At 63.1% G+C, this 53,904-nt stretch carries 59 protein-coding genes and 1 tRNA gene (1 of these 60 cut by a window edge); 35 read left to right on the plus strand and 25 right to left on the minus strand.

The features are described from left to right. The 12 genes in view from ACQ4W7_RS06490 to ACQ4W7_RS06545 are tightly spaced (at most 57 nt apart) and all read left to right on the plus strand, a layout consistent with a single transcriptional unit that may run on beyond the window. Positions 1-987 carry the 3' portion of an ATP-binding protein gene (locus ACQ4W7_RS06490; protein ID WP_426073476.1) on the plus strand. Its footprint begins 387 nt before the window's first position, so only the last 987 of its 1,374 coding nucleotides appear in the window; its start codon lies off the left edge, out of view; its stop codon occupies positions 985-987. Further along, on the plus strand, positions 984-1,841 hold the full coding sequence (gene cpaB, locus ACQ4W7_RS06495; RefSeq protein ID WP_426073475.1) for a Flp pilus assembly protein CpaB: 858 nt from the start codon (positions 984-986) through the stop codon (positions 1,839-1,841). Before ACQ4W7_RS06490 ends, cpaB begins: the two co-directional genes overlap by 4 nt. A gap of 32 nt (positions 1,842-1,873) precedes the next feature. Beyond that, positions 1,874-3,307 carry a type II and III secretion system protein family protein gene (locus tag ACQ4W7_RS06500; RefSeq protein WP_436529276.1) on the plus strand — a complete coding sequence of 478 codons (1,434 nt, stop codon included), beginning with the start codon at positions 1,874-1,876 and terminating at the stop codon, positions 3,305-3,307. Positions 3,308-3,323: 16 nt separating this feature from the next. After that, positions 3,324-3,626, plus strand: coding sequence for a hypothetical protein (locus tag ACQ4W7_RS06505; RefSeq protein ID WP_436529278.1), 303 nt, complete (start codon positions 3,324-3,326; stop codon positions 3,624-3,626). Next, on the plus strand, positions 3,616-5,043 hold the full coding sequence (locus tag ACQ4W7_RS06510; protein WP_436529280.1) for a pilus assembly protein TadG-related protein: 1,428 nt from the start codon (positions 3,616-3,618) through the stop codon (positions 5,041-5,043). The genes ACQ4W7_RS06505 and ACQ4W7_RS06510 overlap by 11 nt, the downstream gene beginning before the upstream one ends. Then, positions 5,040-5,522, plus strand: a complete 483-nt coding sequence (locus ACQ4W7_RS06515) for a TadE/TadG family type IV pilus assembly protein (RefSeq protein WP_436529282.1) — start codon at positions 5,040-5,042, stop codon at positions 5,520-5,522. Before ACQ4W7_RS06510 ends, ACQ4W7_RS06515 begins: the two co-directional genes overlap by 4 nt. After that, positions 5,512-6,126, plus strand: coding sequence for a TadE/TadG family type IV pilus assembly protein (locus ACQ4W7_RS06520; protein WP_426073470.1), 615 nt, complete (start codon positions 5,512-5,514; stop codon positions 6,124-6,126). The genes ACQ4W7_RS06515 and ACQ4W7_RS06520 overlap by 11 nt, the downstream gene beginning before the upstream one ends. Positions 6,127-6,178: 52 nt before the next feature. Further along, positions 6,179-7,348 carry a CpaE/TadZ family protein gene (locus ACQ4W7_RS06525; RefSeq protein ID WP_426073469.1) on the plus strand — a complete coding sequence of 390 codons (1,170 nt, stop codon included), beginning with the start codon at positions 6,179-6,181 and terminating at the stop codon, positions 7,346-7,348. A gap of 57 nt (positions 7,349-7,405) precedes the next feature. Further along, positions 7,406-8,752, plus strand: coding sequence for a TadA family conjugal transfer-associated ATPase (locus ACQ4W7_RS06530; protein ID WP_426073468.1), 1,347 nt, complete (start codon positions 7,406-7,408; stop codon positions 8,750-8,752). Between the two features lie 11 nt (positions 8,753-8,763). Beyond that, a complete protein-coding gene (locus ACQ4W7_RS06535; RefSeq protein ID WP_426073467.1) occupies positions 8,764-9,741 on the plus strand; it encodes a type II secretion system F family protein in 978 nt (325 codons plus the stop codon). 14 nt (positions 9,742-9,755) lie between these two features. Further along, positions 9,756-10,694 (plus strand): type II secretion system F family protein, encoded by a 939-nt coding sequence (locus tag ACQ4W7_RS06540; RefSeq protein WP_426073466.1) that lies wholly within the window; start codon positions 9,756-9,758, stop codon positions 10,692-10,694. A gap of 11 nt (positions 10,695-10,705) precedes the next feature. Then, entirely contained in the window at positions 10,706-11,755 is a 1,050-nt protein-coding gene (locus ACQ4W7_RS06545; protein ID WP_426073465.1) for a LytR C-terminal domain-containing protein, read from the plus strand. Positions 11,756-11,823: 68 nt separating this feature from the next. Here ACQ4W7_RS06545 and ACQ4W7_RS06550 read toward each other — a convergent pair whose 3' ends face one another. Then, positions 11,824-12,813 (minus strand): EDSAP-1 family PEP-CTERM protein, encoded by a 990-nt coding sequence (locus ACQ4W7_RS06550; RefSeq protein ID WP_426073464.1) that lies wholly within the window; start codon positions 12,811-12,813, stop codon positions 11,824-11,826. 211 nt (positions 12,814-13,024) lie between these two features. Continuing rightward, positions 13,025-13,399, minus strand: coding sequence for a hypothetical protein (locus ACQ4W7_RS06555; RefSeq protein ID WP_426073463.1), 375 nt, complete (start codon positions 13,397-13,399; stop codon positions 13,025-13,027). A 162-nt stretch (positions 13,400-13,561) separates the two neighbouring features. Here ACQ4W7_RS06555 and ACQ4W7_RS06560 point away from each other — a divergent pair, with 162 nt between their 5' ends. After that, positions 13,562-13,873 (plus strand): hypothetical protein, encoded by a 312-nt coding sequence (locus ACQ4W7_RS06560; protein WP_426073462.1) that lies wholly within the window; start codon positions 13,562-13,564, stop codon positions 13,871-13,873. Positions 13,874-13,900: 27 nt separating this feature from the next. Here ACQ4W7_RS06560 and ACQ4W7_RS06565 read toward each other — a convergent pair whose 3' ends face one another. From ACQ4W7_RS06565 to petA, 10 genes are all read right to left on the minus strand, one after another. After that, on the minus strand, positions 13,901-14,107 hold the full coding sequence (locus tag ACQ4W7_RS06565; protein WP_070258640.1) for a dodecin: 207 nt from the start codon (positions 14,105-14,107) through the stop codon (positions 13,901-13,903). 414 nt (positions 14,108-14,521) lie between these two features. Next, a complete protein-coding gene (locus ACQ4W7_RS06570; RefSeq protein ID WP_426073461.1) occupies positions 14,522-15,868 on the minus strand; it encodes a type II toxin-antitoxin system HipA family toxin in 1,347 nt (448 codons plus the stop codon). 2 nt (positions 15,869-15,870) lie between these two features. Next, positions 15,871-16,134: a helix-turn-helix domain-containing protein gene (locus ACQ4W7_RS06575; protein ID WP_436529287.1), complete on the minus strand. Its 264-nt coding sequence runs from the start codon at positions 16,132-16,134 to the stop codon at positions 15,871-15,873. 221 nt (positions 16,135-16,355) lie between these two features. Beyond that, on the minus strand, positions 16,356-16,538 hold the full coding sequence (locus ACQ4W7_RS06580) for a hypothetical protein (protein ID WP_426073459.1): 183 nt from the start codon (positions 16,536-16,538) through the stop codon (positions 16,356-16,358). 673 nt (positions 16,539-17,211) lie between these two features. Further along, a tRNA-Thr gene (locus ACQ4W7_RS06585) sits at positions 17,212-17,287 on the minus strand. Positions 17,288-17,313: 26 nt separating this feature from the next. Continuing rightward, the gene (locus ACQ4W7_RS06590; RefSeq protein WP_426073458.1) at positions 17,314-17,826 is read right to left on the minus strand and encodes a ClpXP protease specificity-enhancing factor; all 513 of its coding nucleotides are present in this window, start codon (positions 17,824-17,826) and stop codon (positions 17,314-17,316) included. A 105-nt stretch (positions 17,827-17,931) separates the two neighbouring features. Then, positions 17,932-18,543: a glutathione S-transferase N-terminal domain-containing protein gene (locus ACQ4W7_RS06595; protein WP_010394154.1), complete on the minus strand. Its 612-nt coding sequence runs from the start codon at positions 18,541-18,543 to the stop codon at positions 17,932-17,934. 120 nt (positions 18,544-18,663) lie between these two features. Then, positions 18,664-19,428 carry a cytochrome c1 gene (locus ACQ4W7_RS06600; protein ID WP_426073457.1) on the minus strand — a complete coding sequence of 255 codons (765 nt, stop codon included), beginning with the start codon at positions 19,426-19,428 and terminating at the stop codon, positions 18,664-18,666. Positions 19,429-19,464: 36 nt separating this feature from the next. Next, positions 19,465-20,877, minus strand: coding sequence for a cytochrome b (locus ACQ4W7_RS06605; protein WP_426073456.1), 1,413 nt, complete (start codon positions 20,875-20,877; stop codon positions 19,465-19,467). Between the two features lie 2 nt (positions 20,878-20,879). Further along, positions 20,880-21,488 (minus strand): ubiquinol-cytochrome c reductase iron-sulfur subunit, encoded by a 609-nt coding sequence (gene petA / locus ACQ4W7_RS06610; RefSeq protein ID WP_426073455.1) that lies wholly within the window; start codon positions 21,486-21,488, stop codon positions 20,880-20,882. 413 nt (positions 21,489-21,901) lie between these two features. Here petA and mscL point away from each other — a divergent pair, with 413 nt between their 5' ends. Genes mscL through ACQ4W7_RS06630 form a run of 4 tightly spaced genes read left to right on the plus strand, consistent with a single transcriptional unit; the run spans position 21,902 to position 24,627 of the window. Next, the gene (gene mscL, locus ACQ4W7_RS06615) at positions 21,902-22,351 is read left to right on the plus strand and encodes a large conductance mechanosensitive channel protein MscL (RefSeq protein WP_436529291.1); all 450 of its coding nucleotides are present in this window, start codon (positions 21,902-21,904) and stop codon (positions 22,349-22,351) included. Between the two features lie 41 nt (positions 22,352-22,392). After that, positions 22,393-23,553, plus strand: coding sequence for a Do family serine endopeptidase (locus ACQ4W7_RS06620; RefSeq protein ID WP_426073453.1), 1,161 nt, complete (start codon positions 22,393-22,395; stop codon positions 23,551-23,553). A gap of 21 nt (positions 23,554-23,574) precedes the next feature. Continuing rightward, the gene (locus ACQ4W7_RS06625) at positions 23,575-24,267 is read left to right on the plus strand and encodes a DUF2461 domain-containing protein (protein WP_426073452.1); all 693 of its coding nucleotides are present in this window, start codon (positions 23,575-23,577) and stop codon (positions 24,265-24,267) included. 15 nt (positions 24,268-24,282) lie between these two features. Continuing rightward, positions 24,283-24,627, plus strand: a complete 345-nt coding sequence (locus ACQ4W7_RS06630) for a cupin domain-containing protein (RefSeq protein WP_426073451.1) — start codon at positions 24,283-24,285, stop codon at positions 24,625-24,627. Positions 24,628-24,652: 25 nt separating this feature from the next. Here the strand turns inward: ACQ4W7_RS06630 and ACQ4W7_RS06635 are convergent, their stop codons facing one another. From ACQ4W7_RS06635 to ACQ4W7_RS06655, 5 genes are all read right to left on the minus strand, one after another. Continuing rightward, the gene (locus tag ACQ4W7_RS06635; RefSeq protein ID WP_436529294.1) at positions 24,653-25,705 is read right to left on the minus strand and encodes an NAD(P)H-dependent glycerol-3-phosphate dehydrogenase; all 1,053 of its coding nucleotides are present in this window, start codon (positions 25,703-25,705) and stop codon (positions 24,653-24,655) included. 114 nt (positions 25,706-25,819) lie between these two features. Then, positions 25,820-26,281, minus strand: a complete 462-nt coding sequence (locus ACQ4W7_RS06640; protein ID WP_426073449.1) for an SH3 domain-containing protein — start codon at positions 26,279-26,281, stop codon at positions 25,820-25,822. A 183-nt stretch (positions 26,282-26,464) separates the two neighbouring features. Then, a complete protein-coding gene (secB, locus tag ACQ4W7_RS06645; RefSeq protein ID WP_010394167.1) occupies positions 26,465-26,938 on the minus strand; it encodes a protein-export chaperone SecB in 474 nt (157 codons plus the stop codon). A 160-nt stretch (positions 26,939-27,098) separates the two neighbouring features. Then, on the minus strand, positions 27,099-27,365 hold the full coding sequence (grxC, locus tag ACQ4W7_RS06650; protein WP_219310287.1) for a glutaredoxin 3: 267 nt from the start codon (positions 27,363-27,365) through the stop codon (positions 27,099-27,101). Positions 27,366-27,390: 25 nt separating this feature from the next. Then, a complete protein-coding gene (locus ACQ4W7_RS06655; protein ID WP_426073448.1) occupies positions 27,391-27,807 on the minus strand; it encodes a rhodanese-like domain-containing protein in 417 nt (138 codons plus the stop codon). Between the two features lie 106 nt (positions 27,808-27,913). Here ACQ4W7_RS06655 and gpmA point away from each other — a divergent pair, with 106 nt between their 5' ends. The 17 genes from gpmA (at position 27,914) to ACQ4W7_RS06740 (ending at position 45,916) form a co-directional block, all read left to right on the plus strand. Continuing rightward, positions 27,914-28,660 carry a 2,3-diphosphoglycerate-dependent phosphoglycerate mutase gene (gene gpmA / locus ACQ4W7_RS06660; protein ID WP_096233264.1) on the plus strand — a complete coding sequence of 249 codons (747 nt, stop codon included), beginning with the start codon at positions 27,914-27,916 and terminating at the stop codon, positions 28,658-28,660. A 76-nt stretch (positions 28,661-28,736) separates the two neighbouring features. After that, the gene (locus ACQ4W7_RS06665) at positions 28,737-30,200 is read left to right on the plus strand and encodes a murein hydrolase activator EnvC family protein (RefSeq protein WP_436529395.1); all 1,464 of its coding nucleotides are present in this window, start codon (positions 28,737-28,739) and stop codon (positions 30,198-30,200) included. 48 nt (positions 30,201-30,248) lie between these two features. Continuing rightward, a complete protein-coding gene (locus tag ACQ4W7_RS06670) occupies positions 30,249-31,742 on the plus strand; it encodes a S41 family peptidase (RefSeq protein ID WP_426073447.1) in 1,494 nt (497 codons plus the stop codon). Positions 31,743-31,750: 8 nt separating this feature from the next. Continuing rightward, positions 31,751-32,512: a HesA/MoeB/ThiF family protein gene (locus ACQ4W7_RS06675; protein ID WP_436529298.1), complete on the plus strand. Its 762-nt coding sequence runs from the start codon at positions 31,751-31,753 to the stop codon at positions 32,510-32,512. Positions 32,513-32,605: 93 nt separating this feature from the next. Next, on the plus strand, positions 32,606-33,058 hold the full coding sequence (gene gspG / locus ACQ4W7_RS06680) for a type II secretion system major pseudopilin GspG (RefSeq protein WP_102123085.1): 453 nt from the start codon (positions 32,606-32,608) through the stop codon (positions 33,056-33,058). A gap of 12 nt (positions 33,059-33,070) precedes the next feature. Then, positions 33,071-33,565: a GspH/FimT family pseudopilin gene (locus tag ACQ4W7_RS06685; RefSeq protein ID WP_436529300.1), complete on the plus strand. Its 495-nt coding sequence runs from the start codon at positions 33,071-33,073 to the stop codon at positions 33,563-33,565. Next, on the plus strand, positions 33,562-33,957 hold the full coding sequence (gspI, locus tag ACQ4W7_RS06690; protein ID WP_436529302.1) for a type II secretion system minor pseudopilin GspI: 396 nt from the start codon (positions 33,562-33,564) through the stop codon (positions 33,955-33,957). The genes ACQ4W7_RS06685 and gspI overlap by 4 nt, the downstream gene beginning before the upstream one ends. Next, complete coding sequence (locus tag ACQ4W7_RS06695; protein WP_436529304.1) at positions 33,957-34,580, plus strand: PulJ/GspJ family protein; 624 nt, start codon at positions 33,957-33,959, stop codon at positions 34,578-34,580. The genes gspI and ACQ4W7_RS06695 overlap by 1 nt, the downstream gene beginning before the upstream one ends. Beyond that, positions 34,577-35,554 (plus strand): type II secretion system minor pseudopilin GspK, encoded by a 978-nt coding sequence (gspK, locus tag ACQ4W7_RS06700; protein WP_426073443.1) that lies wholly within the window; start codon positions 34,577-34,579, stop codon positions 35,552-35,554. The genes ACQ4W7_RS06695 and gspK overlap by 4 nt, the downstream gene beginning before the upstream one ends. A gap of 19 nt (positions 35,555-35,573) precedes the next feature. After that, on the plus strand, positions 35,574-36,803 hold the full coding sequence (gspL, locus tag ACQ4W7_RS06705) for a type II secretion system protein GspL (protein WP_436529306.1): 1,230 nt from the start codon (positions 35,574-35,576) through the stop codon (positions 36,801-36,803). Continuing rightward, positions 36,800-37,333 carry a type II secretion system protein M gene (locus tag ACQ4W7_RS06710; RefSeq protein ID WP_436529308.1) on the plus strand — a complete coding sequence of 178 codons (534 nt, stop codon included), beginning with the start codon at positions 36,800-36,802 and terminating at the stop codon, positions 37,331-37,333. The genes gspL and ACQ4W7_RS06710 overlap by 4 nt, the downstream gene beginning before the upstream one ends. Then, positions 37,330-38,106: a type II secretion system protein N gene (locus tag ACQ4W7_RS06715; protein WP_436529310.1), complete on the plus strand. Its 777-nt coding sequence runs from the start codon at positions 37,330-37,332 to the stop codon at positions 38,104-38,106. Before ACQ4W7_RS06710 ends, ACQ4W7_RS06715 begins: the two co-directional genes overlap by 4 nt. Next, complete coding sequence (gene gspD, locus ACQ4W7_RS06720; RefSeq protein ID WP_436529312.1) at positions 38,103-40,346, plus strand: type II secretion system secretin GspD; 2,244 nt, start codon at positions 38,103-38,105, stop codon at positions 40,344-40,346. Before ACQ4W7_RS06715 ends, gspD begins: the two co-directional genes overlap by 4 nt. Positions 40,347-40,356: 10 nt before the next feature. Next, positions 40,357-41,778, plus strand: coding sequence for a type II secretion system ATPase GspE (gene gspE / locus ACQ4W7_RS06725; RefSeq protein ID WP_436529314.1), 1,422 nt, complete (start codon positions 40,357-40,359; stop codon positions 41,776-41,778). A gap of 10 nt (positions 41,779-41,788) precedes the next feature. Next, a complete protein-coding gene (gspF, locus tag ACQ4W7_RS06730) occupies positions 41,789-43,009 on the plus strand; it encodes a type II secretion system inner membrane protein GspF (protein ID WP_426073437.1) in 1,221 nt (406 codons plus the stop codon). 16 nt (positions 43,010-43,025) lie between these two features. Continuing rightward, on the plus strand, positions 43,026-43,589 hold the full coding sequence (locus ACQ4W7_RS06735; RefSeq protein ID WP_436529316.1) for a type II secretion system protein N: 564 nt from the start codon (positions 43,026-43,028) through the stop codon (positions 43,587-43,589). A gap of 80 nt (positions 43,590-43,669) precedes the next feature. Continuing rightward, on the plus strand, positions 43,670-45,916 hold the full coding sequence (locus tag ACQ4W7_RS06740; RefSeq protein ID WP_436529318.1) for a patatin-like phospholipase family protein: 2,247 nt from the start codon (positions 43,670-43,672) through the stop codon (positions 45,914-45,916). On the opposite strand, the gene ACQ4W7_RS06745 is transcribed toward ACQ4W7_RS06740, so the two are convergent. Further along, positions 45,889-46,674, minus strand: a complete 786-nt coding sequence (locus ACQ4W7_RS06745; RefSeq protein WP_426073434.1) for a helix-turn-helix domain-containing protein — start codon at positions 46,672-46,674, stop codon at positions 45,889-45,891. The two genes, ACQ4W7_RS06740 and ACQ4W7_RS06745, sit on opposite strands and share 28 nt — an antisense overlap. Positions 46,675-46,842: 168 nt before the next feature. Here ACQ4W7_RS06745 and ACQ4W7_RS06750 point away from each other — a divergent pair, with 168 nt between their 5' ends. After that, positions 46,843-47,463 (plus strand): outer membrane protein, encoded by a 621-nt coding sequence (locus ACQ4W7_RS06750; protein WP_426073433.1) that lies wholly within the window; start codon positions 46,843-46,845, stop codon positions 47,461-47,463. 67 nt (positions 47,464-47,530) lie between these two features. Here the strand turns inward: ACQ4W7_RS06750 and ACQ4W7_RS06755 are convergent, their stop codons facing one another. The 7 genes from ACQ4W7_RS06755 to ACQ4W7_RS06785 form a co-directional block, all read right to left on the minus strand. Continuing rightward, the gene (locus ACQ4W7_RS06755; RefSeq protein WP_426073432.1) at positions 47,531-47,725 is read right to left on the minus strand and encodes a hypothetical protein; all 195 of its coding nucleotides are present in this window, start codon (positions 47,723-47,725) and stop codon (positions 47,531-47,533) included. 18 nt (positions 47,726-47,743) lie between these two features. Next, complete coding sequence (gene hslU, locus ACQ4W7_RS06760; RefSeq protein ID WP_436529321.1) at positions 47,744-49,108, minus strand: ATP-dependent protease ATPase subunit HslU; 1,365 nt, start codon at positions 49,106-49,108, stop codon at positions 47,744-47,746. Positions 49,109-49,242: 134 nt separating this feature from the next. Further along, complete coding sequence (hslV, locus tag ACQ4W7_RS06765) at positions 49,243-49,779, minus strand: ATP-dependent protease subunit HslV (RefSeq protein ID WP_010394217.1); 537 nt, start codon at positions 49,777-49,779, stop codon at positions 49,243-49,245. A 221-nt stretch (positions 49,780-50,000) separates the two neighbouring features. Then, on the minus strand, positions 50,001-50,453 hold the full coding sequence (dksA, locus tag ACQ4W7_RS06770) for an RNA polymerase-binding protein DksA (RefSeq protein ID WP_034753066.1): 453 nt from the start codon (positions 50,451-50,453) through the stop codon (positions 50,001-50,003). Between the two features lie 481 nt (positions 50,454-50,934). Beyond that, a complete protein-coding gene (locus ACQ4W7_RS06775) occupies positions 50,935-52,053 on the minus strand; it encodes a CobW family GTP-binding protein (protein ID WP_436529323.1) in 1,119 nt (372 codons plus the stop codon). A gap of 139 nt (positions 52,054-52,192) precedes the next feature. Beyond that, positions 52,193-53,140, minus strand: a complete 948-nt coding sequence (locus ACQ4W7_RS06780) for a tyrosine recombinase XerC (RefSeq protein WP_426073429.1) — start codon at positions 53,138-53,140, stop codon at positions 52,193-52,195. A gap of 7 nt (positions 53,141-53,147) precedes the next feature. Continuing rightward, positions 53,148-53,825, minus strand: coding sequence for a DUF484 family protein (locus ACQ4W7_RS06785; RefSeq protein WP_426073428.1), 678 nt, complete (start codon positions 53,823-53,825; stop codon positions 53,148-53,150). Positions 53,826-53,904 lie beyond the last annotated feature (79 nt).

Below are 53,904 nucleotides of genomic sequence, written 5' to 3' on the forward strand. Positions count from 1 at the left end.
CGCGCCATGGTGGCGCGCCAGTCGTGGCTGGTGCAGGAACAGCGCGTTGGCAGCGACGACCTGGCCGCCCTGCTGGGCAGCGCCCATGCGGGGCCGGGCATGCTCGACGTAGTGGGCGCGGCCCTGCATTCGGGGCGCTCGCTGCTGCTGTACGGTCCGCCCGGCAGCGGCAAGTCGACCCTGGCGCTGCAGCTGGGCCAATTGCTGCACGGGCTGGTCGCCGTGCCGTACGCCATCGTTGTTGGCCAGGACATCATCCAATTGTACGATCCGGCCCAGCACTTGCCGCCCGTGCCGCAGCATGTCAGCCATGCGCGCCAGGCGCTGGAGCGGCGTAGCACCGACATCCGCTGGGTGCTGTGCCAGCGTCCCGTGATCCATGTGGGTGCCGAGCTCGACGCGGGCATGCTGGAGCTGCGCCATGACGCCAGCGGCGGCTGCTACCAGGCGCCACCCCATGTGCGGGCAAATAACGGCATGCTGATCATCGACGACCTGGGCCGCCAGCGCCTGGGCGCGCAAGAGCTGCTGACGCGGCTGATGCAGCCGCTGGCGCGCGGCAGCGACCAGCTGGGCCTGTCCGGCGGCGTGCAGATCAGCGTGCCGTTCGACAACGCCCTGGTGCTGGCCACGAATGTGCCGCCGGGCGAGCTATTCGATCCTGCCTTGCTGCGCCGCATCGGCTACAAGGTGCAGGTGGGGGCGCTGGCCGAGAGCGCCTATCGCGCCCTGTTCCGCCAGCAATGCCGCCTGGCCGGCATGGCCATCGATGAACTGGTCCTGAATCATTTGTTGCAACTACATGGGGCGCAGGGACGGCCCTTGCTGGCCAGCTATCCACAGGAATTGCTGGCGCGCATAGGCGACTTTGCCGGTTTTGCCGGCTGTGAAGCGCGCCTGACAGTGGCCGCCCTGGAGCAGGCCTGGAACAGCCTGTTTGCCAGCTGCGACATGCCGGCCGCCAGCCTGTGCGAGCGTATCGCATGAAAAACCGGCGCGCCCTGCTGATGATGGCCCTGGCGGTGGTGCTGGGCCTGCTGGCCGTGTTGCTGGCCTCGCACTGGCTGCTGCGCCAGACGCCGGCCGGCAAGGGCAAGATCGTCGTCGCCGCCAGCGATGTCAACCTGGGCCAGCGCCTGACGCCCGAGATGCTGCGCCTGGCCGAATGGCCGGCGGAAAGCTTGCCGCAAGGCGCGCTGCAAGACCCGGCGACACTGGCGGGACGGGTGCTGAAAACCAGCGTGCTGCGCGGCGAACCGCTGAGCGAAGCCAAGCTGGCGCCGGTGGGCACCCTGGGCGGCCTGTCGGCCCTGATCACGGAAGGGCGGCGCGCCATCACCGTGCGCGTCAACGATGTGATCGGCGTGGCCGGCTTCGCCTTGCCGGGCAACTATGTCGACATCATCGTGAGCACCCAGCAGGATGCCGGCGACCGCGCGTTTCCGCAAAGCCGCAACATTTCCAAGATCGTGCTCGAACGCATCCTGGTGCTGGCCGTGGCGCAGGAAGTGGGACGCGACGAGACCAAGCCGCGCGTGGTCAATGCGGTGACCCTGGAAGTGACGCCGGAACAGGCCGAAAACCTGGATCTGGCGCGCAGCGTGGGCAGCTTGTCCCTGGTGCTGCGCAACCAGGTCGACCCGCAGCCGGGCGTGACGGCGGGCGCTACCAAGCTGACCCTGCTGGGCGAACCGCACGAAGCCGTGCCCGCTCTCGCCATCGCCGCGCCTGTGCTGGCCGCCGCGCCGCGCCCGGTGCGTGTGGCGAAGGCGCCGCTGGAACCGCCGCGCCAGTGCAGTGGCGTCATCGACGGGACGCGCCAGTCGCGCGAATGTTTTTAGTCTTGTTGCCTTGCTCAACCATGGACACGCTCATGAACCGCGCCCTGCTGACACTGTGCTGCCTGTTGTTGCCGCTTGCCGGCGCGGCGGCCGATCCTGGCCCGCGCTGCGGCGGAGAAGCGGCTACACCCGGCAACTTGCAGCTGCAGGTGGGCAAATCGAGCATGCTGCGCCTGCCCGAGGCGGTGCTGGCCCGCAGCGTCGGTAATCCGGCCGTGCTGCAAGCCATGCTGGTGGCGCCCGACACCCTGTACGTGGTGGGCGTCGATGTGGGCAGCACGAATATGATTATCCAGGGACGCAGCGGCGTGTGCAGCGTGGTGAACGTCAGCGTCAGCATGGACCCGGCCGGCTTGCAAGCCACCCTGGCGGCACTCATGCCGGAAGAAAAAGCCATCCGCGTGACGGCCGTGGCCGATACCCTGGTGCTGTCGGGCACGGTGCAGGATGCCGGCGCCGTGCTGCGCGCCGTCGAGCTGGCGCATGCCTATGTGCGCCGCGCTACGCCGCCGCTGGCGTTGCCCAAGCCCGCCGATGGCGCTGCCTTGCCGGTGGTGACCGCGGCGCCCGGTGGCGGCGCGGGTGGCGCGAACAGCCGCGTCATCAATATGCTCGACGTCAGTGCGCCGCAGCAAGTGATGCTGGCCGTGCAGATTGCCGAAGTATCGAAGTCGCTGCTGGAACGCCTGGAAGTGGGCGCCACCTTGCGTTTTGCGTCCGGCAGCTGGGCCACCACCTTGCTGTCGAATTTCCTCAGCGGCACGGCGAATGGCTTGCTCGACGTGCGCAAGTCGAATGGCCAGCAGCTGACCATCGAGGCGCAGAAACAGGATGGCCTGGTGCGCATCCTGGCCGAGCCGACGGTGATGGCGATCAGCGGGCAGGAAGGCAGTTTTCTGGCAGGCGGCAAGATCTTCATTCCCGTCGGCCAGGACAACAACAAGATCACGCTGGAAGAGCGCGAGTATGGCGTCGGCCTGCGCTTCACGCCCACCGTGCTGTCGGGCGGACGCATCAACCTGAAGGTGGCGCCGGAAGTGTCGGAACTGTCGCGCGAGGGGGTGGGCATTTCCGCCGCCGGCGTCAGCGGACGTTCAATTTTGCCTGTCATCACCACGCGGCGCGCCTCGACCACGGTGCAGCTGTACGACGGCCAGAGCTACGCCATCGGCGGCTTGATCAAGAACAACCAGGTGAGCAACATCACGGGCGTGCCTTGGCTCAGCGAAGTGCCCATCCTCGGCGCGCTGTTTCGCAGCACGGATTTCCAGCATGACCGCACGGAATTGCTGTTCGTCATTACCGCGCACCTGGTGAAACCCTTGCCGGCGGACGCCGTGCTACCGACGGCGCAGCTGGCGCCCCCTTCGCGCACGGACTTGATGTTGGGCGGCAAGATGGAAGGGACGCTGGCGCCGCCGTCCGTGCCGACACTGCGCGCGGCCAATGGTTTCGAGTTGAAATGAGACGGGGAGACATGCCATGCCGAACTCGCTTTTGATATCGCTGCGGCGCCTGACGGCGCTGCTGCTGGCACTGCAGCTGGCCGCCTGCGCGCATGGCAGCACGCCGCAGCTGGACCGGCGCTTCGGCGACGCCGTGCGCCTGGCTATGGCGCAGCAGGTGCGCGATCCGGCCAGCGCCGGCAACCGCACGCCGGCCGATGGCCTCGATGGCCCCAGCGCGCACGCCGTCATGCAGCGCTACCGCGCCTCGTTTGTCGAACCGAACGGCCAGGCGCCACAGCCAGTGCAATTCATGCTCGGAGGCGGCAATGGCAAATAGACGCCAGCGCCAATGCGGGGTGATGCTGATCGCCTTTTCCATCTTGCTCATCGTGGTGCTGGGCTTTATCGGCCTGGCGCTCGACGTGGGGCAGGTCATCGGCCGCAAGACGGAACTGCAGAACCTGGCCGACAACGCGGCGCTGGCGGCGGCGGCCGAACTGGTGGGCACGCCCGAAGGCCTGCTTGCAGCCGTGACGAAAGCCAAGAGCAGTGCGGCCGACAGGAGCGCATGGCGGCGCCGCATGGAGGGCGCCGTGCTGTCGGACGCCAGCATCCGCTTCGCCAGCGCACCCGACGCGCCCGCCAGTGAGTGGCATGCGGCGGGCGCCGTGCCCGATCCTGCCACGGCGCTGTTCGTGCGCGTCGATACGCAGGCCAATAACCCGTCGCTGGGGCGGGTGGCGACGGCGTTCCTGGGCGCCTGGTCGCCGGCGCTGCGCACGCTGGACACGGGCGCGCGCGCGGTGGCCGGGCGGTCCAGCCTGCACCTGACCCCGCTGGCCATCTGCGCGCTGTCGGGCAGTGCCGCCAGCCCGCGTACGAATGCGGCCTTGCTACCGGCCGTCGAGCTGTTGGAATATGGCTTTCGCCGCGGCGTGGCGTATAACTTGTTGAAGCTCAATCCGCATGGCCCGGCAGCCGAACATTTCGTGCTTAATCCGCTGGGCCGGCCGGGCATGCTGGGACCGTCGTTGCAGGTCAGCGAGTCGAGCGTGCTGCCGTTTGTCTGCAGCGGCACGGTGCTGTATCGGCGCATCGGCAGCGCGTCGGTGCACGTGCACCGGCCCTTTCCCGCCGCGCTGTGGCCCGCCTTCAACGCGCGCTTCAACCAGCATGCGGGCAGTGGCTGCCATCCCGTCACGGCGCCGCCGGACACGAATATCCGCGCGTATCCGAATACGGCGGCGAACTGGTGGATGACGAATACGCCCGACGCGCCCAGCGCCCTGAGCACCGGCAACCCGCTGCTGTCCGTGGCCGATCCGGAATCGAACGTGACGCCTCCCACGGTCGCCAGTTATGGACCGCTATGGTCGTTTGCCAAGGCGGTCAGGTACAGCAGCGTGAAGCCGGCCGGCGGTTATTTACCGTTTGCCACCAGCGACTGGCCCAAGCTGTATCCAGCCCTGCCGGCCGCGCCGGCCGCCAAGTCCGGCTATCCTGCCACGCCGCCATACCAGACGCTGGCTTACCAGACCGCGCCGACCGGCAACACGGGCGTGGCGCAGCGGCGCCTGCTGCATATTCCCCTGCTGGCCTGTCCGCTGCCGGCCGGCAGCGACGTGCTGGCGCAGGTGCGGGGCATCGGCCGCTTCTTCATGACGGCGCCTGCCAGCAATGGCATGTTGAGCGCCGAATTTGATGGCCTGGTAGCCGAGGGCACGCTGGTGGGGCCAGCGGAGTTGCTGCAATGAAGTCGCCCAGTCGCGCGCCACGCCGCCAGAATGGTGTCGCCGCCATCGAGCTGGCGCTGATCCTGCTGTTTTTCATGGGCCTGTTGCCCTTCGTGCTGCTGTTCGGCCGCGCGCTGTTGGCGTACACGGCCTTGCAAAAAAGCGCGCACGATGCGGCGCGCTACCTGGCCACCATGCCGCTGCCGCAGATGGCCAGGAGCGACACGGCGAACCAGGGCGCCGTGTTTGCCCGGCAGATGGTGGTTGAGGCGATGGCCGAAAGCTGGCCGGACATGCAGCCATACCGGGTCAGCGTGGAATGCGTGTATGCCGACGATTCCTATACCTGCGGCACATACGCCACGGCACCGCTGCAGGTGCGCATCAAGTTGTCCGTGGACATGCCCGTCGATATCCTGCCCGAGCTGACGCGCAAGTGGCTGCCGCAGCTGGCGCCGATCCCGCTGCGTGCCAACGCGACATTGCGCTATGTCAACTAACCTGCCTATCCAGCAGCGGCGGCAGCGCCAGGGCGGCGTCTTCGCTGTCGAGTTCGCCATGCTGGCGCCGCTGTTCTTCCTCTTCCTGTTTGCCATGCTGGAAGTGGCGCGCGCCGTGTACGTGTGGAACATGGTGCATGAGATCACCCGGCGCGCGGCGCGCGCCGCCGCCGTTACCGACTTCAGCAATGCCGGTGCGCTGCAGGCCGTGCGCACGCAAGCCGTGCTGCGCGCCGCGCCGGGCACGCTGCCGCTGGGCGGCGGCATCAGCGACGCGTATGTGCGCATCGACTATCTGTCGCAGGCCGGTGGCGGCGCTGCGCTGGCGGCAGTGCCGGTGACGGTGATGCCAGGGTGTCCGCAACGCAACCGCATCAATTGCCTGGAGGATCCGCATGGCGCCAGCTGCATCCGCTTCGTGCGCGCGCGCCTGTGCATGCCCGGTGATGGCGCGCGCTGCGAGAGCGTGCCATACCGGCCCGTCTTGCCCCTGCTGGGGGTGATGTTTCCCTCCGGCCCAGGGGCCGTGCGTTTGCCCAGCGGGGCCACCATGGCGGTGGCCGAGTCGCTGGGCTATCCGGACAATCCCGGTTTTTGTCCATGAGCGTCGATCCGCTGGCGCAGCCGAATGTGTTGTATTAAATGAAGGAGGGGGGATGAAAGCCTTGATGATTACCCGCGACGCCAGCTTACACGATGAAATCGCGGCGCAGGGCGCGGCCCGCATGCCGGTGCTGCGCCTGCTGGAGCGGCGCAGCGGCTTGCGCGACGCCGTCGAGCGCATGCTGCCCGAAGCGCCCGAGCTGGTGATCGTCGACGCCAGCGGCCTTGATGCCGAGGAGGCGGACTTGCTGGAACGGCTGGCGCGCCAGTATCCGCTGGCCGTGCTGATGCTGCTCACGCGCGGCCAGCAGCAGGATGTGCTGATCCGCGCCATGCGTGCCGGCATGCGCGAAGTGCTGCAGTTGCCGCTGGTGCACAAGGCTTTCCATGAAGCGATGGACCGCGTGGATATCCAGGCCGGCGTGACGCAGATGCGCGACGGCAAGGTCCTTGCCTTCATTTCCTGCAAGGGCGGCAGCGGCGCCACCTTTTTGTCGACGAATTTTTCCTACGCGCTGGCCAGCCTGGCCGGCTGCAAGGTGCTGCTGATCGACTTGCACGGCCAGTTCGGCGACGCCACCCTGTATGTCTCGGACCAGAAGCCGGCCATGACCCTGTCCGATATCTGCGCCCAGATCGCGCGCATGGATGGCGCCTTTCTCGCCTCGTGCCTGGTGCACGTGACGCCCAATTTCGGCGTGCTGGCGGCGGCCGACGACCCCGCGCACAAGGTCGACATGCAACCCGAGCACATGGACCGCATCCTGGCCGTGGCGCGCCAGCACTACGACTACATCGTGCTCGACGTGGGGCGCCAGATCGATGCGCTGTCGTTGCGCGCGCTCGACAACGCCGACGCCATCTACCCGGTGCTGCAACTGGCCTTGCCCGACATCCGCGACGGGCGCCGCCTGCTCGATATTTTCCGCTCGCTCGGCTATCCGGGCGAGCGCCTGCGCCTGATCGTCAACCGCTATGAAAAGGGCGGGCGCCTGCGCCTGGCGGACCTAGAACAGGCGCTGGGCGCGGACGTGGTGCACACGGTGCCCAACGATTACGTCGCCGCCACGGACTCCGTCAACCAGGGCATCCCGCTGCTGCAGCTGTCGCGCACCAGCGCCGTGGCGCGTAGCCTGGCCGAGCTGGTGGAGCTGGTGACGGCGCGCCGCGTGACGGAAAGCCGCGGCCTGTTCGACCGTTTGTTCAGCCGTAGCGAGGCTTGACGGGGCAGCAGCTGATGGGTGTCAAGGCTCCCGCCGGGGGCCATCATGGGAGCCGAGATGACTTTACGCGAACGCCTGGCGGCGAATGAAACAGTGCGCCCCGCCAGCAATGGGCAAGGGGCGCTGGCGCTGCACGCCTACCAGGAGCTGAAAAAGACCATGCACCAGACGATACTCGACCGTATCGACCTGGAGCGCCTGAAGCGCCTGACGGCCGAGCAGTTCAAGCACGAGCTGGCGCTGCTGGTGCAGCGCGTCATCGAGGAAGAGCGCATCGTGCTGAACCAGCACGAGCGGCATAGCCTGGTACTCGACATCCAGCACGAGATGCTGGGCTTTGGCCCGCTGGAACCCTTGCTGGCCGATGCCAGCGTGTCCGATATCCTGGTCAATACCTGCGACAAGGTGTATGTCGAGCGGGGCGGGCGGCTGCAGCTGACGGACGTGACGTTCCACGACAATGCGCACCTGATGAAGATCATCGAAAAGATCGTCTCGCGCGTGGGACGGCGCGTCGACGAATCGAGCCCGATGGTCGATGCGCGCCTGCCGGACGGCTCCAGGGTCAACGCCATCATTCCGCCGCTGGCCGTCGACGGCCCGATCCTGTCGATACGGCGTTTTGCCGTGCAGCCGCTGACGATCGCCAACCTGCTCGACTACAAAAGCCTGACGCCGCCCATGGTGCAAGTGCTGCAGGCGCTGGGCCAGGCCAAGGTCAACATCCTGATTTCGGGCGGCACGGGCAGTGGCAAGACGACCCTGCTCAACGTGCTGTCCGGCTTCATTCCCGGCAGCGAGCGCATCGTCACCATCGAGGATGCGGCCGAACTGGCGCTGCGCCAGCCGCACGTGGTGCGCCTGGAAACGCGCCCGCCGAATATCGAGGGCAAGGGCGAAGTGAGCCAGCGCGCGCTGGTGCGCAATGCGCTGCGCATGCGGCCCGACCGCATCATCCTGGGCGAGGTGCGCGGCGCCGAGGCGCTCGACATGCTGCAGGCGATGAACACGGGCCATGAGGGGTCGCTGGCGACCATCCACTCGAACACGGCGCGCGATGCGCTGGCGCGGCTGGAAAACATGGTCGGCATGGCCAGCGTGAACCTGACGCCGCGCGCCACGCGCCAGCAGATTTGCTCGGCCGTGACAGTGGTGATGCAAGTGTCGCGCCTGACGGATGGCGCGCGCAAGCTGGTCAGCCTGCAGGAAGTGACGGGCATGGAAGGCGACATCATCGCCATGCATGAAATTTTCCGTTTCGAGCAGACGGGTGTCGATGCCGGGGGCAAGGTGTTGGGCCACTTTTGCGCCACGGGCGTGCGGCCTCGCTTCACGGAGCGCCTGCGCATGTTTGGCGCGCCGGTGCCGGACACGGTGTTTGACCCCGACCGCATCTACGAATAAGGACGGGCATCATGGACCTGGTCTTCTACGGTTTTGCCGTACTGCTGTTCGCCGCCTGCATCCTGATGGTGGAAGGCGCCTGGCTGTGGTGGGCGGGCACGCATGGCAGCGCGGCGCGGCGCATCAACCGGCGCTTGCGGCTGATGGCGGCGCGCGGCGAGGCGGGCGGGGAGCGGGTTTCCATCCTCAAGCAGCGCCGCTATGCGCGAGCGCCTGGCCTGGAGCGTTTGCTGCGGCGCGCGCCACAGGCGGCGCAGCTCGACCACCTGCTGTTGCAATCGGGCTTGTCCTGGTCGGTGGCGCAATTCATCGGCATCACTGCTGCCCTGTTGCTGGCGGCCTTGCTGCTGTTGGCGGCCTGGTCCATGCCCTTGCCTGGCGCCTTGCTGCTGCTGTCGGGCGCCGTGAGCGGACCGTGTTTGTTGGTGCTGCGCGCGCGCGCGGCGCGGCTGAAAAAGATCGAGGCGCAATTGCCGGAAGCGGCCGATTTCCTGGCCCGCGCGCTACGCGCCGGCCACTCGTTTTCGAATGTGCTGCAGATGGTCGGCGATGAATTGAGCGAGCCGATCAGCGGCGAATTCAAGATGGCGCATGAAGAAATCAATTACGGCGTGCCGATGAACGAGGCGCTGCAAAACCTGGCCGCGCGCATTCCGCTGACGGACTTGCGCTACCTCGTCATCGCCGTGCTGGTGCAGCGCGAATCGGGGGGGAACCTGGCCGAAGTGCTGGTCAGCATTGCGCGCATCATCCGCGCCCGTTTGAAACTGCTGGGGCAGGTGCGCGTGCTGTCGGCCGAGGGGCGCATGTCGGCCTGGGTGCTGGGACTGATGCCGGTGGTGATGATCGGCGTCATGGCGCTGGTCAACCCGCAATACATCCGCCTGCTGTGGACCGATCCCAGCGGCATCAAACTGCTGTGGTACGCGGCCGGCATGGTGGCGCTGGGCGTGGTCTGGATGCGCAATGTGATACGGATCAGGATATAACAACAGGGGGTGGCATGAACGGTTCGCAACTGCTGTTTCTCATGATTGTCTTCGCCGTGGTCGTGGCGCTGGCCCTGCTGGCGTGGCTGATTTTCTTTCCCGGCGCCTTGCGCCAGCGCCTGTTTGGCGCCATGGTGCCGTCCGCCAGCGACGCGGTGGCCGACCATGGCTGGGTGGAGCGGGTGGCACGCGTGGCGCAGCCGTTCAGCAAGCTGTCGCTGCCGGAAGAGGGCTGGGAGCGTTCGCCGCTGCGCACGCGCTTCATGAACGCGGGCTGGCGGCAAGCGAGCGCGCCAGCCCTGTACTTTGCGGCGAAAACCGTGCTGGCCCTGCTGTTTCCCACCGTGCTGGGGCTGTATGCGGCCAGTGCCATGGCGGCGCAGTTGCGCAGCGTGCTGCTGTTGCTGCTGTGCGTCAGTGCCACCATCGGCTATTACCTGCCGAACCTGGTGCTGGCCAGCACGGCCAAGCGGCGCCGGCGCGATATCTTCGAAAACATCCCCGATGCGCTCGACTTGCTGACCGTGTGCGTGGAAGCGGGCCTGAGCCTGGAGCGCGCGCTGGTGAAGGTGTCGGGCGAAATCCACATCAAAAGCATGGTACTGGCGCAGGAATTGCAACTGGTGCTGATGGAAATGCGCGCCGGCTTTTCCAAGGAAAAGGCGCTGCGCAACCTGGCCCTGCGCAGCGGCGTGGAAGATGTCGACACCCTCGTCGCGATGCTGATTCAATCGGAACGCTTCGGCACCAGCATGGGCGATTCGCTGCGCGTGCATTCGGAAAACCTGCGCAGCAAGCGCAGTCTGCTGGCCGAGGAGGCGGCGGCGAAGATCGCCCTGAAACTGCTGTTCCCGCTGATTTTTTGCGTCTTTCCCACCCTGATGCTGGTGCTCATGGGGCCGGCCGTGATCGAAGTCTATCGCGTGCTCGTGCCGGCCATGGCCAGCCGCTGAAAGGAGTCACCATGCGCTTGAGGCTCTCCCGCCTGGCCGCCGCCTGTGCCTGCCTGGGCTTGGCCGCCTGTACCACGCAATTGGCCCATGCACCGGTGCCGGCGTGGCCCGACGCCGATGCCGCCTATGTGGCGGGGCGCCAGCATTTCGAGCGCGGCAATCTGCCCGCCGCGCACGCGGCCTATGAGCTAGCCCTGCGCCATGCGCCGCTCCACGTGAACGCGCGCAACGGCCTGGCCGTGCTGCAGGTACAGCGGGGCGAACATGACGCGGCCATCGCCCAGTGGCAGGCGCTGACGCAGGAAACGGGCATGGCGCGGCCGCAGCAGGCCTATCTGTTCAGCAATCTCGGCCATGCCTATTATATGAGCGGGCGCGATGCGCAAGCCTTGCCCGCGCTGGAACAGGCGTGTTTGCTCGATCCGCTCAATGCGCTGGCCTGGCGGCATCTGGCGCAGGTGCTGGAGCGCCTGGGACAGCACGAGCGCGCCGCCCTCATGCGGCGCCAGGCGGCCAGCTTGCGGGAACACGACTTGCGGCGCGACATGGCCTTGTTGCGTGGCGCGGCGGCGCCGCAGCTTGTGCCGGCGCCAGCGCCTGCGCCGGTGCAGGATGCGCCCGCCATGGCGCGCGTGGAGATCACGCAGAGCGATGGCATGGCCCAGCTGCGGCGCGTGCCCGGCGTCGCGTCGCTGCGGTCCGTGGCGGCGGCTGGTGCGCCGCATCCGCGCCTGGAAATCGTGAATGGCAACGGCGTGCCGGGCATGGCCGCCGCGCTGGCGCGCAGCCTGACCGGCGCTCCCGTGCAAGTGGTGCGCCTGGTCAATGAAACCCGCTTCCAGGTAGCGCGCACGCGCGTCGAATACCGGCCCGCGCAAGAGCAGGCGGCGCGCCAGCTTGCCCGTCAACTGGGGAAGCAGGTGCAGACCCAGGCCGCCGACTGCCCTGCCAGCGAGCTGCGCCTGGTACTGGGGCGCGACCTGAATGACCCGGCCATGTTGCACCGCTATTATCTGCAGCAATTGCAGCTGGCGCGCCAGGCGCTGGCACGGCTCGGTTAACATGCCTCTGCTGGCGTAAAAAACACGCGGGGCCTTGGCGGGCGCGCGTGTTTTGAACATGCCGGTTGCTATGTCGGCTGGCGCCGGCGCGTGAAGGCCAGGGCGGTCAGTCCCAGACCCAGCAGGAACAGGCTTCCCGGCTCCGGCACGGCCAGGGGATCGATGACGACGATGTCGGTGCGCGTGGACTTGGAAAAGTTCAAGGTATAGCTGCCGGCGGGCAGGGCGAAATTCGAGGTCAGGGAAAACAGCGCAAAGCCATTCGTGAAGGCGCGTCCGGTAGCGGGGTCATTCGTGCCCGCCGTCAAGTTCAGGCTGAAGGGATCGAGGCTGCCGGCGCCATGGTTGCCGTTGATATCGCTGCCGTTGTTCGGGTTGCCGTCGGGGGCGAACTGGAAGATCACGCCATCGGCATTCGCGTTCGACAGGCAGCCGACGGGGCTGGCGCTGTTGCAGGAGATATTGAAGATATCCATGATCGACACGCTCGACTTGTCGCCCAAGGTCGTCACGTTGGTGCGCAGGTCGCGCCGTCCCATGAAACTGAAGGTGATGAAGCCGGCGCTCGACAGGGTCAGGTTGACGGAACCGGTGAGCGTGTCGCCAGCCATGGCCGTGGCGGCGCCGACGGTGTTGCGCTGTGCTTCCGCCACGGCTTGCACGCTGGCGCCGCCATTGAGCATGTTGCCGAAGGCGTGCGCATCGCCGCGTGCGAATTCCAGCGTGGTACTGGGACTGGGTGCGTAGCGGTTTTGCGGCAAGCCGCTGCAGCCGCCGCCCGAACACACTTGCAGCACGTCGGCGTTGGCGGCCGGCCCGGTATTGACGGCGCGCGGATTGACGGCCACGCCGCCTTCGAAAAACGCGCTGTCGCTGGCATTGCGGTTGGCGCCAGCCAGCGACAAGCTACCGGCACTGGTGGCGATGCGGAAATTGTTCAACTCATTGACGGCCAGGCCGTAGGCGCCGGCCTGCGCCTGGCCGCTGGCCAGCAGGCTTGCCGCCGCCAGTGCGCCCAGCCAGCCCAGGGTCTTGCTTCGTGTGTGATCGACGTTCATCGCAGCCTCTTATCGTGGTCAGTCTCGGAAAATCCGGGGCACAAAGAATCCAGAATGACTTGCCTGGATTCATCTCGTAGACAAAGATAAGCAGCTTGCGTGCCACACAAAAAAAGTAAATTGAATCAACTACTTGCGCAAAGCGGACTGAGCTGAAAAGGGCGAAGTGTAAGAAAGGCCGACGCCGCTTGGCGGGCGGCGTCGGTCCGCCTCAGGTACCGCGGTGATAGCCCAGGTGGCCACCCGAATTGCTTGCGCAGCCGCAACCGATGCGCGCCACTTCCTCACCTTCCGTCAATTTCCAGTTGGTGATGGTCGTGTGCTGCCAGTCGATGTCGCTTTTCTTGACAGGTTTCACCGTCAGCGTGCGTTGCACCACATCCGTGTATTCCATCAGCTCCTCATCGTCGGCAATATCGAAATGGCGGTGAATCAGGGAAATGCCGAAGCGGTTGAGCGCGCCATAGCGCTGCAGTACGTCGCGCAGTTCGCGGAAGCAAGCCAGGTCCTCGGACAGCAGCGGGTCGACGGCGGAAATATCGGCAACGGTTTGCCATTGCATGGCGTGGATGTTCAGGCTGTGCATGATGGGCTCCTGTGCCCCGTGATGAGTGGCCCAGGCTGCCGGAGGGGCGCCGGCACCCCTGGCGAAATACCCATCGTGGCCGCAAAGCTGGTGCGGCGCTTGCGCCAGATCAAAGGTGCGGCACATCGCGTCTCGCCCGATAATTGCCCGGTAAAATAGGCCATGGCAAACAAAACTCCCACCTTTCCCGGCGCACGCACGGGCCGCGGCCAGGTCCTGGCCGTGCTGCTGTCGAACCGCGACCAGTCCGGCGCCGAACCCCTGCAAGGCCGCGTCTCCCTGGCCGCCATCGTCAAAGCGCTCAAACGCAAATACCACTGGCCCATCGAGACGCACAGCTTTCCCGCCAACACGCAGGATGGCCGCGCCAGCTGGGCGACCGTGTACAGCTTGCCGGAAAAGGTCATTCAAGCCGCGCTGGAGGCCGGCGGCCGGGAGTGGCTGGAGAGCCGGGGAGAGGGCGGGCGGCGGTGAACGCGCCGCCTGTCTTACTCGATCCCTTTACTCGAGCCGGAAGCCGACCTTCAGCGTGACCTGGAAGTGCGCCACCTTGCCGTCCACGATATGGCCGCGTGATTCAGTCACTTCATACCAGTCCATGTGCTTGACCGTGAGCGCCGCTTTGGCAACGGCATCGCGTATCGCCTGATCGCTGCTCTCCGTCGACGTGCCGACCAGTTCGATCAGCTTGTAAGTGTGTGCGGACATGATGTTTCCCCAGGTAGGCAAGCCAGACATTGGAAAGTTCTTCTTCGCCAGCAAGTGCCCATAGTGCGCCTAAATGCGCTGGACGTCATTGCGCGGTGCAGCAATGCGTTGCGCAAGCTTATCTGGAGGGTGACGCGTGTTAATGGGCCTGGGAGTGTCCCGCAGGCAGGGGAAAGAAAAAAGGGCTACCGAGCCTGTCAGAAATTTTGTGTGAAAGAAGTCATACAATAAAATTTATCCCTGGAAAGGATACGTATGACCATCGACAAAGCGACACTCGACAAACTGCTTGGGGCGGAGACCCGCACAACCCGCAGTCCATGTTCACCGATGCCGGACTGTTCGGCCTGCAAAGTACTGGCCGCTTCTCGCATTTTTGCCCGGTGCGCGGCCGCGCCGTCTGCGAGGTGCTGGTCAGGCTGGCGGCATCCGTTGAAGGGCGGCTGCGGCATCAAGCAGGCCGCCCAGAATTTTGTCGGCCACCTTTTCCGAAAAACCCACAGGCAGTTCGCTGCGGACCTTTTCTACAATGGCGGGTGTGCAGGCAATGAAATCGAGCAGGAGCGGTTCGGCGTGCGCGCCATAGCCGACCGCTTTTGCCGTGCTGTTGAAGTGTCGCCGCTGTATGCCATGCGCGAGATAGTACCGGTTGTTTCCGAGTAGCGCCATCGCCATCTTGAGCTTGCGTTCGGCCCACTGGTTGGGTCCAGGACCGATCACAGGATAGCCGGACATCACATCATAGATGGGCGTCAGCTTGAACCGGCCGGCGCCCGCGAGTAGCTGGATACTGAAGTTTTTAGCATGGCCATCGGGGGCGCGCAGCATCCAGAACAGAAGTTGGGAGGCCATTAGCGTATGCATGTCTGCGGCGCTCTGCTGCGATTGCTGCAGCAGAGTAAACATCTGTTTTAACCCCGGCCCACCGTCATTTTCGTATTTCAGCAGTGGCGATGTTCCCGTTGCCTGGCAAAAATCCTCCTGAACCAGCCGAAACAGCTGCTTGCCATCGCTTGATCGCACGCGGTCAAAACGCTCGACGACGAGCACCCGTTGTGCGCCGAACGTCGCAATCTCGGCATTTGCCGTGGGCAGCCCGTACTCCTTGAACAGCCTCAGGCATAGCCACTCGTTATCGACTGACGTGGTGAAGTCGGCTTTTTTTCCGCCTACCATCCCGATCGGGAGCTTGACGATGTGCGTTGTGGGCGTCGCGCCACGCGGCTTCATCCATTGCCCATTCCACCACAAGAAGGCGTCCTTCTCTTGGGCGCCAGCCAGCGAAATGCGGAAATCATCGTTGGCATCATCTGTGGCGCCGTGTCGCTCTGAGCTAACCACTTCGAGCAGGTGCCGCTCGATGTCTTCCTCGTCAAGGGCGATGCCATCGACCTGGGCCAGTCCTTCCGGTTTGCCGCCTTCGGGCAGCAGTTGCAAGGCGCCGACACAGTCCCGGCCGATAGCCGCGAGCAGGTCGAACGGTTCGAGAGAGCCTGTCTTGAACCGGGTCGCAACGCGTTTGCGAATGATGTCACTGTCCGGCAGCAAGCCCTCAAAGTAGTTTGCAACACTGGCACCCTTGAGCGGTTCATTGCGCAGATTGAACGGCAGCGACAGCGAGATTGGGCGCCCCAGCCTTGAGCTTTGCCAGGACGCATCGTACTGGAGTTCGGAGTCGCCGTTGGCTTTTACCGTCCAGCGTCCTACATAGTCGCCATTTGCCCAAAGATGGAGCGTCTGGCTGTGTGAGCGGCGGCCCATGGCTACCACTCGGCCGAATTGCTTGCGGCGGACGTATCGCGCTCGCCCAACTGCAGTTCCAGTTCGATTGCGGAGCACCAGCTGAGTAACTGCTTGACGCTGATTTCGTCAGGATGGCTCTCCAGGTAGGAGATGCGGTTCTGGCTCAAGCCGACACGCGTGCCTACAGTCGCCTGGGTGATCTTATGCCGTTTGCGGGTCGATGTGAGCAACTGGCCGAGCTGCGACGCCGTGAGGAGACGGTGGGTGGTGGGTGAGAAGGACATGTGTAGTATCCGTTATTCAGATATATCAATATTATCTGAAATGCAGATAAAGTCAATATATCTGGATAACGGATGTATCAGAAATAGCTGAGGAACAGATAAAGCGGAGAAGAGATAAGGAACAGTTGACCAAAAGATGCTGCAGATTCTCCCCGTGTTTCACCGAGGTACCGGAGGTACCAAGGCCGACTATCAGGTGACGGTCGGCCTTGGATGTTCAATCAGTCGTAAAAAATGTATTCCGTCTCATCCGGTTGGAGTTTCAGCAGAAGCCTGGTGTACTTTGCCTGAAGAATCGCGGCGCTGATCGATACCACAAAGAATAGTGCAGTAATCGCGAGAATGTCCGCCCCAGAATCGTTGAAGAATATCGCGATCAGCATGACCGAGAGGAAACGCGCCATCTCTATTTCGTTTCTTGACTGACCGACCGACCAACGGCTTTCTACATCGGGCCAGTAGAACAATGAGCGACGCGTGGCAGATGCCAGCGACGTGTCACAAGCGGAGTATCGTCTCCAGCACCCGGCAAGCTTGTTTTCCTCATCCTGACGCTTCCCCTCATCAGCTCTAACTGGTCGTGTGTCGACGATTAGGGTTGGTCTGTTGTTCGGCGCTCAAATTTCGAGGCGATGGATGGATCAGCAACAACCGCAAGCAGTACAGCACCAGATGGCAGGTTCTCAATCTTGCCTGAGCTTCATGCCGCTTGACCTGGAACGGCGGATACATGTCGATACCGCATGTGCTGCTTACCACTTGGGGAGAAAACCGCAGACCTTGCGGGTATGGGCGTCCGCCGAAAATGGACCTCTGCGACCGGTTCGGGTGAACGGCCGGCTGGCCTGGCCGGTAGAGGGTATCCGGCGCGTTCTTGGTGCTTGAGAGAAGGGCGTCGCACCTGTGCATGCGATGTATTCGATAAGAGCCCTTTTGGGCTCTTTGATCGCCTGTGCATGGTGGACAGGCCGCTGGCCCATCCGGCTGGATTGATCAAGCCGGGTTACACAGGGGTTACATGGCATCCAGAAAGCAAAAAGCCCAATCCTGAGGATTGGGCTAAGTGCTTGAATTTATTGGTGCCGACTGCCGGTTTCGAACTGGCCACCTGATGATTACAAATCAACTGCTCTACCAAATGAGCTAAGTCGGCAAAAACTGCGCGTTGCGAATTATACGCTATTTAATGCGTGTCAGGGTCGGGCGACCGCCTTTTTTTGGTGGCTCGTCGTCGCCGGGCGTGGCGTTGTCGCGTTGTTCGGGGGAACTGGTCGGCACGGACGACAAGGCCGGGGCGCTGGAGACCGGGGCGAGCGCTGGCGGCGGCAGGTCGCTTGATGCGGGGCTGTCCGTCGGTTGCGCGTCGGGGTCATCGTTGCCCAGCACGGGCTCGAAGGCCATGCCCTGGCCGTTTTCGTTGGCGTAGATGGCCATCACATTGTCGACCGGCACGTAGATTTCGCGCGAAATGCCGCCAAAGCGGGCGTGGAAGCGGATGGCGTCGTTGTCCATCTTCAGGCCGCTGGTGGCGCCGAAGCTGATGTTGAGCACGATTTCACCCTTCTTCACGTATTCCATCGGTACCGTGGTGCGCGAATCGACTTTGACCGCGAGATAAGGCGTGTAGCCGCTGTCGGTGCACCATTCGTAGATGGCGCGCAGCATATAAGGTTTGGTTGAGATTTCAGACATGATAGGCACTGTGAGGCGGGAGCGCCCCCGTCAAGTATGAGGCGGGCGCACCGGTAATTCAAAAGACGCAGATATCCCGGCAGGCGCGGCCTGCCGGGATTATCTTTAGCGGCGCATGACCTTTTCGGAAGGGGTCAATGCCTCGATATAGGCCGGACGCGAGAAGATGCGTTCGGCGTATTTCATCAGCGGTGCAGCCGTCTTCGACAGTTCGATGCCGTAGTGGTCCAGGCGCCACAGCAGCGGCGCGACAGCCACGTCGAGCATCGAGAATTCGTCGCCCAGCATGTACTTGTTTTTCAGGAACAGCGGCGCCAGGGTCGTCAGGCGGTCGCGGATTTCCGCGCGTGCTTTGTCGTGGGCCTTGTCGTTGCTCTTGGCGCGTTCGCTTTCCAGCACATGTACGTGCACGAACAGTTCTTTTTCGAAATTGAACAGCATCAGGCGCGCGCGGGCACGCATCAGCGGATCGGCCGGCATCAGTTGCGGATGCGGGAAGCGCTCATCGATGTACTCATTGATGATGTTCGATTCATACAGGATCAGTTCGCGCTCGACCAGGATAGGCACCTGGCCATACGGGTTCATGGTCGAAATATCTTCCGGTTTGTTGAACAGGTCAACGTCGCGCACTTCGAAGTCCATGCCTTTTTCAAACAGGACCAGGCGGCAGCGTTGCGAAAATGGGCAGGTTGTACCCGAATAGAGAACCATCATTTTTTATAGTTCCTTAGAAACAAAGGGGGTGAAGCCGCGAACGGCTCACCCCAGGTCGCTTGTCCACTCATGCGGACAACGCAGAAACAGGCATAAACCGGCCTATGGCCGGCGCCTCACTTATTTGACTTCCTTCCAGAACGACGCGTTAAGGCGCCATGCCAGCAGAGCAAATACCGACAGGAACAGCAGCACCCACACGCCCAGGCGCTTGCGTGTTTGCTGTGCCGGTTCGGCCATCCACTCCATGTAGCCGACCAAGTCGGCTACCGCATTGTCATACTCGATCTTGTTCAACGTGCCGGGCTTGACTTGCTCGAAGCCGGCAAATTTGTGGATCTTCTTGCTTGGCTCGTGGGGATCCGTCTCTTCCACGAACTTGGCAGTCTGGATACCTTGCAATTCCCATAATACATGCGGCATGGCAACATTCGGCACGACCATGTTGTTCCAGCCGGTCGGACGAGTGTCGTCTTTATAGAACGTACGCAGGTAAGTATACAGGTAGTCGCCGCCTGTGCCAGCGGAAGATGATTTCGCGCGCGAAATTACCGACAAATCCGGCGGTACGACGCCAAAGAAGGCCTTGGCGTCCTGCGGTGCCAGTGCCGTGGTCATCAGGTCGCCTACTTTATCGCCTGAGAACAACAGATTCTCCTTGATCTGGGTTTCCGTCAAGCCCAGGTCGCGCAGGCGGTTGTAACGCATCGACACGGCGGCGTGGCAATTCAGGCAATAATTGACGAACAATTTGGCGCCATGTTGCAGCGCTGCCATGTTGGTCTGGCGGTCAGGTGCCTTGTCCAGCGGAAAGCCGCCTTCGCTGGCGAGAGCCATGGCGGGCACGAAGGCCAGGATGGCGAGCAGTTTTTTTGCAATCTTCATATGATGTATGTCCTTTGAGCGTGGCGTGAGAGCGGCTTAGTGCGGGTGAAACGTCACACGCGACGGCACGGTCTTGAACTGGCCCATTGCACTCCACCATGGCATCAGCAGGAAGAAGCTGAAGTAAATCAGGGTGCACACTTGCGACACGATGGTTTTCGTATCCGTTGGCGCCTGGGTACCGAGGTAGCCTAGGATCAGGAACGACAGACCGAAGATGGCGTACACATATTTGTGCCAGGTCGGACGGTAGCGGATCGATTTCACCGGCGAATGGTCGAGCCATGGCAGGAACGCCAGGATCACGACGGAACCGCCGAAGAACACCACGCCCCAGAATTTCGCGTCCAGCACCTGCGGCAGCATGCCGATGATGGCGACGATGGCGATGCCGGCGATGGCCGACTTGACGGTCGTCGACAGGCGCGACTTGAGCCAGATGAACACCACGTAAGCCGCCACGACACCCATCAGCACGTACATGAAGTCGGCCGTGGTGGCACGCAGCACCGAGTAGAACGGCGTGAAGTACCAGGTTGGCGCGATGTGCAGCGGGGTTTTCAGCGAATCGCCGGGCAGGAAGTTGTTGTATTCCAGGAAATAGCCGCCCATTTCCGGCGCGAAGAACACGACGGCGCTGAAGATGACGAGGAAGATCGATACGCCGAACAGATCGTGCACGGTGTAGTACGGATGCGATGGAATCGAATCGACCGGGTGGCCATCGGCGCCCAGGTTTTCCTTCACCTCGATGCCGTCCGGGTTGCTGGAGCCGACTTCATGCAGGGCGATCAAGTGCGCTGCAACCAAGCCCAGCAGTACCAGCGGGATGGCGATCACGTGGAAGGCGAAGAAGCGGTTCAGGGTCGCGTCGGAGACAACATAGTCACCGCGGATCCACAGCGACAGGTCAGGGCCGATGAACGGGATGGCGCCAAACAGGTTGACGATCACTTGTGCGCCCCAGTACGACATCTGGCCCCATGGCAGCAGGTAGCCGAAGAACGCTTCGGCCATCAGGCACAGGAAGATGGCGAAACCGAACAGCCAGATCAGCTCACGTGGCTTGCGGTACGAGCCGTACAGCAGGGCGCGCGTCATGTGCAGGTAGACGATGATGAAGAAGGCCGAGGCGCCCGTCGAGTGCATGTAGCGCACCAGCCAGCCCCACGGTACTTCGCGCATGATGTACTCGACGGAATTGAAGGCCAGGGCCGCATCCGGTTTGTAATGCATGGTCAGGAAGATGCCGGTGACGATCTGCAAGACCAGCACCAGCATGGCCAGCGAGCCGAAGATGTACCAGAAATTGAAGTTTTTCGGGGCGTAGTACTTGCCCCATTGATCATTCCACAGCTTGGTCAGGGGAAAGCGGTCATCGACCCAGCCCAGGGCTTTTTCGGCGACGGGAGCGTCTGCCGGGAATTTCGTTTCTTTAAAAGCAGCCATGATCAAGCCTCGCCTTTCTCGTCTTTACCTATCAGCAATTTGGTGTCGCTCAGGTACATATGGCGCGGCACTTGCAGATTGTCCGGTGCCGGCTTGTTCTTGAACACGCGGCCTGCCATGTCGAAGGTGGAGCCGTGGCAAGGGCACAGGAAGCCGCCTTCCCAGTCATCGGGCAGCGACGGTTGCGGGCCGGGGGTAAATTTCGAGGAAGGGGAGCAGCCCAGGTGGGTGCAGATGCCGACGGCGACGAGAATTTCAGGCTTGATCGAACGCGCTTCGTTCATGCAGTACGGTGGCGTAAATTCGTCGGGGTTGCGTTGGGAATTGGCATCGGCGACTTTGCCATCGGTTTGTTTGAGCGACGCGATCATTTCCGGCGTGCGCTTCAGGATCCAGACCGGCTTGCCGCGCCATTCGACGGTGCGCATTTCGCCGGGTTGCAAGGTGGTGATGTCTACTTCGACCGGCGCGCCTGCCGCTTTCGCGCGCTCCGACGGCTGGAAGGTGCTTACCAATGCTCCCGCGGTTGCCAATCCAACTACACTGCCCGCCGCGCACGTGGCGACGAGCAAGCCGCGACGGCCTGAATCGACCTGCTTTTCGTTACTCATGCAAACCCCAATCAGTCAAAATGCGAATCTTTATTATGAGTGGCAGCCGCGAAAAACCCGTCGCCGAAGCTCTTTCCCACTGATTGCCGCAACCCGCATCTTTGTACGGTAAAGTGGCAACATCCCTGCGGAACTTCGGTCAATGGCGCAGCCCGTGCCAGTTTCTTGTTGATTATCCAGTAGCGGATAAACCCGTTACTGGCAACCGCAAATTATAAGTGAAGCAAACAACGAATAAAACAAAAACGTTGCTTGTACCATAATTTATATACTTTTGCAGGAGGTGGCTAGTTCTTTCGAACTAGATGCGCCCGGCTGTGCCCGAATTGGTCCTGACTACAACCACAAGTTGGTAGCACTGGGAATCAATAGTATGATCGGCATGTTTTTATATCTATCCGAAGGAGAAATTCATGGCAATGATGAAGGAATTTAAAGAGTTTGCAATGAAAGGCAACGTTGTCGATCTGGCGGTCGGTGTCATTATCGGTGGCGCCTTCGGCAAGATTGTCGATTCCTTGGTGCAAGACGTGATCATGCCACCCATCGGCCGCATTTTCGGCGGCCTCGATTTCGCCAATTACTACCTGCCCCTGAACGGACAAGCTACAACGATGACCCTGGTGGAAGCGAAAAAGGCAGGTGCCGTGTTGGCCTACGGTAACTTTCTGACCATTTTACTCAACTTTGTCATTCTTGCTTTCATCATCTTTCAGATGGTGCGCCTGATGAACAAGGCCCGCCGCAGCGAACCGGTCGCGCCAGCAGTGGCAGCGGCCACGCCGGAAGACATCGTGCTGCTGCGTGAAATCCGCGACTCCCTGCAGAAGAACGGACAGAACAGCAACGATCTGGCAAAATAAGTCGTTCCGGCAATAGCCGGCTGACCTGGGCAGAGAACTGTATGCGACGATTCTGGTTATTGTTTGCGCAAACCGTGACCATCGCGTTGGCGCTGTACTTTGTGTATGGCGCGTTGCGCCCGGCCAGCCGGGTACAGCAGCTGGGTTCTCCTGCAAAACCGGTCCCCGTGGTGGAAACGGCGTCGAGCAGCCTGGCGCCTGGTTCCTACCGCGACGCGGCGGCGCGCGCCATGCCCGCCGTCGTCAATATCCTCACCCTGCAAGTGCCCAAGCGCGGCGCCCATCCGTTGGCGCGCGATCCCTTTTTTAAACGTTTCTTCGGCGAGCGCGACCCGGACGGCGAGGATGACGAGGGCTTGAAAAACAGCCTCGGTTCGGGCGTCATCGTCAGCCATGAAGGCTATGTGCTGACCAACAATCACGTGGTCGAAGGCGCTGACGAAATCGAAGTGGTGCTCACGGACGGGCGCAAGGCGCCGGCCAAGGTAGTGGGCCTGGATCCGGAAACGGACCTGGCCGTGATCAAGATCAACCTCGACAAACTGCCCGTCATCGTGCTGGGCCAGTCGGAACTGGCGCGCGTGGGCGACGTGGTGCTGGCCATCGGCAACCCGTTCGGCGTGGGACAGACGGTGACCATGGGCATCATCTCCGCCTTGGGCCGCAACAATCTGCACATCAACAGCTTTGAAAATTTCATTCAGACGGATGCGGCCATCAATTTCGGCAACTCGGGCGGCGCCCTGGTCGATACGCGCGGCAATCTGATCGGCATCAATACGGCGATTTACTCGCAAAGCGGCGGCTCGGTCGGCATCGGCTTCGCCATTCCCGTCTCGACGGCCAAGACGGTGATGGAAGCCATTATCAAGGATGGCCATGTGGTGCGCGGCTGGATCGGCGTGGAAACGCAGGACATCACGCCCGAGCTGGCGCAAAGCTTTGGCTTGCAGCGCACCAGCGGCGCCATCATCGCCGGCGTGGTGCGTAACGGCCCGGCCGACAAGGCGGGCATCGTGCCCGGCGACATCCTGCTGACGGTGGAAGGCCAGCCCGTCGGCGACACGACGGAAATGCTCAATCTGATCGCCCAACTGCCGCCCGGCGGAAAAGCTAAAATGACGGTGCTGCGCAAGAATCGCGAAGTGGCGCTCGACGTGATGGTGGGCAAGCGCCCCCTCCCGAAAGAGCTTTCCAAATAGTTGCTGATCGGAATTTGACACATGCATGTGCGTGATTTGACCCAATTTTTACGTGAACTGAGCGACAACAACAATCGTCCCTGGTTTGTCATGAACAAGCCCCGCTACGACATCCTGCGCGAAGAATTCCTCGCGCTGGTCACCAGCCTGATCGGTGAGTTGGGCAAGTTCGATCCAGCCGTGAAGTACTGCAATCCGAAGAAGGCCTTGTTCCGCATCAACCGCGACGTGCGTTTCGCGCACGACAAGAGTCCGTATAAAACGCGTTTTTCGGCCGCCATCGCGCCGAACGACATGCGCCGTCCCAGCAAGGCTGGCGGCCCCACATATTATCTGCAGATCGATGGCCAGGGTAACCTGCTGTTCGGCGCCGGCGAATACATGCCGCCACCGGGCCGCCTGAAGGCGCTGCGCGAACATATGCTCAACGACGCGCCAGGTTTTTCCAAAGTGCTGAAAAATAAGCGTTTAAAAGCCCGTTTCGGCAGCATCCAGAACGAGGGCAAGTTGCAGCGCCCGCCCAAGGGCTTCGAGGCGGATGCCGAACATATCGAATTCATCAAGCTGAAAAGCTTTTTTGTCTGGACCGAAGTGCCGCTGCCCGTGAACGAACCCGAGAAACTGCTGCCGACCCTGGCGGAAGGCTTGAAGGATGCGTGGCCGTTGGTGGAGTGGATGCGCGGCGCGAAAGAGCCGGAGGAAGTCACCGAGTAATTGCTGAAGGAGCACATGATGGCACTGGAGCACGCAAGTTCAGGACAGGTGATCGAGGTGCTGCGCAGGGACGGCGACGACCTGTCGCAGTTTTCCGCCATCGCGCTGGCCAGGACGGATGAACTGGAATTGATCCGCATGTGCATGCCCAAGGGCAAGAGCATGCCCGAGCATCATGTCCTCGGTGAAATCACTTTGCTGTGCCTGCAAGGGCAGGTGGCAGTGGATGCGCATGGCAAGGAGCAAGTGCTGGGGCCGGGCCAGATGTTGTACCTGCACGGCGGCCAGGCGCATGCACTGGCCGCGCGCGAAGACAGTCTATTGCTGCTGACTATACTCATGCACAAGGCGGGACGTTAGATTTTTCCTGGCGATGCAGGGCGTCTCAGGCCGCCTCATCGCGCGGATCGCGCGACAGTAGCTGTTGCACCATCACGTGCGGTAAATCGCCGTCGAACAGCACGCCGGCCACCGCATTCGTGATCGGCATGTCGACGCCCATGCGGCGCGCCAGTTCGCGCACGGCCTTGGCGCAGGGCACGCCTTCTGCCACGTGACCAAGTTCGGCCACGATGGTGTCCAGCGCCTTGCCTTGCGCCAGGCCCAGGCCGACCCTGCGGTTGCGCGACAGGTCGCCCGTGCATGTCAGAATCAAATCGCCCATGCCCGTCAAGCCCATGAAGGTTTCCGTCTGGCCACCCAGGACCGCGCCAAGGCGCGTGATTTCTGCCAGGCCGCGCGTGATCAGTGCGGCGCGCGCATTCAAGCCCAGGCCCAGGCCGTCGGCCACGCCGGTGGCAATCGCCAGCACGTTCTTGACGGCGCCGCCCACTTCCACGCCCACCAGGTCTTCGCTGGCATACACGCGGATGGTGCCGCCATGCAAGGCCGAGACGACGACGGCGCGCAAGGCGGCATTGTGTGAGGCGATGGTCAGCGCGCACGGCAAGCCGCGTGCCACTTCCTGGGCGAACGAGGGGCCGGACAGGGCGCCGCCGGCCACCGTGTCGCCCAGCACTTGCTGCACGATCTGGTGCGGCAGCAGGCCCGTGCCGCCCTCAAATCCCTTGCACAGCCACACCAGCTTGGTGATGGCCTTGTCTTTCAGTTGCAACAGCAGGGGCCGCAGGCCTGCCACGGGGCAGGCGGCGATCAGCAGGCCATGTTCGCCAGCGGCATGCGCGACGGCGGCGTCGAAATCGGCGACTATGCGCAGTTGCGGTGGTAAGGGGAAGCCCGGTAAATAGCTGTTTTCGCGGCTGGCGGCCATGGTGGCCATGGCGTCGCCATTGCGGCCCCACAGCAGCACGTCGTGGCGGCCGGCCAGGGCCATCGCCACGGCCGTGCCCCAGGCGCCGGCGCCCAGCACGGTAATGCGACGCGGCGCGGCCTTGGTGGATGCGGTGGTATCGGGAGTGTTTTCAGGGGAAATGTGCATGCAACCTCAGTCTGGGAGGGGGAGGGGCACGGCGCAGCTGGCCGTTGCCCGGATGAATCTGGCGGTGCTTAGAGCCTATCCCAGTAGGGATTATTCATCTACTGGGATAGGCTCTTACAGGCCCCACACTTCGCTGGTCTTGACGTAGCCGCTCTGGCCATCCTTGTGCCGCACCTTGACCCAGCCGGCGCTGGGCTGCTCGCTCATTTCCAGCAGCACGCCCTTGTCGACGAGGATGAGGGACGAGGCGGTGTCGTCGGGGCTGACGCGTACCTTCAGGTTCGCGGCGCGCGCCACGAGGTTGCGCTTGGCCGACAGGCCTTTGGCTTCCGTCCAGGCCATTTCGCCGCTGGCGTCGCGCACCTTGACCCATTCGCCGTAGCTGAGCACGACTTCCAGCGGCATGCCGCGTGGCGCCACGTACAGCTTGCCGCCCTTGGCGGACGGCGCGTCGTACAGGATCACGGGAGCCGCGCCCACCGTTTTGAAATCGACGGCGTGGCTGGCGACGGTGGCCAACAGCAGCACGGCGCCGGCTATCCAGCGGAACTTGCTCAAGAGCGCACTTTTCAACATGATATTTTTTTGAACCTTAACGAAACACGGCGGCCAGGCCGCCGTTTCTTACCTGCAGTATAGAACACTCACAAAACCGTCGCGAGCGGCAGTGCATTGTGGCCGAGAAGCGCGGCTGTGCTAGAGCACAGCGAGCATCACGGCTTGCCAGGCGCGCCGCGCAGCAGGTTTGGTGAGATGTTCTTAGTGCGTTTCGCTGGCTGCTGGCGCTGCGGCAGCGGCGTCAGCAATAGCTTGCAGACGTTGTTGGTAGAACACTTCGAAGTTGATCTCGGCCAGGTGCACTGGCGGGAAGCCGGCACGGGTGATCACGTCGGCGATGTTGGCGCGCAGGTAAGGGTAGATGATGTTCGGGCAGCCGATTCCCAGCAGCGGATCGAGTTGATCGGCAGGAATGTTGCGTGCTTCGAAGATACCAGCTTGCTTGCCTTCAACCAGGAAAGCGACTTTATCGCCGACTTTGGCGGTCACGGTGATGGTCACGGTGGCTTCAAAGATGCCGTCGGCCAGAGGCGCAGCGCCCACGTCCAGAGCCACTTCAATCGCTGGTGCTTCTTGTTCCAGGAAAATAGCTGGGGAATTTGGTTGTTCCAGCGACATGTCTTTCAGGTAGACGCGTTGGATTTGGAAGACTGGTTGCAGATTTTCGTCAGACATGGAACGCTTTCGTTGTAAAGGACAAGAACGGCACACCGTTCAAATATGGTGCTTGCGGTATGTAAACCGCGCCGGATAGGCGCGGCCAGATCAGGTGCAAGGGCAATTGTATCAAAACACTACGACAAAAAACCAAGCAATTTCTCGCACCCGCTTTATATCAGGCTGCCGTGCCATTTAACAAGGGGTCCAGCTTGCCGGCTTGATCGAGCGCATACAAATCGTCGAATCCGCCCACGTGGGTGTCGCCCACATAGATCTGCGGTACCGTGCGGCGGCCCGTGCGTTCCATCATCTTGATGCGCTCTTCCGGGTCGAGGTCAACGCGGATCTTTTGCACGGTCACGCCCTTGGATTCCAACAGGCGCTCGGCGCGCACGCAATACGGGCACACGGCGGTGCTATACACAATTACAGGTACGGTCATGATGATTCCTTCAATAAATGCTGGTTTACTTCGCCAGCGACAAGGTTTTCAATGGCAAACCTTGCTTTTTCCACTCGTCGAGGCCGCCTTCCAGGCTGGTGGCTTCCGCGAAACCGGCTTTGGTCAGCAGGCCGACGGCCGTTGCCGAACGCGAACCTTTCTGGCAAACCACTACAATGGGGCGCGTTTTGAATTTTTCCAGCTCGCCCAAGCGTTTTGCCAGTTCCGGCAGCGGCATGTTTTTCGCGTCAGGCAAGTGGCCCGTGGCGAATTCTTCCGCGTTGCGCACATCGACGATGACGCTCTTGCCACGGTTGATCAGTTGCGTGACTTCCAGCACGGTCGCGCGCTTGCCGCGCATCGACAGCAGTGGCCAGAGAAGGGCGCCGCCGGAAATAATGACGATGGCAAACAGAAAAATGTGGTCGATAATGAATTTCACGTAGGGTCCAATGGTTTAAGTCAATCCGCGCATTATAAAATAGAAGCTGGACGAGGTCTTTTTACGTTTTGCTTTTTTGATTTGAACCCCTTGAGAAGATAGAACTATGTACAAAATCGTTTTCATGCGTCACGGCGAGTCCACCTGGAACCTCGATAACCGCTTCACCGGCTGGACCGACGTCGATCTGACGGAAAAGGGCGTCAACGAAGCCAAGGCCGCCGGCCAGATCCTCAAGCAGGAAGGTTTTACGTTCGACGTGGCCTACACTTCCGTCCTGAAGCGTGCCATTCGTACCCTGTGGCTGGCGCTTGACGAGATGGACATGATGTATTTGCCGATCAAGAACGACTGGCGCTTGAACGAACGCCACTATGGCGCCCTGCAAGGCCTGGACAAGGGCGAGACAGCCGCCAAGTATGGCGACGAGCAAGTATTGGTGTGGCGCCGCAGCTACGACACGCCACCGCCGCCGCTGGAAGCGAACGATGACCGCGCCTCGTTCAACGATCCACGCTATGCCGGCTTGCCGAAAGCGTCGATTCCGCTGACCGAATGCCTGAAAGACACCGTGGCGCGCGTGATGCCGTCCTGGGACGAAGAAATCGCCCCGGCCATCCGCGCCGGCAAGAAAATCATCATTTCGGCCCACGGCAACAGCCTGCGCGCGCTGATCAAGATGCTCGACGGCATCAGCGACAGCGATATCGTTGGCCTGAACATTCCGAACGGCCAGCCGCTCGTGTATGAACTGGACGCCGACCTGAAACCGATCCGTCATTACTACCTGGGCGACCCGGCAGCGATTGCGGCAGCACAAGCTGCCGTGGCGAACCAAGGGAAGGCCAAGTAACTTGTTGTCTTTCTTCTGCGGCACAGCGATCGCCCCCTCTGCTGAACGACCCCTGCCGGCGTGGCGCGCCGGTGCCATGCTGTGCGCAGCGCTGCTGTTGTCGAGCGGCGCCGTACAGGGTGCCAAGCCCACCGAACGCAGCAAGCAGAAAGCGGCCGCGGAAGCACAACGTGCTGGATTGCAACAAAAGCTGACGGCGCTCAAGCGCGACATCAGCCGCACGGAAAGCGCCAAGGATGACGCGGCCGATACCCTGGCCGAGTCGGAAGAGGCCATTTCCAACGCCAACCGCGCCTTGCGCGACCTGGCGCAGGAGCAAAGCGCGACGGGCGTGAAACTCAATGCGCTGGGGCAAGAGCACCAGCAGCTGACGGCCACCGTCGAGAAACAAAAAGCGCAGCTATCCAAATTGCTGCGTGAACAATATGTCGCCGGTAACGAAGACCGCATCAAGCTGCTCTTGTCGGGCGACAATCCGAACCGCATCAACCGCGACTTGCAACTGATGGCCTATGTGTCGCAGGCGCAGGCACGCCTGCTGGAAGCCTTGCGCGCCAACTTGCTGGCGGTGGAGAAAAACCAGGTCGACGTGCAGAACGCCAAGGATGAGCTGGAAGAAATCGCGCAGGAAGAGCGCGATCAGAAGGCCCTGCTGGTGCAGGAAAAGGCGCGCCGCGCCGCCTTGCTGACGAGCTTGTCGCAACGCCTGGTGGCGCAGCGCAAGGAAGTGGGCAATGTCGAGCGCGACGAGCAGCGCATGGGCAACCTGGTCGACAAGCTGGCGAAACTGATCGAAGAGCAGGCCGCCGCCGCTGCTGCCGAAAAGAAACGCCAGCAATTGCTGGCCGAGCAGCGCGCCGCCGCAAAAGCGGCCGCGGACGCCAAGATTGCCGCGGAAAAACGCGAACGCCTGTTGGCCGCGCGCGCCAAAGCCGCCCAGGCGCAGGCCGAACGCGAACGCATTGCGAAAGAGCAACAAAACAAATCGGGCAAGATCAAGCCGCAGACGCCGCCACCGCCGCCTGTGAAACTCGAACCGATCGATGACGACGAGCCGCCGCAAGTGGCCAAGGTGACGCCGAAGCCTGAACCCAAGCCGGAACCGGAGCCGGAACGCCCGAGCCTGGGTCCGGCCGCGCCGGCCGGCGCCTTTGCCAGCATGAAAGGGCAGTTGCGCGCGCCCGTGGCAGGCAAGATCGCCGCCCGCTTCGGCAGCAAGCGCGGTGACGGCCCCAGCTGGAAGGGTGTGTTCATCCGCACGGGCGAAGGCAGCGAGATCCACGCCATCGCCGGCGGCCGCGTGGTGTTTTCCGACTGGCTGCGCGGTTTCGGCAATTTGATCATCGTCGACCATGGCGGCCAGTACATGAGTATTTATGGCAATAACCAATCCTTGCTGAAACGGGTGGGCGATGCCGTCAAGGGTGGCGACGCCATTGCCAGCGCGGGCAATAGCGGCGGCAACGAGGAATCAGGGCTATACTTTGAATTGCGCCATCAGGGCCGCGCCTTCGACCCCGCCACCTGGGTGAAGTTTTAAGTTCCCCACCATTGCTGTGGCATCGAATTTGTAGATTGTGAAGAAGACATGGGCATCAAAGTCAAAAGTATCGGCCTGATCGGTCTGGGCGTACTGGCCGGCATCGGCATGTCGCTGCAGTTCCCTGCCGTGGCGCAAAAAATCACGAATGCCCCGCTGCCGCTCGATGAGTTGCGCCAACTGTCCGATGTCTTCGGCTTGATCAAGTCTGATTATGTCGAGAAGGTGGAAGACAAGAAACTCTTGACGGAAGCCATTTCCGGCATGGTCTCGTCGCTGGACCCGCATTCTGTCTACCTCGACAAGAATGCTTTCAAGGAAATGCGCGAAAGCGTGCAAGGCAAGTTTGTCGGCATCGGCATCGAAGTGAGCATGGAAGACGGCTACGTGAAAGTCGTCTCGCCCATCGAGGACAGCCCTGCCGCCAAGGCCGGCATCCAGGCGGGCGACTTGATCACCCGTCTCGACAATATCCCGCTGAAGGGCTTGCAGCTCGAAGAAGTCATCAAGAAGATGCGCGGCCAGCCTGGCAGCAAGCTGGTGCTGACGATGTCGCGCAAGGGCGAGAGCAAACCGCTGGTGTTCCCCATCGTGCGCGAGGAAATCCGCGTGCAAAGCGTGAAGGCCAAGATGGTCGCGCCCGGCTATGCCTGGCTGCGCATCGCCCAGTTCCAGGAACCGACCGTCGATGACATGGTCAAAAAGATCAACGCGCTGTATGCGCAAGACCCCAAGCTGAAGGGCCTGGTGCTGGACTTGCGCAACGATCCCGGTGGCGTCGTGCCGGGCGCCATCGGTGTGGCGACAGCATTTCTTCCGGGTAACTCCGTGATCGTTTCCACCAAGGGCCAGTTGCCGGAATCGAAACAGGTGTTTTATGGCCGCCGCGAATTCTATGCGCCGCCGGGCGCCAAGGCCGACCCGCTGGCCAAGCTGCCGGCCGCGCTGAAAACCGTGCCGCTGGTGGTGCTGGTCAATGCCGGTTCCGCGTCCGCGTCGGAAATCGTCGCCGGTGCCTTGCAGGATTACCAGCGCGCCACCGTCATCGGTACGCAAACGTTCGGCAAGGGTTCCGTGCAAACCTTGCGCCAGATCACGGCCGACACGGCCGTCAAGCTGACCACGGCCCGCTACTACACGCCGAAAGGCCGGGCCATCCAGGCGCGCGGCATCGTGCCCGACTTGCTGGTCGATGAAACGGCCGAAGGCGATGGCTGGAACAGCCTGCGCGTGCGCGAGGCGGACCTGGAAAAACACTTGAGCAGCAACGATGGCAAGCCGGAAGCGGCCAAGCCGACCATGGAAGGCATGCAGGAACAACTGGAAGAAGAGCAGCGCCTGATCACCACGGCGAAAAAGCGCAAGCCGCTCGAATACGGCGCCAAGGATGACTTTCAATTGCAGCAAGCCTTGAACCACTTCCAGGGCTTGCCGGTGCAGCTGGCCAAAGCCGACGCCAAGGGCGAAAAGATCAGCGCCAAGCCGGAAATCGCTTCCGACATCAAGGCCGATGACAAGAAAATCCCTGTGCGAAAACCGTAGTTGCCGCCATGAATGACCATCAGCTGCTGCGCTATTCGCGCCACATCCTGTTAGACGAGATCGGCATCGAAGGCCAGCAAGCCTTGCTCGATGCGCATGTGCTGGTGATCGGCGCGGGCGGGCTTGGCTCGCCGGCCGCCATGTACCTGGCAGCCAGCGGTGTCGGCAAGCTGACCCTGGTCGATGACGATACGGTCGACCTGACCAATCTGCAGCGCCAGATCGCCCACACGACGCAGCGCGTGGGCCAGCCGAAAGTGCTGTCGGCACGCGAAACTTTGATTGGCATCAATCCCGAGATTGACATCGTTGCCTTGCAAGAGCGTCTTGACGGCGCGCGCCTGGCCGAACTGGTCTGCTCCAGCACGGTGGTGCTCGATTGCACCGACAACTTCGCCACGCGCCATGCCGTTAACCGCGCCTGCGTGGCTGCCAGGGTGCCGCTGGTGTCGGGCGCCGTGATCCGTTTCGATGGGCAAGTGAGCGTGTTCGACCCGCGCACGGGCACCCAGCCGTGTTATTCCTGCCTGTTTCCGCAGGAGCAGCAGTTCACGGATGAGGCATGCTCGAGCATGGGCGTGTTCGCGCCGCTGGTGGGCGTGGTGGGCGCCATGCAGGCGACCGAGGCGCTGAAACTGATCATGGGCGTGGGGCAATCGCTGGCCGGACGGCTGCTGCTGCTCGACGGCGTGCACATGGAATGGAGCAGCATGCAGGTCGCGCGCGACCCCGGCTGCGCCGTTTGCGGTGTAGTGGTCTTGCCGCTCTGAGTAGCCGCGCACAAATTTTTCCCCATATGACAGGCTTTGTCATATTTCCGCTTTATACTCTGCACTCATTACTCACCTTCTTCTCTCTTTCTTATGCAAAACGCAGCAAACCATCCGACCCGCCAGCGCCGCGCGCGCGGCTTCACCTTGATCGAAATCATGGTCGTGGTGGTGATCATGGGCATCCTCGCGTCGCTGGTGGTACCCAAGCTGATCGCCCGCACGGGCGAGTCGAAAGTGGCGGCGGCGAAAGTCGACATCGCTACCGTGATGCAAGCCTTGAAACTGTATCGCCTGGATAACCAGCGCTACCCGACCACCGAGCAGGGCTTGCAGGCGCTGATCGAAAAACCGACCACGGGACCGGCCGCGAATGGCTGGAAGGCGGGCGGTTACCTGGAAAAGATGCCGAAGGACCCATGGGGCAACCCGTATCAGTTCCTGTCGCCGGGCGTGAAAGGCGAAGTCGACCTGATCTCGCTGGGCGCCGACGGCCAGCCTGGCGGTAGCGGCGACGATGCCGATATCGGCTCCTGGGAACTGTAAGTTTTCCATTGCATGCCTGCCATGACCACCGGTCGCGTACTGCCCCGGCCACGCGCCAGCGGCTTCACGCTGATCGAATTGCTGGTGGTGATGGTCATCATCGGCGTCACCCTGGGCCTGGTGTCGCTGAACGCCATGCCGAATGGCCAGCAAGCGCTGCAGAAGGAAGCCGAGCGCATCGCCCTGCTGCTGCAACTGGCGCGCGATGAAGCCATCGTGCGCAGCCGGCAGGTGGCGTTCGAGGCTGACGAAAATCAATACCGTTTCCTGGTCCTCAATGAAAAGCTGTGGCAACCCGTGACGCAGGATGATTTGCTGCGCGAGCGCGCGTTTGCCAATACGCCCATGCTGCTCAGCGTGCAGCCGTCGAACAGCGTGGCCCAGCCGCTACGCATCATCTTCGGCCGCGAACCGGTCGATAAGCCTTTCGTGCTAACCCTGGCCAGCGGCGAACGCAGCGTGGCCATCCGTGCCGACGGCATCGGCCATTTCACGGTCGAGCAATGATGGACTTTTCCCGACAACGCCGCCAGCCCGGCTCGCAGTCCGGCTTCACTTTGCTGGAAGTATTGGTGGCCCTGGTCATCGTCGGCACGGCCTTGGGCGCTTCGCTGCGCGCCGTGGGCAGCCTGACGCAAAACAGCGACGGCTTGCGCAGCGCCATGATGGCCACCTGGTCGGCGGAAAACCACTTGGTGCGGCTGCGCCTGGCGAAGACTTTTCCGCAGACGGGCAAGCGCACGGTCGATTGCCCGCAAGGCGATTTAAAACTCATTTGCGAAGAAGAGGTGGTAGCCACGCCGAATCCCCGCATCCGGCAAGTGCGCGTCAACGTGTACGACGTGCAATACCCGGCCCGGCGCATTGTGCGCCTGGTGTTACTGGCGTTCAACGACTGATGGCGCGCCGCCATCACGCCGCCGCAGGTTTCACCTTGATCGAGCTACTCGTGGCGATCGGCATCCTGGCCATGGTCGCCGTGCTGGGCTGGCGCGGCCTGGACAGCATCATGCGTTCGCGCGAAGTGCTGACCAGCCAGCTGGAGCAGGCGCGCGGCATGCAGCTGGCGTTTGCCCAGATGCAGAGCGATTGCGACCACCTGGCCGGCGCCGGTCAGGGCAATACCCTGCTGAATGGGCGCACCAACTTGAGCGCCGAGACCGACCGCCTGACCCTGGTGCGTCTGGCCGCGTCGGAACAGGAACCGCAGCAGTTGCAAGTGGTCACTTACCGTTTGCGCGGCGGCGTGCTGACGCGGCGCGAGTCGAATGGCACGCGCGACTTGGCCGTGCTCGACACCCTGTGGCAGGCGGCGCGCGACGATACCGATACCTCCAACGCCGACGTGGCCCTGATGCGCGGCGTCGACAGCATGGTCATGCGCGGCTGGAGCAACGGCGCCTGGAACGTGCTGACTGCCGGCGCCACCATTTCCAAGCAAGTGCCGGGTCTGGAAGTGACCCTGCAGATGCCGGGCCAGGACGCGGGCCTGTCCAAAGTCTTTTTATTGGGGCCGGGATGAAGCGCTTTTCGCTCCCCGCGCGCCAGCGCGGCGTGGCCGTCATCACGGCCTTGCTGCTGACGGCGCTGGCCATCACCGTCGTCGCCAGCCTGTTCTGGCAGCAACAGGTGCAGGTGCGTTCGATGGAAAACCAGCGCCTGCGCCTGCAGACCCAGTGGGCCATGCGCGGCATGGTCGATTTTGCCCGTTTCTGGCTGCGCCAGGACAATCCCATGCTGACGGCGCTGGACGGCGTGTGGGCCACGCCCATCGAGGAAGCGCGGCTCGACGATTACGTCGACCGCGAAAAGGTCGACACGGAAAAATTCGACGCCACTGTTTCGGGGCGCGCGCTCGATGCCCAGGCGCGTTTCAATATCACTAACCTGGTTGACGCCACGGGCACCATCAATCTGAAACAGGTGCTGGCCTATCAGCGCTTGTTGTCAAACATGAAGCTCGATAGTAGCTTGGCGCAAGCCGCAGCCGATGCCGTGCTGCGCGCGCGGCCGAAGCCACGCACTGCCGACAGCAGCGCGGACGGCAAGACGCCTGCTGCCCCCGCCGCCTCGGGCGGCAGCAGCGAACCGGTGGCCTTCACGCAGGTCGAGGACTTGCTGGCCGTGCCCGGTTATACGCCGCAGATGATTGAGACGCTGCGCGATTTCATCATCGTGCTGCCGGAATTGACGCCAGTGAACGTGAATACCGCGCCGGCCGAAGTGTTGGCGGCCGTGACGATGATGTCCTTGTCCGAGGCCAGTGCCCTGACTTTGAGCAATCCGCGTAAAAAATTTGTTGATTTAGCAAACTTCAAGAATAATATTGATAGTAAGCAAGTGATTGAAGGTGTGGAACTCGACGTGAAGAGCCGCTACTTCCTCACCGTCATCCGCGTGCGGCTAGACCGCGCCGCCCTCGATGCCGTGGCGCTCGTCAATCGAAAAACGGATCCGCAGCGCACTACCAGCCTGGTCTGGTTGCGGGAAAATTAACAGCTGAAAGCGAGTCACTTTGACAATATTGTATATCCGTCACCCGGCCAAGGCGTCCACCGACAGCGCGCCTGCCTGCTCCTTCGTGCTGGCCGGCGACGGCGGTGCCCTGCTGCAGCAGGGCAGCGCGCCGCTGGGCAGCCTGGGGCAGCTGATTGCCGGCGCGAAGCAGGTGGTCTTGCTGCTGGCGGCGGCCGACGTGACGCTGCTGCGCCTGAAAACCCCGCCGCTGGCCGGTGCCCGCCTGCGCGCGGCCTTGCCTGGCCTGGTGGAAGAACATATCCTCGGTGACACCCAGGATTGCCTGCTGGCCGCCGGTGCGCCCGACGCTGCCGGCATGCGCACGGTCGCCGTGGCGCAGCGCGCCTGGGCCGAGGTACTGGTCAAGGCTTTGCTGGCGCAGGGCGCGCGCAAGGTGGCGCTGCTGCCGTCGCAACTGTGCCTGCCCTTGCAGCCGGGTAGCGTGACGGCATCCTTGCACGCGGCCGGCGACGGTCTGGAACTGGCCTTGCGCCAGGCGCCGCAAGAGGGTTTGGGCCTGGTCTTGCCGGCTCAGCCGCAGCAGGCGCTACTGACGACGCGCGCGTTTGCCGGCGACGTGCCCCTGACGGTCTACGTGGCGCAGGCCGAGCTGGCGCAATATCAACAGTTCGCTGCCGGCATGGATGGCGTGACGCTGGAACCCGACCATTGGGCGCACTGGATCGCCGGCGCCAGGGGCGCGGGGCTGGACCTGGCGCCCGCACTGGGCACGGCCACGGGATCGGCCACCGAATGGCGCCGCTGGCGCTGGCCGCTGCGCCTGGCGCTGCTGGCCGTGATCGTCAACCTGGCCGGCATGAATATCGAATGGATGCGCTTGAAGCGCGAGGCAGCCACCGTGCGCACCTCGATGCAGCAAACCTTCAAGGCCGCGTATCCGAATGAAGCGCCCGTATATGGCCTGGAAGCGGAGCAGATGCGGCGCAATATCGCTGCTGCCCGCCTGCAAAGCGGGCAGGCGAGCATGGATGACTTCACCAGCATGAGCGCGGCGCTGGGCGAGGCGCTGGGCGGGCTGGCCGGGCGCGGCGTGGTAGCCTCGCTGGAATACCGCGAACGCAGCCTGATCGTCAAGCTGAAACCGGACATGGTCGACGCCAGCGCCCAGGCGCAGGTGCGCGATGGCCTGGCCGCGCGCAAGCTGTCCTTGAATGAAACGGCGCCGGGCGTGTGGAAGATCACGCCGGCCACGGGAGCAAAAGCATGAGTGCAGCAGTCAACAAGGCGCGCGCCGCGCTGGTGGGCCAACAGCAAAATGTGCAGGCATTCTGGGCCGAACGCACGCAGCAGGAGCGCAAGCTCTTGACTATCGGCGCGGTGGTGGCGGGGCTGGCCCTCGTCTATGCGGTGTTCTTCGAGCCGGCCTGGTCTGGCCGCATCGCCTTGCAAAAGAGCTTGCCCGAGCTGCGCCAGAACGCGGCCCAGTTGCAGGCGCTGGCGCGCGAAGCGGGCGAACTGAGGCGCCAGGCGCCCGTGCAGGTCGCGCCCATGGGCCGTGAAAGCCTCGATGCTTCCTTGAAAGCGCGCGGCCTGAGCCCGCAATCGCTGTCGCTGACGGGCGAATATGCGCGCGTGCAGCTGAATGGCGTGCCGTTTGCCAGCGTCATGTTGTGGCTCGACGGCTTGCGCCGCGAAGGCCGCGTGGCGGTGCAGGAAGCGAAGATCACGGCGCAGGGCAAGGCGGGGCTGGTCGATGCCAGCCTGACCCTGCACCAGAGCCCGGGCGCGGCACGATGAGGCGCTTGCTTGGCTGGTTGCTGGCCATCTTCGTCAGCGTCTGCATCACCCTGCTGGTGTTTTTCCCGGCCGGCTGGGTCGCCGGCATCGTGGAAAAGCAGACGGGCGGACGTTTGACCTTGGGCGACGCGCAAGGTACCCTGTGGCGCGGTTCGGCCTTTATCGGCGGGGCGGCCAGCGCGAACGGCGCCGTGACACCGCTGCTGCCGGGGCGCTTCAGCTGGCGCATTTCGCCCTCGGTGTTGTGGGGATCGGCGGATGTGGAATTGCAAAACCCGCAGGCGCTGTCGCAGCCGGTGAACTTGCGCGGTTCGTGGTCGCACTGGCAGGTCAGCCCGGCGGCCCTGCTGCTGCCGGCCGATGGCCTCGGTGGCCTGGGTGCACCGTTAAATACCGTGGCGCCGACGGGCAGCATGCGCTTGTCGTGGAGCACCTTGGAGCTGGCCCTTGAGCAGCGGCAGTTTTCCGCCGTCGGCCGCACCACCTTGCAGCTGACGGACATGGCGTCGCGCCTGTCGTCGCTGCGTCCGCTGGGCAGCTACGAGCTCGATTTCGATTGGCAGGGGCAGCAGGCGACGTTGACCTTGCGCTCCATCAAGGGACCGCTGCTGCTCGACGGCAGCGGCAGCCTGCAACAGGGGCGCATGCAGTTTTCCGGCCAGGCCCAGGCCGCAGCAGGATATGAAGAGACCTTGGCGAGTTTGTTGAATTTGCTGGGACAGCGCCGTAGCAATAGCGAAAAAAACATCATCGCCTTAGAGTTCAGACAATGAAAAAACCATCCGTGAGCCCCCATACTTTCTCCTTTTCGCTGCGCCGCCTGTCGGCCGCTGCCTTGCTGTGCTGTTCCGTAGCCGGCATGCCGGCACCCACCTGGGCCGCGCCCGGCGATGAAGCGGCGCTCAATTTTGTCGGCGCCGATATCGAATCGGTGATCAAGGCGGTGGGCCATTACACCAACATCAATTTCGTCATCGACCCGCGCGTCAAGGGCACGATCACCCTGGTGTCGGAAAAATCCATTAGCAAGACGCAGGCCTTCGGGCTGCTGGCCTCGGCCTTGCGCCTGCAGGGCTACGCGGTGGTCTCTGGCGACGGTTACGCGAAAGTGGTGCCGGAAGCGGACGCCAAGCTGCAGTCCGTGCCAACCCAGGTGGGCAATGGCGCCAGCCAGGTGAAGGGCGACCAGATCGCCACCCAGGTGTTTTACCTGAACTACGAATCGTCGGCCAACTTGCTGGCCGTGCTGCGCCCCTTGATCTCGCCGAACAACACGATCAACGCCAACCCGGGCAACAATTCGCTGGTGATCACCGATTACGCGGATAACCTCAAGCGCCTGGCGAAGATCATCGCCGCGCTCGACGTGCCCGCCTCGACGGACCTGGACGTGATCCCCGTGCGCTACGCCATCGCTTCCGACCTGGCTTCGATGGTCAACAAGCTGATGGAAGGCGGCAATGCGGGCGCCGGCGCGGCCGCCGACACGGGCAAGGTGTCCGTGCTGGCCGATCCGCGCACCAATTCGCTGGTGCTGCGCGCGCCATCGGCGGCGCGCGCCAACCTGGCCAAGTCGCTGATCTCGAAGCTGGACCAGCCCACCACGCAGCTGGGCAATGTGCATGTGGTGTACCTGAAAAACGCGGACGCCACCAAGCTGGCGCAAACCCTGCGCTCGGTGGTGACGTCGGATGGCACGGCCGCCACGGCGCAGCAGGGTACCAGCAACCAGGGCACGAATAACCAGATCAGCCAGAACAACAGTGGCATGAACAGCACTGGCCTGGGCGGCAATACGCAAAGCGGCACCTCGGGTGGCGCCTCGCTGAACAACGGGCCGCAGCAGTTGTCGTCCGGCGGCGCGGCCGGTTTCATCCAGGCCGACGCATCGACGAATACCCTGATTTTGACGTGCAACGAAGCCGTCTACCGCAACCTGCGCGCCGTGATCGACCAGCTCGACGTGCGCCGTGCCCAGGTCTACATCGAGGCGCTGATCGTCGAAGTGACGTCGGCCAAGGCATCCGAGTTCGGCGTGCAGTGGCTGGGCCTGTCGGGCGACAGCACCAGCAACTACCGCGTGGGCGCGCTGCAGTCATTCGCCTCGGGCACCAGCAACAACATCGCCGCCATTGCCACGGGCGGCGGCAAGGTCTTGCCGACGGGCGGCCTGACGGTGGGCATCTTCAAGCAGATCAACGGCGCGCTGGGCCTGGGCGCCGTGGCGCATGCGCTGGAATCGGACGGCAACGCCAACATCCTGTCGACGCCGAACCTGATCACCCTGGACAATGAACTGGCGACCATCAAGGTGGGCCAGAACGTGCCTATCCTGACGGGCCAGTACACCAGCACGGCCGGCACCAACACCAACCCCTTCCAGACCATCGACCGCAAGGAAGTGGGCCTGACCCTGAAGGTGCGTCCGCAGATTTCCGAAGGCGGCACGATCAAGCTGGGCATCTATCACGAGACGTCGAGCGTGGACAAATCCACGTCGACGGCCGTCAGCGGTATCACCATCAACAACCGCGTGATCGAAAACAATGTGCTGGCAGACGATGGCCAGATCATCGTGCTCGGTGGTCTGATCGAGGATAGCACGGGCGACAATGCGGAAAAAGTGCGCGGCCTGGGCGATATCCCCCTGATCGGCAACCTGTTCAAGTACCAGACGCGCGAGCGCAAGAAAACCAATCTGATGATCTTCCTGCGCCCTGTCATCGTGCGCAACAAGGAGCAGAGCGGCAGCCTGGCGGCCGACCGCTACGACTATATGCGCTCGGCCGAGACGGCCGCCGTGCCGGCGACGGGCAATCTGATGTTGAAAGACCTGGGCACGCCCGTCTTGCCGGCCTTGCAGGATGGCCAGCCGGTGGGCGGCAACATGGTGACGCGCCCTGTGCCGCCGGCACCGACGCCGCCGCCAGGCGCGCCGGCCAACGCGGCCACGCCACCGCAGCCGCTGCTGCAGCAATACCAGCAGCAGTCACAGCCGCAGCAGCAGAAGTGATGGGACAGCCATGAGTAATCTGCTTCCCTACGCCTACGCGCGCGATTTCGGCCTGCTGGCCCGGCCCGGCGCGCTCGATGGCGCCCCGGTCGAGGTGCTGGTGGCCGCATCGACGGCGCCGGCGGCGATTGCCGAAGTGTCGCGCCGTTTCGGCCGGATTCAATTGACGGTGCTGCCGCGCGGCGAACTCGATGCGGCGATTGCCGGCGCCTACGCGGGCGGCGGCGGCGATGCGTCGCAGATGGCCGATGAATTCGACGCCGACCTGGATCTCACCAAGCTGCTGCAAGACGTGCCGGCCATCGAGGATTTGCTCGAATCGTCCGACGACGCGCCCGTCATCCGCATGATCAACGCGCTGCTGACGCAGGCGCTGCGCGAAGGCGCCTCCGACATTCACATCGAGCCGTTCGAGCAGACCTCCGTCGTGCGCTTTCGCATCGATGGCAGCCTGCGCGACGTGGTGCGTCCAAGGAAAGCCATCCACGGCTCGCTGATTTCGCGCATCAAGATCATGGCGCAGCTCGACATCGCCGAAAAACGCTTGCCGCAGGATGGCCGCATCACCCTGCGCGTGGGCGGCAAGCCCGTCGACGTGCGCGTCTCGACCCTGCCCACCGGGCATGGCGAACGGGCCGTATTGCGCTTGCTGGACAAGGAAGCGGGCCGCCTCGACTTGCAGCACCTGGGCATGAGCGCGCCCATGCTGAAGCAATTCGATGGCCTGATCACGCAGCCGCACGGCATCGTGCTCGTCACCGGTCCTACCGGCTCGGGCAAGACCACCACCCTGTACGCGGCGCTGTCGATGCTCAATGCCACCACCACGAACATCCTGACGGTGGAAGACCCGATCGAGTATGACCTGGCCGGCGTGGGCCAGACGCAGGTCAATCCGCGCATCGACATGACCTTTGCCAAGGCGTTGCGGGCGATTTTGCGGCAAGACCCCGATGTGATCATGATCGGCGAGATCCGCGACCTGGAAACGGCGCAGATCGCCGTGCAAGCCTCGCTGACGGGCCATCTGGTGCTGGCGACCTTGCATACCAACGACGCGTCGGCGGCCGTCACGCGTTTGCTGGACATGGGCATCGAACCGTTTTTGCTGTCGTCGTCGCTGCTGGGCGTGCTGGCGCAGCGCCTGGTGCGCAAATTGTGCGGCTCCTGCAAGAGCTTCGATGGCCAGTACTGGCAGGCGGTCGGCTGCGAGCAGTGCGGCCAGACGGGCTACCAGGGCCGCGTGGGCGTGTACGAGCTGCTGCGCACGACGGAGCAGATCCGCGCGCAGATCCACAACCGCGCGTCGGAAGCGGACGTGCGCACGGTCGCCCTGCAGGATGGCATGACGAGCATGCGCGACGACGGCGAACGCTGGCTGCGCGACGGCACCACCACGCAGGCTGAATTGCTGCGCGTCACCAAAGACTAGGCCCGCCACCATGCCCGCATTCCGTTATGAAGCCGTCGATGCCCAGGGCGCTACCCGCAAGGGCGTGCTCAATGCCGACAGTCCCCGTGCCGCGCGTGCCGAGCTGCGCGTGCAAGGCCTGGTGCCGCTGGCGGTCGAACCGATCGCCGCGCAGGTCGACGCCGCCGGCGTCACCAGGCGGCGCGGCTTCGGCGAGCGCCTGTCGAGCACCGAGCTGGCCCTGTTTACGCGCCAGCTGGCCAGCTTGCTGGAAGCGGGCCTGCCGCTGGAACAGGCGTTTTCCGCGCTGTTGGAACAGGCCGAGCGGCCCTACCTACGCGACCTAATCGCCTCGATCCGCTCGGAAGTGATCGGCGGCGCCGCATTTTCCGACGTGCTGGCGCGCCATCCGCGCGATTTCGCGGAAATTTATCGGGCGCTGGTGGCGTCGGGCGAGCAGATCGGCCATTTGTCGCGCGTGCTGTCGCGCCTGGCCGATTACATCGAGCGGCGTAATGCGCTGGTGCAGAAGGTCAAGCTGGCGTTTACCTATCCGGCCATCGTCACGGTGGTGGCGTTTTCCATCGTGATCTTCCTGCTCACCTACGTGGTGCCGCAGATCGTCTCGGTCTTCGCCAATACCAAGCAGAAGCTGCCGCTGCTCACCGTCATCATGCTGGCGTTGTCGGACTTTGTGCGCAACTACGGCATCGTCGTGGCGATTGCCCTTGTCGGCGCCTGGTTCGCCTGGCGCCGTGCGCTGCAGCAACCCGCCTTGAAACGGCGCTGGCATACCTGGCTGCTGACGGCGCCCCTGTACGGCAAGTTCGAGCGCAGCTTGAATACGGCGCGTTTTGCCAGCACCCTGGCCATCACCACGGGGTCCGGCGTGCCGATCTTGCGCGCGCTCGACACCAGCCGCGATACGCTGACGAATGTGGCGATGCAGGAACTAGTGGAAGAAGCCAGCGGCGCCGTGCGCGAGGGCGTCAGCCTGGCGCGCGCGCTGTCGGCGCAAAAGCATTTTCCGCCGATGCTGATCCACATGATACGCGCCGGTGAAATCACGGGCGAGCTGCCGGCCATGCTGGAACGCGCCGCCAGCGCGCAGGAGCAGGATCTGGAACGCCGCACCCTGACCATTGCCGGCCTGCTGGAGCCGGCCCTGATCCTGGCCATGGGCGTGGTGGTGCTGCTGATCGTGCTGGCCGTGCTGATGCCGATTATCGAAATCAATCAGCTGGTCAAATAAGAGACTCAAGGAAGCCATGAAGCGTTTGCCTCAATTTACAAGTTTGCTCGCCGTCGTGGCGCTGTCCGTGTCGCTGGCCTACTGGGCCATGCAGCTGTTCAAGGCACCGCAACGCCCCATCAATCCACCCGTCGTGCCGGTGGTGCAGGATGCCAGCGTGGAGGCGGGCGCCTCATTGTTCGGTGGTCAGGTCAGCGTGGCCACGGCCAGCAATTACCAACTCAAGGGTGTGGTGGCCACCAGCAATGGCCGCGGCAGCGTGGCCATCATCTCGACTGACGGCAAGCCGTCCGTAGCCCTGCCCGAAGGCGCCGAGGTGGCGCCTGGCGTGACGGTGCTGGAAGTACATGCGCGCCATGTGCTGCTGCGTGATGGCGGCGTAAGCAAGCGCATCGACCTGGTGGCCGACGACAAGGCGCTGGCCTTGCCGGCGCAAATGTCTGCCACCCCATCGCCGTCCGCGGCCCCCGCGCCGACAAACAGCCTGGTGCCGCCGCCGCTGCCGATGGAGCAGCAGCGTGCGGCGACCATGATGCCGGCGCCGCAAGTGAGCACCACCAGCACGCCGCCGTCGAATTGAGCTGATTGTCGGATTTACCCCGATTTACCCCATTACCATCATGCTGATGGCGCCGTGCCGCCATCGCGACAGGAGTCAACATGTTCTCGATCCGTGCCGTCCTGGCGGGCTGCGTGGCGGCGTTGTGCGTCTTGCCGCAAGCTGGCGCCGCCGCCGCCGCCGCTACCTCTTCCCCGCCAGCCGCTCAGGCGGCATCCGTGCCGGCGCGCCCGCGCATCGCCCTGGTACTGTCGGGCGGTGGCGCGCGCGGTCTCGCGCATATCGGCGTATTGAAAGTGCTGCAGGAGCTGCATGTGCCGATCGACATGGTGGTGGGCACCAGCATGGGTGGCGTGGTGGGCGGCGCGTATGCGGCCGGCGCTTCCGTGGCCGACCTGGAAAAGATGGCGCGCGAAACCAACTGGGCGCGCGTGGTGGCCGACCGTCCGCCGCGCGATGAACTGGCATTCCGCCGCCGCGAAGAAGATTTATTGCTGCCATCGCGCATCGAGTTCGGTACCAGCCGCAACGGCATTTCCACGCCGCCGTCGGCGGCCAGCAATGCGGCGCTGGAAATGGCGCTGAACCGGCTGCTGCCGGCCGGCATGCGCGACCGCCCCGCCAGCCAGTTGCCGCTGCCCTTCCGCTCGGTGGCGTCGGACCTGGTCAATGGCGAGCTGGTGGAACTGGTCGACACGCCGCTGTTCCTCTCGATGCGCGCCTCGCTGGCCGTGCCGGGCGTGTTTGCCCCCGTGCGCGTGAATAACCGCCTGGTGGTCGACGGGGGCCTGGTGCGCAACCTGCCCATCGACATGGCGCGCGCGATGGGCGCCGACATCATCATCGCCGTCAACGTGGGCACGCCGCTGGCGCCGGAAAAAGACCTGGGCAGCGCCATCGGCGTGGCGCAGCAGATGCTGCAGATCCTCACGGAGCAGAACGTGCAGCGCTCGCTCAAGGAATTGCGCGCGCAGGATATCCTGGTGGCGCCGGATTTGACGGGCGTCAGTTTCCTCGACTTTGAAAACTATGCGCGCGCCATGCGCGCCGGCGAACAGGCGGCGCAGGCATTGGCCGCCCGCCTGGCGCCGCTGGCTCTGCCGCCGGAGCAGTATGCGGCGCGTGAGCAGCTGCGCCTGGCCGCGCCGGCCTTGCTGGACGTGGCCCTGCCGCTCACGCGCCTGGCCGTGGAGAGCGAAGGCGACATCAATCCGCGCATCCTGCAGGCGCAATCGGGCCTGGTGGAAGGGCAGGCCGTCAGCCAGGAAGATGTGCTCAAGGCGGCGGCCAGGCTGTATGGCCGGGGCGACGTGGCGCGCGTGGAGACGGACGTGATCGATTCCGGCGACCAACGCGCGGTCACCATCAAGGCGGTCGAAGCGCCGTGGGCCAGCAACCGCCTGCGCGTGGGCCTGGAACTGGCCAGCGATTTCAGGGACAGCAATAATTTCGCTCTGAAGCTGCTGCATGCGCGCTCGAACCTGAACAGCTGGGGCGGCGAGCTGCGCAGCACGGCGCAGATCGGTAATACGCGCGGCTATGGCGTGCAGTTCTGGCAGCCGCTGGGCGCCGGCAACCCGTGGTATATCGCGCCGCAGTTGCAATACACTTCGTCGGCGATAGATTTGTTCGACAATGGCCGGCGCAGCGCCCGCCTGGCCTATAACGGCCAGACAGCTGCACTGGTGCTGGGACGCCAGTTCGGTACCTGGGGTGATCTGCAGTTCGGCGTCGCTCGTACGGAAGTCAAGGGCAAGCTGGCGATTCCGGCCGACCCTACGCAGCCGGAGTCGCGCGCGCTGGGCACCACGCAGTTCGTGCGATTCCGCGCCGATACGCTCGATTCGCCGGGCTTTCCCACGCGCGGCGTCTTGCTTGAGGCCACCTGGGCGCGCGATACGACCACGGGGGCGGGCGAGGCGGCCCTGGGCCAATCGTCCATCACGGGGTTGAAGGCCTTTGGCCGCGGCAACTGGGCCGGTCACGTGTATGGCGAATGGGCGCGCTCACAGCGTGACGAAGCGCCGCTCAATCTCGGTGGTTTCCTGCGCCTGTCCGGCACGGAATTTGAATCGGTGAGAGGACGCAGTATCGCCTTCGCGCGCTTCGTGATGGCGCGCCGCATCGGTTCCCTGCCCAGCACCCTGGGCGGCGTCGTGCGGGCCGGCTTTTCGCTGGAGATGGGCGGCGGCTTCGATCAGAGCGAACGCTGGAAAGCCAGCAAGTTCACGCAGGCCAGCAGCGCCTTCATCTCCGTCGACACGCGCTTCGGTCCCGTGTATGTGGCGGCGGGCGCGACCAAGGGAGGCGAGAGCACGCTCTATCTGTTCCTGGGACCGGTCTGGTAAGCGGCGCCCGGCGCGGCGGCCGCCGTGCTGCGGCGCAGGGCCGTGAAGGCGGCAAATTCCCATGAGCGAAAGCCCAGCAGCAGGGTGAAGCCATCGCGCTCGGCGGGGGCCAGGCGCCGGTCGTTCTGGTGCAGCCGCGCCAGTTCCTCGGCCAGTTGGCGGATCTTTTGCACCAGCTCTTGCGCGCTCGACAGCGACAGGCGCGCCGGGATGCACATCAGGGTTTCGCCGGCGCCGTCAAAATGCCCGCTGAAATAATCGGCCACCACGTGTTCGCGGAAGTACTGCTGCACCGGACCGTCGGCCAGCCAGTGGAAGGCGTTCGAAACGCGCAGGCTGTAGCGGTTCAGCGGCTTGAGTTCGATCAAACCCAGCCGGTCCAGCTCGGCCAGGCAGCCGATGCATTCGGCCTGCGTCAGCGCATACGTTTCCACCACCTGCTCCAGGCTCCAGTGGCCCAGGCAGCAGATCGCCACCAGCAGCAGGCGCGGATGCGCCACCAGCGACTTTTCCTGCACCAGGGTGAGCGTGTCGGCATGCGGCGTGATGTCGGCCGCGCCGCGCAGCACGTCTTCCATGGCGATGCCCGAGGCCTTGCAGATCAGGGCCAGGCGCGACAGCGACATGTCGTGCTGGCCAAACATGCGCTTGACGCTCGATTCGCTCATGGCGATGCGTTCGGCCAGTACCTTGTACGTGATGCCGGCGGCGCGCAATTGGGTGCGCAGCACGCGCAAAACCAGTTCAGGTGAACTCACGAGATATCCTTTTTTACAAGTTTAGTAGCGGATGACGGTACCGAATGTAGCCGCAAATAGCACTTTGCACAAGGTGATAGTACTTCTCGGCAAAAGAGATGACACTCCCGCTTGTGGCTCGCGCAGCGCGCTACAACCAGGCAATCCATCCACTTGTAGAGGTTATCCATGTTCCCATCTTTCCGTTTCCCCGCAGCGCTGCTGGCGCTGGCCGCCATCGCTCCCCTGCATGCCGTGGCGGCCGCAGCCGAGCCTGCACCTGGTCCCGTCTATGCGGGCGCCAGCTATGGCTTTCGCGCCAGTAGCGGCCTCGATTGCGTGCCAGGACAAGGCGATTGCGACAAAAGCAGCAAGCGCAATGGCAAGGCCTACCTGGGTTACAGTTTCAACGCGCTGCCGTTTCAGGGCGGCGTGGCCCTGCCTTCGGTTGAACTGGTGGGGTATCTGGGCGGTGAAGTCAAATCCGGCTTCGACACGGGTGCCGGCAAGCGCGCCGGCCGCGGCAAGTTCACGGGCGCCGGCGTGCAGGGCGTGCTTGGCTACCAGTTCGACGCTTTCACCCTGAGCGGGCGCGCCGGCGTGGCCTACACGCAGGGCAAGGTCGATTATGTGGGCGGCGGTTCGGACAAGAAGAACAAGGCAGGCCTGATCTACGGCATCGGCACGGCGTATGCGCTGAACCAGAACTGGTCGCTGCACCTCGATTGGGACCGCGTGCCCGTCAAGTACAACGACAAGCAAACGACCAAGGTCGATATGTTTTCGCTGGGCGCGTCCTACCGTTTCTAAGGGGATGCTGCTGCGGCAGAGAGTGGCCTGATGGCGGACGCCCCGATGGGGGGTGTCCGCAGGCGGCCTATTTATCCGTTGCGACCTTCAGCAGCAATTTCGCCAGCAGGCGTTTTTCCTGCTGGCGCTGGCCAGACACGGTTTTCACGTGCGCCCCGGCGGCGCGCTGCAAGGCCGCAGTGGCCACCGGATTGCGCGGTTTTTGCGAGGATTCGACGCGGAACTGCATTTTCTGCCGCGTCGCCAATGCCTTGTTTGCCATCGGTTTCCCCCTTTCTTCCTACAGCACGTAGCGCGACAGGTCCTCGTTGACCGACAGCGCTTCCAGGCGTTCGTTGACGTAGGCGGCATCGATCACCAGCAAGTTTTCCGTGCTGCTGCTGCCTTCGCTGGCTGTAAACGAGACTTCTTCCAGCAGTTTTTCCATCACCGTGTACAGACGGCGCGCGCCGATGTTTTCGGTGCGCTCATTGACCGAATAGGCGATTTCCGCCAGGCGCGTGATGCCTTCCGGCGCGAATTTCAAGGTCAGGTTTTCTGTCGCCAGCAAGGCTTCGTACTGCATCGTCAGGCAGGCGTCGGTGCTGGTCAAAATACGCTCGAAGTCCGAAATCGACAGCGATTCCAGTTCCACGCGGATGGGGAAACGCCCCTGCAGTTCGGGAATCAGGTCCGACGGCTTAGCCAGGTGGAAGGCGCCCGAGGCGATGAACAGGATGTGGTCCGTGCGTATCATGCCGTACTTGGTGTTGACGGTCGTGCCTTCGACCAGCGGCAGCAGGTCGCGCTGCACGCCCGCGCGCGAGACATCGGCACCGCCGGACTCCGAGCGCGAGGCGATCTTGTCGATTTCATCCAGAAAGACGATGCCGTTCTGCTCGACGTTCTGGATGGCTTTCTGTTTCAGCTCATCTTCGTTGACCAGCTTGGCCGCTTCTTCCTCGACCAGCAGTTTCAATGCTTCGCGGATCTTGACCTTGCGTGCCTTCTTGCGCTGCCCGCCCACGCCCGAGAACATGGACTTGATCTGTTCCGTCATTTCTTCCATGCCCGGCGGCGCCATGATTTCCATCTGCGGGCCCGCCTCGGCTAGCTCGATCTCGATTTCCTTGTCATCGAGCTCGCCCTGGCGCAATCGCTTGCGGAAAGTCTGGCGCGTGCTGTCGCCGCTACCGCTGCCGCTGCCGCTATCCACTGCCGCTGGCGTATTCGGCGTGAAGCCGAAGTCGCGTGCTGGCGGCACGAGAATGTCGATGACGCGGTCTTCCGCCGCATCTTCGGCGCGTGCGCGCACTTTCTTCATTTCCAGCGCGCGCGTTTGCTTGATGCCGATGTCGATCAGGTCGCGGATGATGGTGTCGACGTCGCGCCCCACATAGCCCACTTCCGTAAACTTGGTTGCTTCGATCTTGATGAATGGCGCTTCGGCCAGCTTGGCCAGGCGGCGCGCGATTTCCGTCTTGCCGACGCCCGTGGGGCCGATCATGAGGATATTCTTGGGCGTGATTTCATGGCGCAGGGGCTCGGCCACTTGCTGGCGACGCCAGCGGTTGCGCAGGGCGATGGCGACGGCGCGCTTGGCTTTGGCCTGGCCCACCACGTGCTTGTCGAGTTCGGTGACGATTTCCGACGGGGTCATGTTCATGATCATAGTTAGCTTTCTGTCTTCTTTGCGTAGAGTGCCCGAAAAACGTTCAGGGCAAGGCGCGTGGCCGCAGGCAGTACGTTTTTGTACGCCCAGGCCATGCAACGCAGCCATGGGCGTTTTCTCGGGGACTCTTAGTCGAGGGTTTCGATAATGTGCGACATATTCGTATAGATGCAGAGTTCCGCAGCGATGGTCAGCGATTTCTTGACCACTTCGGCCGGCGACAAGTCCGTGTTTTCCTGCAGCGCCTTGGCGGCCGACTGGGCGTAGGTGCCGCCCGAGCCGATGGCGCCGATGCCGTCTTCCGGTTCCAGCACGTCGCCATTGCCCGTGATGACCAGGGTCGACTCGCTGTCGGCTACCAGCAGCATCGCTTCCAGGCGGCGCAGCACGCGGTCGGTGCGCCAGTCCTTGGCCAGTTCGACAGAGGCACGCAGCAGATTGCCCTGGTGCTTTTCCAGCTTGCCTTCAAAACGGTCGAGCAGGGTGAAGGCGTCGGCCGTGCCGCCGGCAAAGCCGACCAGGACCTTGCCCTGATACAACTTACGCACCTTGCGGGCCGTGCCCTTCATGACAATGTTGCCCAAAGTTACCTGGCCATCGCCACCCAGGGCGACTTGCTTGCCACGCCGGACGCAGAGGATGGTGGTGCCGTGAAATTGTTCCATAGTGACCTCAAAAGATTCGTGCCGATGCGTGCAGCGTCATGCGTCTGCGCGCCCATGACTCAAAAGTGGGGATGGAAAAGGCAATTGCAAGCGGCGCTTGCCGCTGCCGTGCCTGCTTCAGTGTAGTCGGCGCAGGACGAAAAAAAAGCACGCAACCGAGGTTGTGTGCTTTTTTTCGCCATCGCGGGACCGCCGGGGCGGCCGTGCAAGGGGAGGGGCGATCAGTCGCCGTACAGCTTTTGCTTCAGTTCGCGCCGCTGCTGGGCTTCCAGCGACAGGGTGGCGGTCGGACGGGCGATCAGGCGCGGGATGCCGATAGGCTCGCCCGTTTCTTCGCACCAGCCATAGTCGCCGGCGTCGATGCTGGCGATCGATTGCTGCACTTTCTTCAGCAATTTGCGCTCGCGGTCGCGCGTGCGCAGTTCCAGCGCATGCTCTTCCTCGATGGTGGCGCGGTCGGCAGGGTCCGGGACCAGCACGGTTTCACGCAAGTGTTCCGTGGTTTCGCCGGCGTTTTTCAGCAGGTCTTTTTCGAGCTGCTGCAGGCGCGCCTTGAAGAATGCCAGTTGTGCCGGATTCATGTAGTCATCTTCGCTCATGGCGCGAATTTGGTCTTCGCTGATGAGAGGGATGTCTTGGTTGGCGGCCGGGGTCGATTTATTAGTTTTGGTCATAACTTCGCTTACCTTCGATACGACAGAGTTTTCAAATTGATCAGTTGATGCGGCGATACCGAGCAACTGTACAGGTTCCGCTTGGCATTGCTGTCCCGCTGTACTGCTTGCGACCTTGGCTTGCCGGCGAAAGCCAGGATTACCGGCAGGCTATGGTGCCATGTTGATAACTTTTTACCGCTCTATGCCAGTCGCGCTATGCGCGCGCCAATGGGCGTGTTGGGTGGATCGCTTGCATGCCTGGCATGTGGCCAGTGGCAGTTTGCCAGCATTTCATGACAGGCGAACGACATGGGCCGTTTTCGTCGCTGATTTTGGCACGCTTTGCCTTATATTGCCATCCCGATTTGTTGCCTAGCCGATCAGAGACGGCTACTTGTTGGTTTATACCAGCAAGATGGGTGTCGGACAGCGGGAAAGCGTGCTTAACTTTCCCTTTTGTTTCTGCTTTGCAAAGGATAATTTGCAAAACCCGGCTAGTTTATACCAAACATTGTTCGAGTCCGCGAATAAAAATGTCTTTTGGTAGATTCTTGCCAATAAACACCATTTTGCTGCCACGCACTTCATTCTCGCCCCATTTGGCACCCAGGTCGCTGCCCATCAGCTGGTGCACGCCCTGGAATACCACCTTGCGTTCGGCACCCTGCATCAGCAGCACGCCCTTGTAGCGCAGCATGCGCGGGCCATACACTTGCACCAGGCCGCCGAGGAACTCGTCAAGCTTGGCGCTGTCGAACGGTTGCGTGCTCTTGAAAACAAAGGCGGCGATATCGTCGCTGTGCTGTGCATGGTGGTGGTCTACATGGCCACAATCGGTGGCGCAGGCGTCGCTGTGCTCATGTGCGTGCTCATCTGTGTGCTCATGTGCGTGTCCATGCATGTGTTCATGTGTGTGATCGTGGTCGTGCGCTTTGTCGTGGTCGTGGACGTGTGCCGTTTCGGTGGCCAGGAAATCCGGGTCCAGTTCCAGCTTTTCATTCAGGTTGAAACCGCGAATGTCGAGCACTTCTGCCAGCGGCGCGCGGCCGAAATCGACCTTGGCAATGGGAGCGCGGGGATTGATGCGCTTTAGGCGGCGCGTCAGGGTGGTCACGTCCTCTTCACTGACGAGGTCGGTTTTCGACAGCAGCAGCTTGTCGGCAAAGCCCACTTGCCGCTGGGCTTCCTCATATTCATCGAGTTGCTTCATGGCATGGCGGGCATCGACCACCGTGATAATGGCGTCGAGCATGTAGTGGCTGCCCACTTCTTCATCGACAAAGAAGGTTTGCGCCACGGGGCCGGGGTTGGCCAGGCCCGTCGTTTCGATGACGACGCGGTCAAACGCCAGCAGGCCGGCGTCGCGCTTGCGCGCCAGTTCCGTCAGGCCCACGATCAGGTCGCCGCGCACGGTGCAGCAGATGCAGCCGTTGTTCATCTCGATGATGTGCTCGTTGCTATCCTGTACCAGGATTTCATTGTCGATGTTTTCCTGGCCAAACTCGTTTTCGATCACGGCGATGCGCATGCCATGGTCTTCCTGCAGTATGCGGTTGAGCAAGGTGGTTTTGCCGGCGCCCAGGAAACCGGTGAGGATAGTGGTTGGAATCAGTGCCATGAAGGATGCCTATGCTGTAATCGATGGTGCCGCCGCGCAAGCGGAAGAATGCGGACGATTATGCCGGAATTTTACAAAAGCTTGCAAATGCGCGCCCATCCGCTTGATATGGATCAGGCTGGTCTACTGGCGCGGCTGTCTATTTGAGCTTGGCGCGCGGATGCGCCTGGTCGTACACGTGCGCCAGGTGCTGGAAATCGAGGGCCGTGTAGACCTGGGTCGAAGTGATGCTGGAATGCCCCAGCATTTCCTGCACGGCGCGCAAGTCGCCCGACGATTGCAGCACATGCGAAGCGAACGAGTGGCGCAGCACGTGCGGGTGCACATTTGCGGGAATCCCGGTGGCCAGCGCGTGCGCCTTCAGGCGCAGCTGCAATACGCGCGGCGAGATGCGCGTGCCGCGCGTGCTTAAAAACAAGGCGGCGCTGCCATCCGCCGCGGGCGGGCGCACGGCCAGCCAGGCGGTCAATGCCACGAGCGCTGCCTTGCCGACGGGCACCTTGCGCATCTTGCTGCCCTTGCCCGTGACGATGACTTCGAAGCTGGCCATGTCGAGCCAGCCCAGCGAGGCGGGCTGGCCGGCCTCGGCCTTGCAGTAATGGCTGTCCAGGCTGGTCAGTTCGGATACGCGCAAGCCGCTCGAATACAGCAGCTCGAACATGGCGCGGTTGCACAGTTGTTCCGGCTCGGCGTTACCCTGCTGGTGTTGCGCTGGCGCCACGAGTCGCACGGCATCGTCCACCGACAGGGCTTTCGGTAATGTTTTGGCCCGCTTGGGCGCGCGGATACCGTCGACAGGGTTGGCGTCGAGCGTGGTCTCGCCACTGAGCCAGTTGAAAAAGCCTCGCCACGACGAGAGCTTGCGGGCGATCGAACGTGGGTTGAGGCCTCCGCTGTGCAGCTTGGCCGTGTAGCGGCGTATTTCGTTGTGCGCCAGCGCCGTCCAGGGCGTATTGCCGCTCAGTTCCAGCAAGGCGCGCAAGTCGCGCCCGTAGGCGTCCAGCGTATGCGGCGACAGCTTGCGCTGCGTGGCCAGCTGCGACAGGTAGCTAGCCAGCCATTCGGCCTTGCCGCGCGCCTCGCCCATGGCTGACTCAGGCTGGCGAGCCGGCGCGCAGCGCGGCCAGGGCGGCGCTGCCCGTGGCGCCGATGTGCACGAGGAAGTCCGTGCCCATGCTGGAGGTAAAGCGTTCGCTGTCGGGCGAGCCGAGCACCAGCAAGCCGAAGGTGCCCGTGGTGCCTGGCGCGCGCAGGGCGATCATGACGGTCGATTCGATCTTGTCGGCCTGCAACCAATGTACGGCTTCGAAATCGCGGTTGCTGCCGCAGTACGGCGCTTGCAAGCTGTTGGCGAACATGCGCACATCGGCCGTGACATCTTCCGTGAACCAGCCGTTGGCGTGTTCCGGCAGCACTTGCCACAGGCGCAGGCTGACATAAGGCACGTCGAAATTGCTTTGCAAGGCGTCAACCAGCACGCGCGGCATGTCTGCATCGTTGCGCACTTGCAGCATGGCCTGGTTCCAGCCATGGAATTTGCTGGCGATATCGCCATTTTCCTCGGCCAGGCGGCTCAGCTTGGACATGCGCAGTTCCAGTGCCTTGTACTTGTCGCGCATCACTTCCATCTGCCGCTCCTGCAGCGAGATGGTGCGTCCCGTCAGCGGGCTGCTCAGCTTGACCTCGCCGAGCAGGGCGGTATGCTCTTCGAAGAAATTCGGGTGCTCGCTCAGGTACTGGGCGACGGTGCTGGAATCGAGTGTGGCGGTCATTGATAAGGTCTGTCAGTGAAAGTTGAACACTTCATTCTAACCGAGAGTGCGGCGGCATAGGCGCAAAGGGCGCGGCATC

The organism is Janthinobacterium algoris (assembly GCF_051380935.1).
Classification (GTDB): Bacteria; Pseudomonadota; Gammaproteobacteria; order Burkholderiales; family Burkholderiaceae_D; genus Janthinobacterium.

What these genes read in the sequence shown, in the direction of transcription:
- dksA (WP_034753066.1), bottom strand. Translation starts at nt 50,453, where the DNA reads ATGACCAAAACTAATAAATCGACCCCGGCCGCCAACCAAGACATCCCT.
- ACQ4W7_RS06625 (WP_426073452.1), top strand. Translation starts at nt 23,575, where the DNA reads ATGCATGTGCGTGATTTGACCCAATTTTTACGTGAACTGAGCGACAAC.
- ACQ4W7_RS06540 (WP_426073466.1), top strand. Translation starts at nt 9,756, where the DNA reads ATGAACGGTTCGCAACTGCTGTTTCTCATGATTGTCTTCGCCGTGGTC.
- ACQ4W7_RS06735 (WP_436529316.1), top strand. Translation starts at nt 43,026, where the DNA reads ATGAAGCGTTTGCCTCAATTTACAAGTTTGCTCGCCGTCGTGGCGCTG.
- ACQ4W7_RS06525 (WP_426073469.1), top strand. Translation starts at nt 6,179, where the DNA reads ATGAAAGCCTTGATGATTACCCGCGACGCCAGCTTACACGATGAAATC.
- ACQ4W7_RS06590 (WP_426073458.1), bottom strand. Translation starts at nt 17,826, where the DNA reads ATGTCTGAAATCTCAACCAAACCTTATATGCTGCGCGCCATCTACGAA.
- ACQ4W7_RS06580 (WP_426073459.1), bottom strand. Translation starts at nt 16,538, where the DNA reads ATGGCGCGTTTCCTCTCGGTCATGCTGATCGCGATATTCTTCAACGAT.
- ACQ4W7_RS06630 (WP_426073451.1), top strand. Translation starts at nt 24,283, where the DNA reads ATGATGGCACTGGAGCACGCAAGTTCAGGACAGGTGATCGAGGTGCTG.
- ACQ4W7_RS06570 (WP_426073461.1), bottom strand. Translation starts at nt 15,868, where the DNA reads ATGGGCCGCCGCTCACACAGCCAGACGCTCCATCTTTGGGCAAATGGC.
- ACQ4W7_RS06755 (WP_426073432.1), bottom strand. Translation starts at nt 47,725, where the DNA reads ATGGCAAACAAGGCATTGGCGACGCGGCAGAAAATGCAGTTCCGCGTC.
- ACQ4W7_RS06575 (WP_436529287.1), bottom strand. Translation starts at nt 16,134, where the DNA reads ATGTCCTTCTCACCCACCACCCACCGTCTCCTCACGGCGTCGCAGCTC.
- ACQ4W7_RS06750 (WP_426073433.1), top strand. Translation starts at nt 46,843, where the DNA reads ATGTTCCCATCTTTCCGTTTCCCCGCAGCGCTGCTGGCGCTGGCCGCC.
- ACQ4W7_RS06565 (WP_070258640.1), bottom strand. Translation starts at nt 14,107, where the DNA reads ATGTCCGCACACACTTACAAGCTGATCGAACTGGTCGGCACGTCGACG.
- ACQ4W7_RS06695 (WP_436529304.1), top strand. Translation starts at nt 33,957, where the DNA reads ATGGCGCGCCGCCATCACGCCGCCGCAGGTTTCACCTTGATCGAGCTA.
- ACQ4W7_RS06530 (WP_426073468.1), top strand. Translation starts at nt 7,406, where the DNA reads ATGACTTTACGCGAACGCCTGGCGGCGAATGAAACAGTGCGCCCCGCC.
- gspG (WP_102123085.1), top strand. Translation starts at nt 32,606, where the DNA reads ATGCAAAACGCAGCAAACCATCCGACCCGCCAGCGCCGCGCGCGCGGC.
- ACQ4W7_RS06600 (WP_426073457.1), bottom strand. Translation starts at nt 19,428, where the DNA reads ATGAAGATTGCAAAAAAACTGCTCGCCATCCTGGCCTTCGTGCCCGCC.
- ACQ4W7_RS06710 (WP_436529308.1), top strand. Translation starts at nt 36,800, where the DNA reads ATGAGTGCAGCAGTCAACAAGGCGCGCGCCGCGCTGGTGGGCCAACAG.
- ACQ4W7_RS06545 (WP_426073465.1), top strand. Translation starts at nt 10,706, where the DNA reads ATGCGCTTGAGGCTCTCCCGCCTGGCCGCCGCCTGTGCCTGCCTGGGC.
- secB (WP_010394167.1), bottom strand. Translation starts at nt 26,938, where the DNA reads ATGTCTGACGAAAATCTGCAACCAGTCTTCCAAATCCAACGCGTCTAC.
- ACQ4W7_RS06665 (WP_436529395.1), top strand. Translation starts at nt 28,737, where the DNA reads ATGCTGTGCGCAGCGCTGCTGTTGTCGAGCGGCGCCGTACAGGGTGCC.
- gspE (WP_436529314.1), top strand. Translation starts at nt 40,357, where the DNA reads ATGAGTAATCTGCTTCCCTACGCCTACGCGCGCGATTTCGGCCTGCTG.
- ACQ4W7_RS06515 (WP_436529282.1), top strand. Translation starts at nt 5,040, where the DNA reads ATGAAGTCGCCCAGTCGCGCGCCACGCCGCCAGAATGGTGTCGCCGCC.
- ACQ4W7_RS06510 (WP_436529280.1), top strand. Translation starts at nt 3,616, where the DNA reads ATGGCAAATAGACGCCAGCGCCAATGCGGGGTGATGCTGATCGCCTTT.
- hslU (WP_436529321.1), bottom strand. Translation starts at nt 49,108, where the DNA reads ATGAACATGACCCCGTCGGAAATCGTCACCGAACTCGACAAGCACGTG.
- gpmA (WP_096233264.1), top strand. Translation starts at nt 27,914, where the DNA reads ATGTACAAAATCGTTTTCATGCGTCACGGCGAGTCCACCTGGAACCTC.
- hslV (WP_010394217.1), bottom strand. Translation starts at nt 49,779, where the DNA reads ATGGAACAATTTCACGGCACCACCATCCTCTGCGTCCGGCGTGGCAAG.
- ACQ4W7_RS06635 (WP_436529294.1), bottom strand. Translation starts at nt 25,705, where the DNA reads ATGCACATTTCCCCTGAAAACACTCCCGATACCACCGCATCCACCAAG.
- grxC (WP_219310287.1), bottom strand. Translation starts at nt 27,365, where the DNA reads ATGACCGTACCTGTAATTGTGTATAGCACCGCCGTGTGCCCGTATTGC.
- gspI (WP_436529302.1), top strand. Translation starts at nt 33,562, where the DNA reads ATGATGGACTTTTCCCGACAACGCCGCCAGCCCGGCTCGCAGTCCGGC.
- ACQ4W7_RS06505 (WP_436529278.1), top strand. Translation starts at nt 3,324, where the DNA reads ATGCCGAACTCGCTTTTGATATCGCTGCGGCGCCTGACGGCGCTGCTG.
- ACQ4W7_RS06785 (WP_426073428.1), bottom strand. Translation starts at nt 53,825, where the DNA reads ATGACCGCCACACTCGATTCCAGCACCGTCGCCCAGTACCTGAGCGAG.
- ACQ4W7_RS06640 (WP_426073449.1), bottom strand. Translation starts at nt 26,281, where the DNA reads ATGTTGAAAAGTGCGCTCTTGAGCAAGTTCCGCTGGATAGCCGGCGCC.
- ACQ4W7_RS06620 (WP_426073453.1), top strand. Translation starts at nt 22,393, where the DNA reads ATGCGACGATTCTGGTTATTGTTTGCGCAAACCGTGACCATCGCGTTG.
- ACQ4W7_RS06685 (WP_436529300.1), top strand. Translation starts at nt 33,071, where the DNA reads ATGCCTGCCATGACCACCGGTCGCGTACTGCCCCGGCCACGCGCCAGC.
- ACQ4W7_RS06520 (WP_426073470.1), top strand. Translation starts at nt 5,512, where the DNA reads ATGTCAACTAACCTGCCTATCCAGCAGCGGCGGCAGCGCCAGGGCGGC.
- mscL (WP_436529291.1), top strand. Translation starts at nt 21,902, where the DNA reads ATGGCAATGATGAAGGAATTTAAAGAGTTTGCAATGAAAGGCAACGTT.
- ACQ4W7_RS06595 (WP_010394154.1), bottom strand. Translation starts at nt 18,543, where the DNA reads ATGATGGTTCTCTATTCGGGTACAACCTGCCCATTTTCGCAACGCTGC.
- ACQ4W7_RS06675 (WP_436529298.1), top strand. Translation starts at nt 31,751, where the DNA reads ATGAATGACCATCAGCTGCTGCGCTATTCGCGCCACATCCTGTTAGAC.
- ACQ4W7_RS06605 (WP_426073456.1), bottom strand. Translation starts at nt 20,877, where the DNA reads ATGGCTGCTTTTAAAGAAACGAAATTCCCGGCAGACGCTCCCGTCGCC.
- gspD (WP_436529312.1), top strand. Translation starts at nt 38,103, where the DNA reads ATGAAAAAACCATCCGTGAGCCCCCATACTTTCTCCTTTTCGCTGCGC.
- ACQ4W7_RS06550 (WP_426073464.1), bottom strand. Translation starts at nt 12,813, where the DNA reads ATGAACGTCGATCACACACGAAGCAAGACCCTGGGCTGGCTGGGCGCA.
- ACQ4W7_RS06715 (WP_436529310.1), top strand. Translation starts at nt 37,330, where the DNA reads ATGAGGCGCTTGCTTGGCTGGTTGCTGGCCATCTTCGTCAGCGTCTGC.
- ACQ4W7_RS06775 (WP_436529323.1), bottom strand. Translation starts at nt 52,053, where the DNA reads ATGGCACTGATTCCAACCACTATCCTCACCGGTTTCCTGGGCGCCGGC.
- ACQ4W7_RS06535 (WP_426073467.1), top strand. Translation starts at nt 8,764, where the DNA reads ATGGACCTGGTCTTCTACGGTTTTGCCGTACTGCTGTTCGCCGCCTGC.
- petA (WP_426073455.1), bottom strand. Translation starts at nt 21,488, where the DNA reads ATGAGTAACGAAAAGCAGGTCGATTCAGGCCGTCGCGGCTTGCTCGTC.
- ACQ4W7_RS06740 (WP_436529318.1), top strand. Translation starts at nt 43,670, where the DNA reads ATGTTCTCGATCCGTGCCGTCCTGGCGGGCTGCGTGGCGGCGTTGTGC.
- ACQ4W7_RS06560 (WP_426073462.1), top strand. Translation starts at nt 13,562, where the DNA reads ATGGCAAACAAAACTCCCACCTTTCCCGGCGCACGCACGGGCCGCGGC.
- ACQ4W7_RS06670 (WP_426073447.1), top strand. Translation starts at nt 30,249, where the DNA reads ATGGGCATCAAAGTCAAAAGTATCGGCCTGATCGGTCTGGGCGTACTG.
- ACQ4W7_RS06500 (WP_436529276.1), top strand. Translation starts at nt 1,874, where the DNA reads ATGAACCGCGCCCTGCTGACACTGTGCTGCCTGTTGTTGCCGCTTGCC.
- ACQ4W7_RS06780 (WP_426073429.1), bottom strand. Translation starts at nt 53,140, where the DNA reads ATGGGCGAGGCGCGCGGCAAGGCCGAATGGCTGGCTAGCTACCTGTCG.
- cpaB (WP_426073475.1), top strand. Translation starts at nt 984, where the DNA reads ATGAAAAACCGGCGCGCCCTGCTGATGATGGCCCTGGCGGTGGTGCTG.
- ACQ4W7_RS06555 (WP_426073463.1), bottom strand. Translation starts at nt 13,399, where the DNA reads ATGCACAGCCTGAACATCCACGCCATGCAATGGCAAACCGTTGCCGAT.
- gspF (WP_426073437.1), top strand. Translation starts at nt 41,789, where the DNA reads ATGCCCGCATTCCGTTATGAAGCCGTCGATGCCCAGGGCGCTACCCGC.
- gspK (WP_426073443.1), top strand. Translation starts at nt 34,577, where the DNA reads ATGAAGCGCTTTTCGCTCCCCGCGCGCCAGCGCGGCGTGGCCGTCATC.